This window comes from Arthrobacter sp. KNU40 (assembly GCF_051515115.1).
Classification (GTDB): Bacteria; Actinomycetota; Actinomycetes; order Actinomycetales; family Micrococcaceae; genus Arthrobacter.
The window spans coordinates 3817767-3873342 of record NZ_CP195850.1; the positions used below are offsets into that span (position 1 = coordinate 3817767).

Consider the following 55576-nt stretch of genomic DNA (forward strand, 5'->3'; position numbering starts at 1 on the left):
ACCGTCCTGTCCCTGTTGGAAACCGGACACGAAGTGGTCGTGGTGGACAACCTCGTGAATTCAAGCGAAGAATCCCTGCGCCGCGTTGGTGAATTGGCGGGAAAGACCGCAGCGTTCCATCAGGTGGACTTGGTGGACGAGGCCGCGCTCGAGGCCGTGTTCGACCAGCACAGCATCGACGCAGTCATCCATTTCGCCGGGCTCAAGGCGGTTGGGGAATCCGTCCAGGAACCCTTGAACTACTACTACAACAACATCGTGGGCACGTTGAACCTGCTGCGGGCCATGGACAAGCACGGAGTCCGCTCGATCGTTTTCAGTTCCTCCGCAACGGTATACGGCGAGCACAATCCCATCCCGTACATCGAGAAGATGGAGATCGGGGCGAACAACCCTTACGGCCGCACCAAGGAACAGATCGAGGACATCCTCACGGACCTGGGAGCCGCCGACGAGCGCTGGCACATCGCCTTGTTGCGCTACTTCAACCCGGTGGGCGCACACCCCTCCGGCAGGATCGGCGAGGACCCACAGGGCATCCCCAACAACCTGGTTCCGTACATCGCCCAGGTTGCCGTCGGCCGCCGCGAAAAGCTCATGGTCTTCGGTGGAGACTACGACACCCCGGACGGCACCTGCCTGCGGGACTACATCCACGTCGTCGACCTCGCCGATGGCCACGTCGCCGCCCTGGACTACGTTGCCGAGCGCCCCGGCGTGCACCGCTGGAACCTTGGCTCCGGAAAGGGCACGTCCGTGCTGGAGATGCTCCACGCCTTCGAACAAGCCGTGGGCCACCCGCTGCCATACGAGATCACGGGACGCCGCGCCGGAGACCTGCCCGCGTTCTGGGCCGATGCCTCCTCCGCCCTGGCTGACCTGAGCTGGTCCACCACGAAGACCGTGGACCAGATGTGTGAAGACCACTGGCGCTGGCAGAAAAACAACCCGCTCGGCTACAGCTCTTAAAGCAACGCGGGGTCACTTACGGCCCATGATGTCCCTTGGGACGGACCGTAAGTGACCCCGCGTTGGTTGGTTAGACGGCCGGGTAGTCGCGCTCCGGCTCTCCTGTGTAGAGCTGCCGCGGGCGGCCGATCTTCGTCTGGGGATCGTTGATCATTTCGCGCCACTGGGCGATCCAGCCGGGGAGTCGGCCGATCGCAAACAGCACGGTGAACATCTTCTCGGGGAAACCCATGGCCTTGTAGATCAGACCGGTGTAGAAGTCGACGTTCGGGTAGAGCTTGCGCTGGATGAAGTAGTCGTCAGCCAGGGCCTTCTCTTCGAGGCGCATCGCGATGTCCAGGAGCTCGTCGTTGCCGCCGAGTTTGCCCAGGATCTCGTGTGCCGTCGCCTTGATGATCTTCGCGCGGGGGTCGTAGTTCTTGTAGACCCGGTGCCCGAAGCCCATGAGGCGGACGCCGTCCTCCTTGTTCTTGACCTTCTCCATGTATTCCTCGGGCTTGATGCCGTCGGCCTGGATCTGGCGCAGCATCTTCAGCACGGCTTCGTTGGCGCCACCGTGGGCAGGACCGAAGAGGGCGTTGATGCCTGCGGAAACGGAAGCGAACAGGTTCGCGTTCGAGGAGCCCACAAGGCGGACGGTCGACGTCGAGCAGTTCTGCTCGTGGTCGGCGTGCAGGATGAGCAGGAGGTCCAACGCCTTGACGACGACAGGGTCCAGCTCGTACTGCTCTGCCGGCAGGCCGAAGCTCAGGCGAAGGAAGTTCTCCACGAGGTTCATGGAGTTGTCCGGGTACAGCATGGGCTGGCCGATGGACTTCTTGTGGGCGTAGGCCGCGATGACCGGGAGCTTCGCCATGAGGCGGATAGTGGAAACTTCCACGTGCTCCGGGTTGAAGGGGTCCAAGGAGTCCTGGTAGAACGTGGACAGCGCGGAGACAGCCGAGGAAAGCACCGGCATCGGGTGCGCGTCGCGCGGGAAACCGCCGAAGAAGCCCTTGAGCTCTTCGTGGAGCAACGTGTGGTGGCGGATCCGCTGGTCAAACGCGTCCAGCTCGGTGGGCGTGGGAAGGTTGCCGTAGATCAGCAGGTAGGAAACTTCCAGGAAGCTTGAGTGCTGGGCAAGCTGCTCGATCGGGTAGCCGCGGTACCGCAGGATACCGGCGTCGCCATCGATGTAAGTGATCGCCGATGTGGTGGCGGCGGTGTTCATGAAGCCGGGGTCATAGGCGACGGCGCCCGTCTGCTTCAGCAGCTTGGAAACGTCGTATCCTTCGTTCCCTTCTACAACCTTTATCCGCGGGAGCTCGAGCTCTCCGCCGGCATGGCGCAGGGTAGCACTGGTGGTCTCAGTCATGGAGTCCCCTTCATGAGGCTCTTGGCCTCGGTCGAAAGCTTGATCCAACCAACATCTGGTGACTCCAGCCAGGAGTCTGCAGGTGCAGACACCATCGGCCGAACTGCCTTCGTGGAGAAAGCCACCATTGATAGTCAGTTAAAAGCTACCGCCAGTAAGCGGGACAAACTAATCCACAAGCTACGGTTACTGGCGGAATGACGCACCCTGTGCGGCAAGTCACAGGATTGTTACCGAGCGGTGTTCAAGCGTTCCACGGCTGCATCGATGCGTTCGTCCGTGCCCGTAAGCGCCACCCGGATGAAACCATTGCCGGCGTCTCCATAGAACACTCCGGGCCCGACGACGATCCCCAGGTCAGCGAAACGCTGGACAGTGTCCCACGTCGCCTCCCCTGCGGTAGACCATAAGTACAGGCCTGCTTTGGACTCCTGGATCTCCAGGCCGAAGTTCTGCAGTGCCGGCAGGAGGCGCTCACGGCGGCCGCGGTAGAGATCCTTCTGGGCGAGCACATGGCCGGCATCGCCCAGCGCGACCCGCATGGCCTCCTGGACCGGGTAGGGCACGATCATGCCGGCGTGCTTGCGGCTGTTGACCAGATTCGCAACGATCGACGAGTCGCCCGCCACGAAGGCAGCACGGTAGCCGGCGAGGTTCGACTGCTTGCTGAGGGAGTAGACGCACAACAAGCCATCCGTGGACCCTCCCGTGACACGAGGGTCAAGGACGCTCGGCACTGGCTCGCCGCCACCCTGGGCATCCCATTCGCCCCAGCCGAGTTCGGCGTAGCATTCGTCCGACGCCACGACTGCGCCGATCTCGCGCGCCTGGGCCACTATCTGCCTAAGGGACTCGACGTCACGGACGCTTCCCGTGGGGTTGCCCGGCGAATTGATCCAGATGAGCCGGACCCTGGAACGGGTTGCGGAATCCAGTTCGTCCAGGCTATCCGCGGCGATAGCAGTTGCCCCGGCGAGCATGGCGCCGATGTCGTAGGTCGGATAGGCCACGGTGGGGCGAACCACGACGTCCCCTGTGCCCAGTCCCAGCAGGAACGGCAACCAGGCCACTAGTTCCTTCGAGCCGACCGTCGGCACGACATCCCTTGGATCGATCCCCGGGACCCCGCGGCGGCTGGCGAACCAGTTGGATACGGCCTCGCGAAGAGCTTCCGTGCCGTGGACCGTTGGGTAACCGTGGGCGTCCGCTGCCCCGGCGAGCGCCTCACGGATCAGCTGCGGCGTAGGATCCACAGGGGTTCCGATGGAGAGGTTGACTGCCCCGCCCGGGTGTTCCGAAGCCTTGGCCACGTACGGCGCCATAGCTTCCCACGGGTAGTCGGGCAGGTTGAGGCCGAAAGCGGGGGCCGCAGAAATCAAAGGAAGCAACCGTTCTTAGTGGTCTTGGTTCTGTGGAGGCAGCGCGGCGATGAACGGGTGGTCCTTGCCGGTGTTGCCGATCTTGGCAGCTCCGCCCGGGGAACCAAGGTCATCGAAGAACTCGACGTTGGCCTTGTAGTAGTCGGCCCATTCCTCCGGGGTGTCGTCCTCGTAGTAGATCGCTTCCACCGGGCACACGGGTTCGCAAGCTCCGCAGTCCACGCACTCATCCGGGTGGATATAAAGGGAACGTTCGCCTTCGTAGATGCAGTCAACAGGGCATTCTTCAATACATGCCTTGTCCTTGACGTCCACACACGGCTGCGCGATTACGTAGGTCACGTCCCTTGCCTCTCCACAGTTGTCCCGGACAATTTCCGGGTATTACCACCGGCCCTGTGGCCGGTACATCGAATTCTGAGCCTATTATCCACCAGCCGGAACTCAGCAACCTAGCCGGGCGTCTTACTATGAACTGGTGAAGCTGCCCCGACCCCAGGATTTCCTGCTCAATACCGTATCCGGAACACGGGTAGTTGTCCGATACCGCTTGGACGACGGCTTCACCGATGCCCTCGGCTACCTGCTCTCCGTCGGCGACGGTTCGTGCACCATCCGCACCCGACAGTCCGACGTCGAGATCCCTCTGGCCCTTGTAGTGGCGGCAAAGGAGGTCCCCCCTCCGCCGCCGCGCCGGGGTGCGCGCGCAACCGGTGAGTAGCCGCCTCATGTCCAGGGAGGGTCAGGCGCCGTGCAACCCGTCCGGTAGCCTGCGCATTCCCCACAGCGGGGAGAAGAGCACAGGCGCAACAAAAACAATGCTTCCGCCCAGGCCGATCCAGAGTGTCGGGACGAGGCCAAAGTTCTCGGCTAGGAGACCCGAGGCAAGGGCTGCGATCGGCATGACTCCCCACACCACGAAGCGAATGGACGCATTCATGCGCCCCAGGAGCCGGGGCGGACACACGCGCTGCCTCATGCTCAACTGCATGATGTTGTACACCAGTACTCCGAAAGCGAACCCGAACTCGGAGACGATGAGCATCACGAGGGACATCCATCGTTCCGGGGCGAGCACGCACAACGGAACCAGGAGGAGGAAAAGCGAGCTGATCATCGACGCCACGGGAATGACAGTCCCCTCGCCGATCCAGGCCGCGAACCTGGGCGCGGCAATCGCTCCGATCAGTCCGCCGACCGCACCGACCGCCATGATGAGGCCCATGCCCTCTGGACCGAGTTGCAATTCACGGAGCACCAACACCGGCATCAGAGTAAAGGCAAGCGTGGTGAAGAAGTTGACCCCGCCCGTGCACGCCACAATCCTGCTGATCAACGGATGCCTCACCACGAAGACCAGGCCTTCCTTGATTTCGCTTGCCAGCGGCTGCCGATCCTTCACCGGCACGGGCCGTTCCGCATCGCGTGTCCTGAGCAGGAAAAGGGCCGACAGCAGGTACCCGATCGCTTCCCCGACGAAAAGCACCGGGGCCGACACAACAGTGAGCAACCCACCGCCCGCGGCAGGACCCCCGATCCTAGCGATCTGGGAGGTGGCTTCCAGCTTGGAGTTGGCCTGCGGCACTTTCGGCGCATCCACGAGAACAGGCACGTAGCTCTGATAGGAAACGTCGAAGAAGACCGTTGCGGCCCCGACGACGGCGGACACGGCGTAAAGGTGCCAGATCTGCAGGATGCCGGACCACCAGAGGATTGGCACGGTAGCCATCGCCGCGGTCCGGACCAGGTCCGCCACAATCATGGTGCGGCGCTTGAGCCAGCGGTCAACCCACGCTCCCGCCGGCAGACCGATCAGCAGGAAGGCAGCAAGGCCTGCGGCATTGAGTGCCCCGACTTCGAACTCGCTGGCGCCCAGCAAAGTCACCGCGAGGACAGGAAACGCCAATTGCCCCAGCTGCGCCCCGAGCTGGCTGACGGCCTGGCCCGACCAGAAGGTGATGAAGTTCCGGTCCCGCCACAGCGAGCCCGATTGCTGGGTTGGCTCAACCTGCTGAGCATTGTCAGTGGTCCCGGCATTCACCCGCCCAGTTTCCCTTCAGTGATTGGTATATGTCAATCACTGAAGGATGGCTACACTGGCCACCATGACGGAACACGAGCGGGAGGACAGTGACCTGGTGGCCAAGGGCCGCGCCTTGAGCTCACCCCTGCGCCTGAGGATTCTCCGGCTCTGCCTGCACCACGCGCGCACCAACAAAGAGATTGCCGGGCTGTTGGGCATCAACCCGGCGTCGAGCCTGCACCATGTCAGGACGCTGGTGCGCACCGGTTTTCTCGTGCCGCAGGAAGGCCGGAAGGGAAAGAGAGGCGCCAAGGAGGTACCATACATCGCCACCCGCACCTCGTGGAGCACTCCCGTCGACGATATTTCCCCGGTCCTGATCGAAACATTCGTCCAGGAAACCCGCGGGCTCGCGCCCGAGGACATCGACGTCTGGCGGCTTGGCGTGAAGTTCAATGCTGCACGGCAGCAGGAAATGATGGGCAAGCTGCGGGCGGTCGTCGAAGAATATATGCGCCTTCCGGCAGACGACGACGGCGAGGCCACCTCGCTCTTGATCGCCCACCACCGGGACCCGAGCGCAGACTAGCTAGCCGCGCGGTGGACGCCCGTAGCGCCGGCACCACAAGAGCATCACGAAGGTAATGCCCGCACTCCCGTAGATCCAGACATTTCCGGCCAGATCCGCGACGATCAGCTGCTTGCCCGTTCCGCCCGTCGAGAGCAGGCCTATGGTGGCGTAACAAACAATGCCCAGTACCGCCGTCGGGATCAAAGACCGCGACCACGCACCCAGCAGGAGCTGGAGCGATGCGAGCAGGAGCAATGCCGCCGCGGTGCCCCAATAGACGTCGACGCCGGCAGTGAGGAGCGCCTGCCGGTGCAGTGCGGTGCCCGCAAGGGCAGCAAAAAGAGCCACCGGAACAGCCACGGCAATGCCGCGTGCTGTTCCGGTGGCTCCCTTATTCAATGCGTTGTCCGTTCAGCGCGTCAGTACGCGATCAGCGCAGGATCAGACTTTGGCGCGTGCGCGGGTAGCCTTGGCGCGCTCGTTGGCGTCCAGGATCAGCTTGCGGATACGGATGGACTCCGGGGTCACCTCAACGCACTCGTCTTCGCGAGCGAATTCGAGGGACTCTTCGAGGGTCAGGTCGCGCGGCGGCGTCAGGTTCTCGAAGGTGTCGGAGGAAGCGGCACGCATGTTGGTGAGCTTCTTTTCCTTCGTGATGTTGACGTCCATGTCGTCGGCGCGCGAGTTCTCGCCGACGATCATGCCTTCGTAGACCTCGGACGTGGGCTTCACGAAGAAGGAGCCGCGTTCCTGCAGGTTGATCATGGCGAAGGGGGTGACGACGCCGGCGCGGTCGGCAACCATCGAACCGTTGGTGCGGTATTCGATGGGGCCGGCCCACGGCTCGTAGCCTTCGGAGATCGAGGAAGCGATGCCGGCGCCACGGGTGTCCGTGAGGAACTTGGTGCGGAAGCCGATGAGGCCACGTGCCGGAACGATGAATTCCATGCGGCACCAGCCCGTACCGTGGTTGGCCATGTTGGTCATGCGGCCCTTGCGGGCGGCCATGAGCTGCGTGACCGCACCGAGGTATTCTTCGGGCACGTCGATGGTCATGTGTTCCATCGGCTCGTGGATCTTGCCGTCGATGGTCCGAGTGACAACCTGCGGCTTGCCGACCGTCAGTTCGAAGCCTTCGCGTCGCATCTGCTCCACGAGGATGGCCAGGGCGAGCTCGCCACGGCCCTGGACTTCCCAGGCATCCGGACGCTCGGTGGGCAGAACCTTGATGGAGACGTTACCGATCAGTTCCTTGTCCAGGCGGTCCTTCACCTGGCGGGCCGTGACCTTGGCGCCCTTGACCTTGCCGGCCAGCGGCGAGGTGTTGATACCGATGGTCATGGAGATCGCGGGGTCATCCACCGTGATGAGGGGCAGCGGCTGCGGGTTCTCGGCGTCGGTCAGGGTCTCACCAATGGTGATTTCCTCGATGCCGGCAACAGCAACGATCTCGCCCGGGCCGGCCGAGTCGGTCGGAACTCGGTCGAGGGCCTTGGTGGCGAGGAGCTCGGTGATCTTCACGTTCTTCAGTTCGCCGTTGGCGCGCGCCCAAGCGACGGTCTGGCCCTTGCGGAGGGTGCCGTTGTAGATGCGCAGGAGGGCGAGGCGGCCGAGGAACGGGGAAGCGTCCAGGTTGGTGACGTGCGCCTGCAGGACACCGTTCGGGTTGTAGGTCGGCGCAGGGATGTGCTCGATGATCGTCTTGAAGAGAGGTTCGAGATCTTCGTTGTCCGGTGCCGAGCCATCAGCCGGCTGGTCCAGGGACGCACGCCCTACCTTGGCTGCGGCGTAGACCACGGGAACTTCCAGGATCTTGTCCAGGTCCAGGTCCGGAACTTCGTCCGCGAGGTCGGAGGCCAGGCCCAGGAGCAGGTCCATGGACTCGTGGACAACTTCTTCGATGCGGGCGTCAGGGCGGTCGGTCTTGTTGACCAGCAGGATGACGGGCAGGTGTGCGGCAAGGGCCTTGCGGAGCACGAAGCGGGTCTGCGGCAGCGGACCTTCGGAAGCGTCGACGAGGAGGACCACGCCGTCAACCATGGACAGGCCTCGCTCCACCTCGCCACCGAAGTCGGCGTGGCCGGGGGTGTCGATCACGTTGATGGTGATGGTTTCGCCGTTGGACGACGGGCCGTTGTAGGCAACCGTGGTGTTCTTGGCGAGGATGGTGATGCCCTTTTCGCGCTCCAAGTCACCGGAGTCCATGACGCGGTCTTCCAGGTGGTTGTGCTCGGCGAAGGAGTTGGTCTGCTTGAGCATGGCGTCGACCAGGGTGGTCTTGCCGTGGTCAACGTGGGCCACAATCGCGACGTTGCGCAGATCACTGCGCGATGCAGTGGCCGCGGCGGTGTTGGTGGTGGTTTCAGACATGCGTAATGGCTCGATTCAGTGGTGAAGTCAGCTGTTGTATCGCGACATTTCCAACCGGAACGCACGACGGATTAGCCCCTTTGACACAGGGCACCTTCCTAGAGTCTAAGCGCTGTGGTATTTATTGGCCTAAAAATCACCCTCTAAGCCGCCGAATTGTGCCCTTCATCACAATCGGCAGCGAACTCCCGGACGAGCCGGAAACAGCAAAAGAGCCGGGACCACTTCCCCCCACGGAAGTGGTACCGGCTCTTCTGCGCGCCAAGCTGGCACTCAGCGGACGGGCGTCAAGCCCGTCAAGCCACCACAGGCGGCAGCATCAGGCTGGCACCCGGGATCGCGTGAAGCAGGGCCTCGGTGTAGTCCTGCTGCGGCGAATCGAACACGTCATCAGTGCTGCCCGTTTCCACGAGCTTGCCCTTCTGCATCACGCAGACATGGTCGGCGATCTGCCGCACGACGGCGAGGTCGTGCGTGATGAACAAGTACGTCAGTCCAAGATTGGACTGGAGGTCGGCCAGGAGGTTCAGCACCTGGGCCTGCACCAAAACGTCCAGGGCGGAAACCGCCTCGTCGCAGATGATCACTTCGGGGTCGAGGGCCAGGGCCCGCGCGATCGCGACGCGCTGCCTCTGCCCGCCGGAGAGCTCGTTCGGGTACCGCTGCATGGTGGACTGCGGCAGCGCCACCTGGTCCAGTAGTTCCCGGACCTTCTTCTCGCGGCTGGCCTTGTCACCGATCTTGTGGGTCCGGAGCGGTTCCTCGATGGTCCTGAAGATGTTGTACATCGGGTCAAGCGAACCGTACGGGTCCTGGAAGATCGGCTGGACGCGGCGCCGGAACTTGAAGATCTCCCGGCTGTTCAGGGTCGAGGTGTCGACACCGTCGAACACGATCCGCCCCGACGTCGGCGCGAGCAGGTTGAGGACCATCTGGGCCACTGTGGACTTGCCGGAACCCGACTCCCCCACGATCGCCGTCGTCGTCCCGCGTTTGACGTTGAACGAGACGTTGTCCACCGCTTTGAAGTCCGTTGCCTTGCCGATTCCAGAGCGCAGCTTGAAGACCTTGCTGAGGCTCTCGACCTTCAGAACGTCGTCGGCCAATGCCTTTTCGACGACAGCTTCAGTGGGCGCCAGGAGTTCTTCCGTCTGGATTCCTTCAGCCTTGGCGGCCTGGATCCTCCGGGAAGCGAGGGATGGCGCCGAGGCGACCAACCGCTGGGTGTACGGGTGCTGAGGGTTACGGAGCAATTCGAGCGAAGGTCCGGCCTCCACCACGTTGCCGCGGTACATGACCACCACTTTGTCCGCACGCTCGGCAGCCAGGCCAAGATCGTGGGTGATGAGCAGGACCGCCGTGCCGAGCTCCGCCGTCATGGTTTCGAGGTGGTCCAGGATCTGCCGCTGCACCGTGACGTCCAGGGCCGACGTCGGCTCGTCGGCGATCAAGAGCCGCGGCTGGCAAGACAGGCCGATGGCGATCAGGGCCCGCTGGCGCATGCCGCCGGAGAATTCGTGCGGGTACTGCTTGGCGCGGCGTGCGGAGTCCGGCAGGCCGGCTTCCCCGAGGACGCGGGCGACGTCGGCAGGACCGCTGGGCTTGCCGTTGGCGCGCAGTGTCTCGCGGACCTGGTAGCCGATCTTCCAGACCGGGTTGAGGTTGGACATCGGATCCTGCGGAACCATGCCGATCGTGTTGCCGCGGAGCTCGATCATGCGCCGTTCCGGAGCATGCGAGATGTCCTCGCCGTCGAGCAGGATCTGGCCGCCGGAAACCCTGCCGTTCTCCGGGAGGAGACCAATGGCGGCAAGCGCCGTCGTCGACTTTCCCGAACCGGACTCACCAACAATGGCGACAGTCTCGCCGGGCATGATGGTCAGGTGCGCGTTCTTGACGGCCTGGAATTCGCCGCTCGCAGTCTGGAAGGAGATGGCGAGGTCGCGGATTTCCAGGAGCGGACGCTCTTCGGATCCTGCTTCGTCGATGGTGATGTTGGACGTTGTCATGATTGCCTCCTTCATCGCTTGCGGCTCTTGGGATCAAGGGCGTCACGCAGCGCGTCGCCAAGCATGATGAAGCTCAGGACCGTGATGGACAGTGCTGTTGCGGGGAACATCAGCACCTCGGGGTTGGTGCGCAACGTGTCTTTCGCTGCGGAAATGTCGTTACCCCAGGACATGATGCTGCCGGGCAGCCCGATGCCAAGGAAGGACAGCGTTGCTTCCGTCACGATGAAGACGCCAAGCTCCATGGTGGCCAGGACGATGATCGGCGCAAGCGCGTTCGGAACCACGTGCCGGACCAGCGTGCCGATCTTGGAGACGCCGAGCGAGCGTGCGGCGGTGACGAAATCCGCGTTGCGGACCTCGATCACGGCACCGCGGGTGATGCGGGCCATCTGCGGCCAGCCGAGCATCACGATGACCATGACCACCGTGAACACGCTCTTGTTCTCGCGGAAGAAGGGAAGCTGGGTAACAACCAGCGCACCGAGGACCAAAGGCAACGCGAAAAAGATGTCGCCAATGCGGGCAATGATGGTGTCAACCCAGCCGCCGAAGAAGCCTGCCAGCGCACCGAGGGTGACCCCGATGATCAGGACGAAGATGACGGAGACAACGCCGACAGTCAAGGATGCCTGCGTGCCGTGGATGACGCGCGAGTAGATGTCACAGCCCTGGAAGGTGAATCCCAAGGGGTGGCCGGCAGAGGGACCCGCGAGGGAGTCGCCCAGCTGGCAGTTGTCGTTCGGTGCTGTCTGCGTGAACAGGCCAGGGAAGAACGCGACCACGAGGAGCAGCAGAATCATGAGCGCCGAGATGATGAAGAGCGGCCGACGGCGGAGCTTCCGCCAAGCATCCGCCCACAGGCTCAGGGGTGCTGCGTCGACCTTGAGGGTATCGGTCGCCAGCAGCGGTGTCTCGTCGATGGGGGCAACAAAGTGCTCGATCTGACGGTTACTTTTCATAACGGATCCTCGGGTCAAGCCAGGCGTAAAGGAGATCCACCAACAGGTTGGCGGCAACGAAGACCAGTACCAGCACGCTCACAATGGCGACGACGGTGGGGCCTTCGCTGCGGATCACTGCTTGGTAGAGCTTCTGGCCGACGCCGGGCACGTTGAAAATGCCTTCGGTGACGATCGCGCCGCCCATCAAGCCACCCAGGTTCGCGCCCAGGTAGGTGACCACGGGAATCATGGAGTTTCGCAGGATGTGGGCCAGGACCACGCGGGGGCGCGAGAGGCCTTTTGCGGTTGCGGTCCGGACGTAGTCGGCGTTCATGTTTTCAATGACCGAGGCGCGGGTCAGGCGCAGCACGTAGGCAAAGGACACGAGGCCCAGGACCGTGGCCGGAAGGATCAGGGTGCCCCAATCCGCGTTGGATCCAACGGTCGGTTTCGCCCAGCCGAGCTGTACGCCAACGACGAGCTGAAGGACGAAGCCTAGGACGAACGTCGGTACGGCAATGACCACGAGGGACGCGACCAGCACGGTGGAGTCGAAGATCTTCCCCTTGCGCAGGCCGGCAATCAGGCCGAAGGCCACACCGAAGACAGCCTGGATGGCCAGGGCCTCGACGGCGAGCATGGCTGTGACCGGGAAAACGCGGCCAAGGGTGGCGGCGATTGGCTGGCCGGTGAAGTCCACCCCGAGGTTGAACGTGAAGAGGTTCTTGAGGAACAGGCCGTACTGGACCCAGAACGGCTGGTCGAGGTTGTATTGCTGGCGCAGCGCGGCAATGACGGACTCGCTCGGCGGTCGGTCGCCGAACAGGGCGCGGATGGGGTCGCCCGGGAGGGCAAAGACCATGAAGTACACGAGCAGGGTGGTTCCCAGGAACACGGGAATGACCTGCAGCAGACGCCGGAGGATGTACTGGGTCACAGCAACGGTTCCTTAGCGCTCTTGAAAATGTGGGGATTCATTAGGGACAGCTTTCGTGCCGAATCAAGGCATGGGGGCCCGGTTTTTGGCCGGACCCCCATACGCTAACGAGCTTGGAACAAGTCCAGTAGGACTACTTTGCAGTGATGTTGTAGTACAGCAGGACGCCGTTCCAGCCGGAGTCAACGTTGCTAACGTTCTGGCTCCATACGGCCTGGCGTGCCTGGTACCACAGGGGCAGGTTCGGAAGGTCCTTGAAGAGGATTTCCTGCGCCTGGGTGAACTTCTTGTTGGCGTCGTCCGTGGACTTGGAAGCCAGGCCCTCGGTCAGCAGCTTGTCGAACTCAGGGTTGCTGTAACCCTCGTAGTTGGCGCTGGCTCCGGTCTTCAGCAGCGGGCCGAGGAAGTTGAACAGCGACGGGTAGTCTGCCTGCCAACCGGCGCGGGTGAAGCCCGGAAGGGTCTTGGCCGTGCGGAGGTTCAGGATCTCGGCGAACTTGGCGAACGGCTGGCCTTCGGCCTTGATGCCGAGGTTGTTCTTCAGGTTGTTGGCAACGGCGTCAATCCATTCCTTGTTGCCACCATCGGTGTTGTACGCGAGCTGAAGAACCTTGTCGGCGGGCCACGGGCTCATGGCGTTTGCCTTGGTCCAGAGGTCCTTGGCCTTCGCGGCGTCGAACTTCAGAACGTCGGAGCCGGTCACGTTGGCGTTGTAGCCATCGATGGACGGGGACGTGAAGTCCTTCGCAGGAATGCGGGTGCCGTTGAAGACAACCTTGGTGATCTCATCGCGGTTGATCGCCATGGAGATGGCCTGGCGGCGCAGCTGGCCGGCGGGTCCCTGGAACTCAGGCAGGTAGTTCGGGATGTTCAGGGTTGCGTTGCCGGCGTAGGCCTTGTTGAGGCTGTGGTCCGGGAAGTCCGTGGTGTAGGTCTTCAGCGCGTTCGTCGGCAGGACGTCGGTAACGTCAAGGTTGTTGGCCTGGACGTCCGTGTAAGCCGGAGCCGGGTCGGTGTAGAACTTGAAGGTCACGCCGCCGTTCTTGGCCATACGCGTGCCCTGGTAGTCCGGGTTCTTGACGAGGGCGATCTGGCTGTCGTGCTGCCAGGCACCCTTGGCGGCCATCTTGTACGGGCCGTTGCCGATCGGGTTTTCGCCGAAGGCCTTCGGGTCCTTGAGGGCGTCGGCCGGAAGCGGCATGAAGGCGGAGTAGCCGAGGCGCTGCGGCCAGTCGGCCTCCGGCTGGGCCAGCTTGACCGTGATGGTCGAGTCGTCCTTCAGCACCAGGCCGGACATGGTCTGGGCGGTCGGTGCGGGAGTCGACGTTGACTTTCCGTCCGCGCCCTTGGTCTTCGTAACGGCGCTGACTGCGTCGTAGCCTTCGATGGATTCGAAGAAGCTGCTGCTGGACTGGGCGTTCGTGCTCAGTGCGGCGAAGTTCCAAGCATCAACGAAGCTCTTGGCGGTGACTGCCTCGCCGTTGGTGAACTTGGCGCCCTTCTTGACCTTGATGGTGTAGTTCTGGCCGTCGCTCGTGTCAATGGATTCCGCGAGTGCGTTCACGGACTTGCCATGGGCGTCGTAGCTGGTCAGGCCTTCGAACAGGAGGTCGACAACGCGGCCACCGTACACCTCGTTGGTGTTGGAAGGGATCAGGGGGTGCTGGGGTTCATTGCTGTATGCGGTGATGATTTTGTTCGGATCGCCGGCAGCGGTCGGGCCACTGCTTCCGGAGCCAGAGCTGCCGCATCCGGTGAGGGCAAGTGCGGCGACTGCCAGCAAGCCAAGAGCTTTGGAAGTGCGCGAAAAACGCATTCCGCCTCCTATGGATTCAGGGGGATGGGTCGGGGCAACTCATAGCTGCCCCCGGGGCCGGACACAGAATTATCCTGTGACGCGGCCTACATGGATGTGTAATCCTAACCACACCTTGTCCGAAATATGGAATCCCATTGGCATGAACAGTGAAGTGTGCACTTGACAGTTTCAGTAATGAAGCAGTCATTTCAAGTAAATGAAGCAGTCATTTCACGCAATAGGTGTTCCCTTGCTAAACTCGACATGCCTGTCCCTTATCTTTCCCCGGAATGTAGGGCTATTTCTGGCACCCAAAGAGGTACAACAGACACACCCGGCGCCTCAAACAACCACGAAAACAACCACGAAAAAGAGCCCCTGCCGGCCAATGGCCACAGGGACTCTTTTGCGGTTGCGGCAGCAGCCGCGAACTGCTCCGGGTTGCTACTCGATCCCGGCGGCCATGAGCTGGGCGCGCAGTTCCCGACGCTCACGCTGCTTCTCAGGGTCCGGAAGCGGCACCGCTGCCAGCAGCCTCTGCGTGTACGGCTCCTGCGGATTGCGAAGGATCTGCTCCCGGGTGCCCTGTTCCACGATCCGGCCCCGCTGCATCACGCAGATCCGGTCTGCGAGCACATCAACCACGGCAAGGTCGTGCGTGACGAACAGGCACGCGAATCCCAGCTCCCTCTGCAGGTTCTGGAAAAGTTCCAGGACCTTTGCCTGCACCGAAACGTCGAGCGCCGACGTCGGCTCATCCGCAACCATGAGCTTGGGCTGAAGGGACAGCGCCCGGGCAATGCCGACGCGCTGCTTCTGGCCACCTGACAATTCATGCGGATATCGGTTGCGGTAGCCACGCGGCAGTTCCACCTGGTCCAGGAGAGTCTCAATCCGTTTCTGCAGATCGACGCCCTTGGCGACCCCGGCGAGATACATCGGTTCGCCGATGCTTTCGCCGATGGGCAGCCGCGGGTTCAACGACGACGACGGATCCTGGAACACCATGCCGATGTCCCGCCGCACTTCGTGCAGTTGCTTTCCGTTCCGCTTCGCGGCGGAAATGTCCTGCCCCACCACACGCATGCTGCCCGCGGCTACAGGCAAGAGCCCGACGGCGGCGCGTCCAATGGTCGTTTTGCCCGACCCGGACTCGCCGACAAGGCCTACCACCTGGCCGGGGTAGATCACGAGGTTGGCCCCCTCGACGGCTCGGAACGCGGGAACCCGGCCCTGTTTGGGGTACTCGATGGCCACGTCGATCAGTTCAAGCACGGGCTCGCCCTTGGGCTTGGCTGCTTCTTCCGCCGCTGCCTTCAAAGCAGCCTGGTTCTCGAGTTCCCGGCGGACCAGCTCATCGTGGTCGACCGATTCCAGCTCAGCGTGGGTAGCGGCAGCCAATGCCGCGGTGACGTCGACGTCGGCGCTGTCAGCACCCTGTCCCAAGTGGGGAACAGCAGCGAGAAGAGCTTGCGTGTATTCGTGCTGCGGGTTACTGAAGATCTGCTGGGCAGTGCCGCTCTCCACGATGACGCCCTGGCGCATTACGGCAATTCGATCGGCGAGGTCGGCCACAACGCCCATGTCGTGTGTGATGAGGACGATAGCGCTGTCCAGTTTGTTGCGCAGGTTCCGCATCAGATCCAGGATTTCAGCCTGGACAGTCACATCCAAGGCAGTGGTGGGTTCGTCTGCGATTAGTAGTTTGGGATCGCAGGACAACGACTGCGCGATCATGGCTCGCTGCCGCTGGCCGCCGGAGAGCTGGTGCGGATACGATTTGAAGGCCTTCTCCGGGTCCGGCAGCTCCACCAGCTCGAGCATGCGCAAGGCCCGCTGCCTCGCTTCATCGGGGGAGATCGAGTTGTGCAGCCTGATCGTCTCCACTATCTGTGTACCCACGGTGTAAACGGGGTTGAGCGCGGTCATGGGCTCCTGGAAGATGACCGCAACATCCTTGCCCCGGACTTCCCGGATGTTGCCTGACTTCTCACCTAGCAGCTCCTTGCCCGAGAGCTTGACGCTCCCCCGGACACGGCTGTTGCTGGGCAGCAAGCCGAGCAGTGCCATGGAGCTTGCGCTCTTGCCGGAACCGGACTCACCGACGATCGCGAGGACCTCGCCGGCCCTGACCTCGTAGTTCAGTCCAATGGCGGCAGGGACCCATTTCTTGTCCACACCGAAGTCGACGCTGAGATCGCGTACTTCCAGGACCATGGCCCCGCGCGTGCTCTTATCCGACTCGGTCTCGAGGTGGGTGGCCTCCGGTTCGGGGCTGGCGTTGTCAGTCATGTTGGGTCTTCCCTTCCGACCGGGCCACCCTCCAAGGGGTGATTAGTGAAGTGGCCCGGAATCCTGAATTATTAGGGGCATGAGCAGAGCGCCGTATGCCGGAAATGTCGAAATTTTCAAGGCCCGCACCAGCAAGATATTCGCTTGGATCTGCTGGGCAGTTGCCGTTTTCGGAGTGGTCGTTACGCTCGTGGCAGCCGGACCGCGAGCCCTTCCCGGAGCCACTCCCCTGCTCTTCGTGGCGTTTCTTGGCTGGTTGCTCTTCTGGCGCCCGGTTGTGGTGGTCCGCGATTCCGGCGTCGCGCTGGAGAATCCCTTCCGGACCATCGATGTTCCGTGGGATGCCCTCGTGCAGGTTGATACCCGCTACGCCCTCACGCTGGTGACACCCCGCAAGAAGTATCCGGCGTGGGCTGCTCCCGCGCCGGGAATCTGGGGTGGGCGCAATGCCCGCCCAGAGCACCTCAAAGGACTCCCGGGCACCACCTACGGCCCCAACAGCTCGGTTCGCCCCGGAGATCTCAAGAACACCGATTCCGGCGCCGCGGCGATCCTCGTGCGCACCCGTTGGCAGGACCTCGTAGAGGCCGGGCGTGTGGAACCCGGCCGGGCTGAAGACGCTTCGGTGACCGTTGCCATCGGATGGTTCCGGATAGCAGCCACGGCAGTCCTGGCCGCGGCCAGTTACTGGGCGGTCTTCCTTTAGGAGGTTTCCCTGGACGGGTAGCACTCAGCTGCCTTTCGAGGCGTCGGCAAGCGGCGCCGTCGTGCTCGAGTGGCGCGTGGTTTCGACGGCGGTCTTGGCTTTGAACTTCTTCTGCCGCGGATCGAAGGCGTCCCGCAGGCCGTCTCCGATGAAGTTGATGCTCAAGCAGATGAGGATGATGAATAGGCCTGGGAACCAGAACAGCCACGGCCTCGTGGCAAACGCTTCTTGGTTCTGGGCAACCAGCAGGCCGAGCGAGGTGTCGGGAGCCTTCACGCCGAGGCCCAGGTAACTGAGGGCCGTCTCGAGCAGGATCGCCGCGGACATGGTCAGCGTCACGTTGACGATCAGCACACCGACGGCGTTGGGGAGGATGTGCTTGAAGATGATCCTTGCGTTGGACGCTCCGGAGATCCTGGCTGCGTCTACGAACTCCCGTTCGCGCAGGGTCAGGAATTCACCGCGGACCAGGCGGGCGAGGCCCACCCAGCTCACAAAGCCGAGAAAGATGCCGAGGACGACGACGCCGTTGTTGGCGGCAAATCCGGTCAGCCAGCTTCCCTCATCCCTGCGGTTGGCTATCTGGCCAACAACGGCCGCGAGGAGCAGCAACGGAATGATGATGATGACATCGGTGAGACGCATGAGGATGGCTTCGACCCAGCCGCGGAAATAGCCGGCGAGTCCCCCGACGATTGCGCCGACCGCGCCGGCGATGCCGCCGATCAGGACCATGACCGTAATGGACTGTTGCGCACCGCGCATGGTCATGGCAAACAGATCGCGTCCAATTCGGTCCTGGCCAAAGGGGTGTTCTCCCCAAGCGAGTGGCCAAAACGAGGAGGTGGGGACGCCGTCATTGACCAAAGGCGAAACATCCACATGGTTGTACTTCCACCATCCGGGAATCCCGAATGCGCCCACCGAGGTGAAAGCAAGCAGGAAGATCACTGCAAAAACCGCGAGCCCGATCAGGGCGCCGGTGTGGCCGAAAAACCGCTTGCGGACAATCTGGCCCTGGCTCAGGCCGCTGGTAACTTCGCTGCTTGCGTGGGTGGCTGCAGCTTCGGCAAGCGCCTGTTGCGCGAGGAGTTCTTCCTCTTGGGTTGGCTGGCTCATGCTTTGATCCTTACGCGTGGGTCGAGCGCGGAGTACGCGAGGTCCGCTATCAGGTTGAAGACCATGGCGGTGATTGCAACACAAAGGAACACGCCCATCACCGGGTTCGGGTCAGTGTGCAGCAATCCGTCGATGAACAGGAATCCCATGCCCCGAACGGAGAAGACCGTTTCCGTGATCACGGCACCACCGATCAACGCGCCGATGTCAAAGGCGACGATCGTTGCAATCGGGATCAAGGCGTTCCGGAAGGCGTGGCCCATGATCACGGAACGTTCGCTCAGGCCCTTTGCCCGCGCAGTCCGGATGTAGTCCATGTTCATGATTTCGAGCATCGACGAGCGTGTGAACCGGGTGTAGCTGGCCAACGACACAAGGATGAGGGCAATCGTCGGCAAGATGAGGTGGGTCAAGGTGTCTGTCGACATGATCCAGAAATCGCCCTGGATGTTCGGGGTTCCGGCCCCGATTGTGGCGATCGGACGCCCGCGCACCCGGCTGTTGTTGAAGTAGGACGGCCAAGCCTGCATGAATTTGTCCACGACCACCAGGAACCCGACCAGGAAGGCGGTCAGTCCTGCCGCGCGCATGGACTGGCCGCGGTCGTAACCGCCCATAAAGTACCCCACCGCGACGCCAACCAAGATGGTGGCGATTGCCAGGAGGAAGATCATGAGCCCGGTCGCGTCATTGAGCAGCGGTTGCACAGCGAAGTAGGCAACCACGCCGATGCCCACCACGATCAGGCTCGATTGGAGGGCCTTGCGGTTTTTGAGTCCGGAAACCAATATCGTGATTCCGAAGGCGATTCCCACACCCATGATGGCGATGATGACCGGCCCCAGGCCCGGATTGCGGAACCATTGGGTCAGCGAGAAGTAGAAGAGAATAAGCGAAACGGCCGCAAAGACCGAGCCTCCGACGATCAGTCGACGCTTCACCGCACCGCCGACGACGACGGCCCCGATGACGCCCAGGACGGCCCCGATTCCAAGAGCCACGACCGGCGGTATTTCCGGATTTCGCAGGAAGTCATTAAAGCCGATGGCACCGAATTCCTTCAGGAGAACGGCTACCCAGAAGATCGGCAAGGAGAAGAACAGGAACGCCATGAAGGTTACGCCGTAGTCCAACGCGCTGTACTGGCGGAGTGCCGTCACGATGCCGAGCGAAATGCCAATGAGGATCGCAAGAATTGTCGCACCGGTAACGAGCGTCAGGGTTTGGACCAGCGCGAAGCCGAGCGCCTCCGTGATTGGCTGCCCAGCGATGTTCTTACCGAGATTGCACGCATTGCCGAAGGGAACCAGACACTGGGCGGCGCCCCCCAACCACTTGAAATAGCGCAGCGGCGCCGGCGTGTCGAGATCTAGCAGATTGATTCGCGCATCCATCAGTGCTTGCCGGTTCGGCGCGCTGCTGGTGCGGAGCTCTTCCAAGGGGTCTCCGGACAACGCCGTCAGGAGATACACCAGGAAGGATGCTCCAAGGAGTATGAATGCGGCGGTTACGAGCCGCCGGACGATATAGGTCACCATGGTGAAGAACCTCGAAATCCAGGCCCGGGGTCTCCGGCGCCTATCGCAGAATCGTGCCCCTTCCCTGCTTGAGGTCGGTGGGGAAGCAGACAATGTGCCGGTTCGCCAACCCGAAGGCGCCGGGACCATGTTACGTCGGTCCCGGCGCCTCGGCTGGCGATATTGCGCGCTAGTTGGGCCTTACTTCTGAGCCCACTCCCAGAAGTTCCACCAAACGCCAGTCTGGTTCGGCATGAGTTTCACACCGGTGATGCGGTCGCTGTAGGCGTCCACGTTCACGGACTGGAAGAGCGGCACACCGTAAGAGCTGTCCCAGATCTTCTTGTCGATCTGCTTCTGCAGATCGTCCTGCTTGCTGCGGTCGGTGGTGACCACGAGCTCTTCCATCAACTTGTCAGCGTCAGTGTTGCTGAACTGGTTGAAGTTGTTGCCACCAGCGGTCTTGAAGATCTGCGGAACGCCGGAGACACCGACGCCCGGGTTGATCCAACCGAAGATGGTGGCATCGTAGCCGCCCTTGCCCAAGGCCTTGCCCCAGTCGGACTTGCCCAGGCCGCCGTCGACGATCTTGAAGCCCGCCTTGGTGGCGGATTCGCGGATCAGCGAGAAAGCGTCAACACGGTTGGGGTTGTCCTTGTTGTACATGATGCGGATTTCCGGAGTAGCGCCGTTCAGGAGCTTCTTGGCGCCATCAATGTCCACGTCCTGGAAGGCCGAGGAGCCATTGTTCTTGGCGGAATCAGCGTACGCAGCCTGCTGGGGAACGAAGATCTGCGAGTCCAGCGGCTTTGCGTTCGGATCAAGCTTGCCGATGATCTTGCTGACAATGTCCTTGCGGGGCACAGTCTTCATGAAGGCGGTACGTACGTTCTGGTCGGCCAGCGGACCCGAGAAGTTCAGGTCCAAGTGGTCGAAGGCCAACTGGTTACCCTGATCAACAGTGACGCCCTGGCTGGAGAGTGCCTTCAACTGTTCGAGAGTGTCCGCGGAAGCCTGCGGGGCAATGATGTCCGCCTCGCCGTTCTTGAGGGCCTGCACCTGGGCCGGTGCCGAACCGATGTACCGGACGGTGATTTCGTCAAGGTTTGGAGTCGGTCCCCAGTTGTAGTCCTTGTTGCGGACCATCGTGAGGGACTGGTCCTGGTTCATGCTCTTGACGATGTAAGGACCGTTTGAGAGGAACAGGGTCGGGTCAGCGGGAAGCGTCTTCGTGTCGAAGCCGGTGTTCCACATGTCCGACATTGCCTTCAGCTTCGCGTCGGCGGGAAGCGGTGCCTTGGAGTCGCCGCGCGGCTTGCTCTTGAAGAAGTCAATCAAGGCCTGAGTGTCCTTCAGGCCGGCCTTCTGCGCGAGGACGTGGGCCGGAACGTCAATGCCGGGACCACCAAGCACGATCTCCCAGTCAGCGAACGGCTTGGAGTACTTGAGCGTGAGGGTCTTGTTGTTGTTGCTGATCTCCGGGAAGTCCGTCAGGCTGAGGCCCGTGTTATCACCAGCGTAGGAGAAATAGGACGTACCCGTCTTTGCCTTGGGGTCGGCGTCGTCGTAGTAACCGGAGAAGGCCGCCCACTGCAGGAGGAGGTCAGCTGCCGAGACCGGGGTGCCGTCAGACCACTTCACACCATCGTTGATGGTGTACTTGACGGTCAGGGGGTTGTCCGAGACCTTCTCCATCTTGCCGAACTTGTCGTTGTGAACGACGTTCAGCTTGTTGTCGATGTAGTAGAAGCCCGAGTGCGTTGCGTAGCTGACCTTGGAGTTAATGTCAGTGTTGCCGTCGGCTGTGTTGGGGTTGAACGTGTTGAAAGCGTTGACCTCGACCACAGTGGCCGTGCCACCCGTCTTGGCTGCTCCGGTGGACGGGGTATTGCCACCGGAATTGCCGGCACAGGCGCTCAGTGCGATCGCGGCGATTGCCGCAATTCCCACTGCTTTGGAAGTACGTCCGAAACGCATTCCGCCTCCTATTTTTTTGAGTGGAAAAAGCCGGCGCTGTTGACTCCGGCAGACTGCCACAACCCCCTCAGCAGGCTTGTGGCTCGTCTCACATGAGCAGTAGCCTAGCGCCCGGAACGGATGTTTGGGTCTAAAGTTTCCCGTCGGTAAAGTTTGTTATCGAGATGCAATCATTGAAGGACGTCCAAGTGGTTCCGCGATTCACGGCGACATGACAAGAGCCCCGATTCACGGCGAATCGGGGCTCTTGTCAGTTAATTCCCCATCACTGAAGCGTGTTTGGCGCGAGCTCTGGCCCGGGGCCGCCTGCTGCGCTAGCCGATCCAGGTCCCTCGGGTTGAGGACCAATAAACGGTCCCATGGTCAAAAGATTGGGCCCAGACTCCGAATCCGGAATAATATTCGCCCGTTCGAGGCAGTCCCAACCGTCCGTTAGGCCCGCCGTTGTTCCACCATGCAGAGCCGATGCCACCGTCAACACCGAACGAGTTGCCCACCGCACCGTTCCACACGACGGTGCCGGCCTCGAAGAGCTGGTAGGTGCCACCGGGTGCCCAGATTTCTTCGGTCCGCGGATATCCATACTGGTAGACGCCACCCATGGCGTCCCAGCGTCCGAGGATGCCACCGCGCACTGAATGTGTTCCTGTTCCGGCAGACCAGTAGTAGTACCCCCGCTGGAACTTCTGGCTCGCGCCGTTGCGGTATGCGTAGCCTTCTGCTTCCAGGGGATAGCCGAGGGCTGACGATGGACCGCCCGCATTCCACCATGAACCGGCGATGCCACCGCGGACCGGGTGGGCGCCCGACCATGGCGACCAAAGGATCCAGCCACTGGTGAAGTCCTGGACGCGGCCACCAGGAACGTCGTGCTCCTCGGTCTTCGGCAGGCCTACGTGCGCAAAGTAGGCGCCTCCATCCCCGTTCCACTCCTGGTAAATGGCTCCCCGCACGCCGTACGTCCCGAACCGCGGGCTCCAGACGATCGTGCCCTGCTCGAAGTCCTGGGCGCTCCAGCCGCTTCCGTCCCAGGCGCCGTACTCGGAATTTGTCGGCTGACCGTACCAGTACCAGCCCGAGTTCGTGTTCCAGTAGTCCCCAATGGCGCCGCTCGGGCCGTAGATAGATGCGGCAACCTGGGCATTCCGTGACGCTTCGACGGATTGCGGAGGCGCTGCCTGCGCTTCCGTCCCGACGAGCGCCAGCGCTAACGTGACTGCCGCAGCGATTAATGTCGATTTCAGCTTCATGAAGTTGTCCCCCTATTTGATTTTTCGGATCATTCCGGCCGGCTCGAGCTTCGTCGCGCAGCCTGCAAAATGGCGGCACGATTGCTCGCGTCAAGCCATTCTTGGAGAACCATATTCCAAAGTTGCCCTGGTGGCCCGGTTTGACCCGCCACGGGGTATCCACACATCAGCTTGGGGTCTACGTTGGGTTTATGGGCGAAAAATTCACGTATGAGGGCGGTCCCCGCGACAAAGAACGCAGCGAGGGCGAGGTATCGGACTTCCCGGAGATTCACCCCGGCGGAGAGTACCAATGGTCTGGTTTGGCGCACGGCCAACCGCCAACCGACGAACCTGCTATTGAGTCCGACGACGGCGAGCCCGCGACCGTCGTCTGGTACCCGAAAACCGACTAACCCGGTTAGTCTCGCTTTCCCCCGCACGCAGGCTTAGTCTTTCATCAATTCACTGGTCTATTTGGGGGAATCATGGTCTCAACCCGCTTCATTCGGCGTGCCTTTATCGGGGTAGCCGTCGGCTTGGCGCTTGCCGCGTGCGGCGCACCGGCCTCAGAAGTACGAAACTTACCAAGCCAAACAGCGGTGATTACGTCCACCGCGTCGCCAAGCTTCAGCGCCAGTCCGACTTTTTCTTCGCCGTCGCCTTCTGCTCAGGCCCCCACGACGGCGGCCGCTGCTCCGCCGTCGGCGGCGCCGGTCGCCGTCGTACCAGCTCCCGCCGCACCAGCCCCGGCGGCACCGGCACCCGCAGTACAGGCGCCGGAGCCGGTTGTACCAGCCGCACCAGCGGACCCTGTCCCCGCTGCCCCGCAACCCCCAGCGCCGACCACCATCCAAGGAATCATCCCTGGAGCCTTTTGCCCGAATGCCGACGTCGGCATGCAAGGGGTTGCCGCAAACGGCCGGACTTACGTCTGCGGAGGCAAAGGCGCCGACAAAAACGGCCACTATCACTGGAATGTCTAAAGACGCTGCCGTCAGTCGTAGGGCTGGACCCATGCCTACTCGAAACTCACCGACGAGGCGGAGGCGCCGAGAAGGTGCCTACAGGCGCCGTTTCAGCCCTACGTGGGCGGTCCGATATCCGAGGCGTGTGTAGAAAGCGCGAGCCCGTTCCCGTGCTTCGTCGGTGGTTACCTGTGCCAGTTGCGCGCCACGCGCACGCCCAAAATCGTGTGCCCACTCAAGCATCGCGGTGCCCAATCCATGTGAACGCTCGGCGGCCGCAACTCGCAGCCCCTCGATCTGAAGCCGGGAAGAACCACCCCGGGAAAGACCTGGAATGACGGTCAATTGCATCGTGGCAACGATGCAATCGGAATCATCGCGGACAACCCCCAGATAGTTGGAGTTGTCGCGAACAACCAGGTTATAGGCCGCTTCGTATCGTTCGAGCTCGACGCACTCACGATCGGGACCGAACTGATCATCCGACAGCAGGGTGGCGATGGCCTCAACATCATCGCGACTCGCCCGTTCCAGCCTGAAGGTCCGGCCCGCCACACGCAGCAGTCCTCGAACCGAGGATCGCGCATCTGCCTGCAACCGAGCGACCAGCAGATCAAGCCATCCGCCGACGTTCGCTCGAGCCTCAACAGTGTCGGGATAACGGCATCTCAAGTGCAGACCGGACTCGTCCAGGATGAACCAAAGCATCACGCCGTCGGTGTCGATTGTCGCGCTCACATACTGGGCGTCGAGTCCCACGGAGTCGATTCGCACCGGTAGTCTGCGCAGGTCCAGCCAGGAGATCGCAAACATACCAGGAGCTACGGGCATGCCGCCCCATGGAGCCAGCACGTCCGCGAGCGGCCACGAGCCAAGCTGCACAGCCTCTTTTACCGCCGCAGCTGCGGCGCGCGGCTCGGCGACCCCGGACTCAAGTACCGAGTTGGTAATGAACCAGCCGACTGAGTCATGCCAGTTATCGTCGAAGCGGCTGTGCACGGGAAAAACGGCTCGCAGCGGGGTTCCCGCCAACTCGCGGGTCACCGCTGTCATCGCAACGACAGCGAGCGCTAGCGTCGAGACACCGTCGTTGCGGGCCTGTGCGGCAAAGGCGGCACCGTCGTCGAGATCGAACACATCGCGGACCTCTACCCGCTCGCGCTGCGGATCGGACGCACCCAGGGGCAGGGGGAATTGCGGCATGACGCCGCCGCTGTCCCCGATGATGTCTTCCCATCGGTGACGCACGTGGTCCGGCGCGGTATTCCGATCCAGCAGTGCTTGGGTGTGTTCGACAAAAGCCGGCACTTGCCCGGGCAATGGTTCACGGCCTGCGCTCCCAGCATCGAGCGCCGACAGCAGGTCCCGCGCGATCACCAGCATCGACCACATATCGACGTGGGCGTGGTCGGCTGCAATCACAACCGTGAGTCCAGCAGCAGTCTCCAATACGCACAGCCGGTGTGACGGCTGTTGGTATGGCGAACATGCGGCATCGAGAATGTCCCGCACCGCGTCATTGACCGCCTGGCCAGGAGACACCTGATGCTCCACCCAGGTTCCAGGAGCAATATCAATTTCGTGAAGCTCCGGATCACCATCCACACCGGGCACGAAGGCGGTTCGCAGTGTGCCGTGACGGGCGATGACAGCCAGCCAGGCTTCGGCAATTGACTCACGACGAGTTGGCCTAGGCAGCCGAAAGGACATCGCCATCCAGGAGCCGGGCCGGGAGCCCGCTCCCACATGGAGCCGCTGGTCAAAGGACACTGGAAGACGTCGGTCGAGCGCCGACACACTGACGTCGTAGCCCCAAAGTCGTCCGAATGGTAGGCGCAGGTGCGTGACGTTGGTCAGCCGCATGGCAGTATCCTATCGCCCCAGATAGCCTGAATGTTCAACGCGACTGCTCGACAGGACGCGGTCAGTCACGAAACGAGGAGCCTGATGCCCACTTTCGAGGTTCCCGGAGCCGAGCTTGCGGTTGCGTTGAGCGACGAAGGCGGACACCCGGTTGTCCAACTGCATGGCCTCACCTCAAGCCGGGCGCACGACCGGGTACTCAATCTCGACCTCGGACGAGGGCTTAGCGGAACTCGACTGCTGCGGTATGACGCACGTGGCCATGGCAGGTCGACCGGGCGGAAGGTCCCAGCGGATTATCAATGGCAAAACCTCGCCGACGACCTCCTGCGACTGCTCGACCACTGGTTTCCGGGCGAACGCGTCCACGGAGTCGGTCCCTCCATGGGTACAGGCACACTTTTGCACGCCGCTTCCCGCGAGCCAGACCGGTTTACCGGGCTCACGCTCATGGTGCCACCCACCGCGTGGGAAACCCGAGCTGCACAGGCTGCAAACTACCGGGTTGCTGCGGCGCTTATCGAATCCGTTGGTGTCGAGGCGTTCCTCGCCAGCACCCGCGGAGCACCTCCGCCGCCGGCGACCATTGGTGCGCCGGAGACGGTGCCCGACGTCGACGACACGCTATTGCCTTCAGTGTTTCGAGGCGCGGCACTCAGCGATCTTCCTGCCCCTGGGGTCGTCGCGCGAATCGACGTACCGACGACAATCCTGGCGTGGGTCGATGATCCGGGCCACCCGCTGTCAACGGCGGAATCCCTTGCCGCACTGCTCCCCCAAGCAACACTGACGGTGGCCCGCACCCCGGGAGATGTCGAAACTTGGCCCAATATTCTGAGCCAGGATGTCGCCGGTTGGGGTTAGGACGGGATGATCGTTACCCGATCAGGTAGACCATGCCACGCCCCTCCTCGGCAAGATTGGTGGCGAAGACCCGAGCCCGGCGAAGATAGCCAACGGCATACTCGACGTCAAGGTCCCGATCGACACATGGCGAATCCGGCAACCGCAGCCTCACCTCCGCATCAGGGATATCGTCCAGGTCCTGGGCAATCGCCAAAACCTCGGACGGAGTCAAGGCCCTTACCCACGGATCCCAACCTTCGCCATGCATGGTCACGTTGCCTTCAAACATACGAAAAGCGGGTCGCGCCGCCATGGCGGCCCCCAATGGGGCCGTGAGAACCTGCAGATGCCGCCATGCCTTGTCCAGATAGAGCATGTCGCGCTCAGATATCAATTGCTCGAAGGTGGTACCACTGGTCCCGACACCAGGGTCAAGGCCCCAAGCATCAGCAAGCGGATCGACCGACACGAAGGTCATCGGGTCGGAAAGCACCTGTTCAGTGAGGTCGCCGTCGAATGCATATGCGTAATATCTGATTCCCATTCACCAAGTATTGCCAAATGCAAGCTGCGCAGGACGGGTGAGTTGCGTTATGTGGATAACTCGCGAGATGAACTGTACCGGCATGTCGATGACCAGCCGCACCGATTTGTTCACGCGACCTTGAGAGGCGTCATGGCCGCGATCTGCCCAGCCGCACGATCTTCGGCAACGTCGAGATCGTAATGCGTCTGCAGGTTGAGGCAGAACTGAGCCGACGTTCCAAAATACTTGCCGAGACGTAGTGCCGCGTCGGGTCCAGCGTCTGTCCACCTGAAGCAGATCCGCCACTGGTCGTTGATCCTGATGCTGTATTGACCGGCCCGGTCACCTTTCAGTGCTTCGAGCCGGTTCCCGGCGGAACGCGGAGATCGCCACGACGTTGGGCTGCGCGCAGGATCCGGAGGAGGAGCGGTTCGCTGTGGACCGTCCGAGCCCCCGATTCCCCGCCGGCTGAAAAATATCGGCTCCACCGCAGCGAGCGGGTGGTTAGGCTGGGTGGATGGCAACAGTTATCCTCGTGCGGCACGGCCGGACCACAGCCAATGCTACTGGGCTGCTAGCCGGGCGGGCGGTCGGCGTCAGCCTGGACCAGATCGGGCGCGATCAGGCGGCTCTGACCGGAGACCGGCTCGCGGCCGTGCCCTTGGTCGCGGTGGTGTCGAGCCCTCTTGAGCGTTGTCAGCAGACCGCCCAGCTCATCATCGATCGCCAGGCTGGCACGCCGTACGCGCCGGTCGATCCCGATCTCACCGAGTGCGATTACGGCCAGTGGCAGGGCCGCACGCTCAGTGATCTCGCGACCGAGGAACTGTGGCCGGTTGTGCAGTCCCAACCGTCCGCCGTCGTCTTTCCCGGCGGTGAATCCATGGCCGCGATGCAGGCTCGGTCGGTTGCAACGGTTCGACGCCACGATGCAGCCTTCGAGGCCGAGTACGGGCAAGGAGCCGTGTGGGTGGCGGTGAGTCACGGTGACATCATCAAGTCAATACTCGCCGACGCGCTGGGCATGCACCTTGACCTGTTCCAGCGTATTACCGTGGGGCCCGGCTCCGTATCGATCGTGCGCTACGGCGCTAGTCGGCCGAGCGTCTACGCGACCAACACCGACGCGGGTGATCTGTCGTGGCTGTCGAACGGCATCCATGCTGGCGATGCGCCGGTGGGCGGCGGTGCAGGGCAACCGGCGCCGTGAACCTCATGTGCCTAGAATACTGACATGCCTACACGCGTTCACGAGTTTGCCTGGCCTGATCGGGTCGTCGTCGGCACCATCGGCCTTCCCGGGGCGCGCACGTTCTACCTGCAGGTGCGCGCAGGGACGCAGATCGTGAGTATTGCCCTGGAGAAGCAGCAGTCGGCTCTGCTCGCAGAGAAGATCGACGAAATTCTCGACCAGCTCATCACCGTCGAGGGCAACCCCTTCAGCGTTCCCACGAGTACTCCCATTGAACTTGTTGACAATGACCAGCTCGAGGCCGTTGAGGAGCAGTTCCGCACCGGCGCCATGACCTTAGCTTGGGACCCGACGACGGCCCAGGTTGTGCTGGAGGCCTACCCCATCACCGATGTCGATGCTGATGACAACGACGCGTCGCTTGATGAGGACGGCGCTAACGAGCCTGAAATGCTGCTGGTGCGGATGCCGGTCGGCACCGCCCGCGCATTCGCCAAGCGCACCCGTGAGATCGTGGGCGCCGGGCGTCCGACATGCCCGCTCTGCGGATACCCCATAGACGCCGACGGGCACATCTGCACCCTTCCCGAAGTCTGATGCCAAAGCCGGACCTTGTGACCGCCGAGCTGACGCTCACCGGCCGCATCACGACGGCTTCAAACGCTACATTTCTGGGCCGCATCGGCGACGTGATGGTCGTCTATAAGCCGATAGCAGGCGAAACTCCGCTGTGGGATTTTCCCCACGGCACCCTGGCTCACCGGGAGGTGGCCGCCTACTTGGTCTCGCAGGTCTTCGGCTGGAACATCGTGCCTCACACCTGGCTGCGCAATGGTCCGATGGGCGAAGGAATGGTGCAGCTCTGGCAGGAGCAAGACCCCGCCCAAAACGCCGTGAACCTGGTCGCGACGGACCATGTGCCGGAGACAGGCTGGAAACACGTTCTCGAGGGACGAGATGAGAACGGACGGATGGTCACCCTCGTTCACGAAGACTCGCCAGCGCTCAGACGCATAGCGGTGTTCGACGTCGTCGTCAACAACGCCGACCGCAAGGGGGACCACATTCTTGCCATGACGGACGGACACCGGCACGGCGTGGACCATGGGCTCACCTTTCACCGTGACCACAAGCTGCGCACGGTGCTGTGGGGATGGCTGGGAGACCCCCTGGCCCCCGAGGAATGCGACGGCATCGATCGTGTCAGTGAAGGACTCCACGGCAGGCTGGGCCGAAACCTGGCGGAATTGCTCAGCGCCGAAGAAATCGCATCCCTAGCCGCGCGCTGCGCCCGGTTGCGCCTGGCAGGGCGGTTTCCGGCTCCAAGCGGTGAGATGTCAGCGGTGCCCTGGCCCCTGTTCTAAGGGAATTGGGCCGGCATGGAGCGTTCGGCTTGGGGCGGGGGTCGATTCGCCGATGTGTGGTATTTGTTCCGCAGGATTTACCAAGGTTTTCCCCACATCACCGTAAATCGTGCATTCAGCCGTTGATGTTCGGGCAGACTTATACCGTCTCCCGGCATTCCCACCCGGCACTCAATCTAGGGACCCATGAAATCACGTCCTACCCGCATGTCCGCGGTGACCCTCGGCCTGCTGCTCTCGCTGTCCGGCGGCCTTATCGGCGCCACCACCTCTACCGCCGCTCCGGTTCCCGCGGCCGTGCCGGCCTCCACCTACTCTGACGCCTTCGCTAAGAAGACTTTGGACCTGATGAATGCAGAGCGCGCCAAGGTCGGCGCCAGGCCCCTGGTGTGGAACCAGCGGATCGCCGACGTTTCGCAGGACTGGGCGAACCATCTTGGCGTCGCCACGATGGACCCCGCCTTCAACTTCGCCACCATCCACCGGGCGGACGCCGGCGGCTCGCTCATCCCCGCGGATGCCAGCATGTATCGGGAGATCATCGGCTTCAATTTCACGCCGGAACAGATCGTCAACTGGTGGATCAACTCTCCTAGCCACAAGGCCGCCATGCTGGATCCACGGCTTACCGACGGCGGCCTCGGCTACGTCGTCCCCACCTCCGGACCGTACCAGGGCTGGCACTTAGTAGTCTCCAACATGGCTGCCTACCCGATGACCAACCCTCCTGCCGCGCCGGGGTCGAAGTCCCCGATCGGGGCCAAGGCTGCCTCGTACAACGGTTCGATCGGGACCGCGACCAGCCCGGAGGTTTCCGGGCTCAAGTACGGCGGCTCCTTCCAGTGCTACCAGGTCGGCTGCATCCTGTACTCCCCAGCTTCCGGGGCGCACCTGACCATGGGTGCCATCCGCAGCAAATGGGCTGAAACCGGATTCGAGAACGGGCCCCTGGGCTACCCGGTCACCGACGAGGTGCCGGGACTCCGGAACGGCGGAATATACCAGGAGTACCAGAGCGGAGCCATTCTCTGGTCCCCGGCCACGGGTGCCCACATCTCATTCGGCGGCATCCGCACAGTGTGGGCCGCGACCGGGTTTCAGGACGGACGCCTGGGCTACCCGGTCACCGACGAGATCGCCGGGCTTCGGAACGGCGGCGTGTATCAGAACTACCAGAACGGGGCCATCATCTGGTCCCCCGCGACTGGTGGCTTCGTCTCCTCCGGCGGGACCCGCGCCATCTGGGGCTCCACCGGTTTCGAGAACGGCAGGCTCGGGTACCCGACGAGCAATGAGTACGCGACCGGCCCGGGTGGTGCTGTAGCCCAGAACTACGAGGGCGGCGTGATCCACTGGACGCCGACGGGATGGTGGGTCACCTACATTTAGGCCCGCCTGTAAACGTCTCCTTCGCTTCACCGACACGGGGCGTTCGGCGCTCACCGGCAGAACGAGGAACCCGATGAGAAGACCTCAGTAGTACGTGACCGTTATGCCATAGCCGTCCGTCCAGGTGAGGTAGCCGTGCTCGAAGTACTGGCGGGTGCCGGAGTAGTACTTCGGGTAAGCAGCGTAATCGTTCCACCAGCGCTCTTCGGTCGTCGGGTACCCGAGCGGCCCCCAAGCCCAGTTGAGGGACTCAAACACCCTCTTGTCGCCATTCATGAGACGCTGGGCGCCCGTGGTGGGAGACCACCAGATGATGCCATTCTCAAACCACTGGTAACACCCGCCTCCGGGCCCTGTGCAATTTTCGTCGCTGATGGGGTAGCCGATCATCTGCATGGGGTAGCCGGACGAGTTGTAGTCAGGCCACACCCAGCCGGCGCGCTCGTAGGCGCGCATGATCGCGCCCCGTACGACGTGAGTTCCGGAGGCCGCGGACCACCAGATTATCCCACCTTGGAACCACTGGTAACAGCCCGATTTGTCGACGTTGTTGACGATCCACCCGAAGCATGTCTCGGGTCCCGCCGGGTAGCCGAGACGACTCGCCTCCGCTCCCATATACAGCCACTTGTCCCGTATCGCCCCCTTGACGGTCTGGACTCCGAGGCCGGCGGTCCACGTCAGACTGCTGCCGGCGAAATCCTGTCGGCACCCGCTTTGCGCGAGCCCGCACCTCTCGTCGCCGAGCGGTATGCCGAGGTTGTTGGGGCCGTTTGACGTGTTCCACCACTGGAGGATTGCACCTTTCATGGTGACGGCGCTCGACGCGTTCGCGAGGATGACCCCGTTCTGGAACGACGTCTCGCAATAACCGGCTGGCAGTAGCCCGGAACATCCGACGCCCTGCGGGACACCGAGCCAGCTGTTTTCGGCTCCGAGGTCGTTCCAGTGCTTCCAGACCTGGCCGGGGAGGTCGATGTAGCTGAGGTTCATGGCAGGGTATTCGTAGTTACGCCGGACGACGAGTGCCGAGGGGTCGCTTGATACGGCCAGAGTTTGTGCTGCGCAGCCTCCTTTGGGGGGCAGGCCGCACGTGATCGGCGAGACCCATTGAGGGGCCGGGGAACCGCCCAGAGGGTCCAGGAGCATAACAATCTCCTTGGGGCGATACAGGGTGAATGCGGCCGCGCCGTTAGGCACGACGATGATCGCGTTCTCGAAGCCTTGCTGGTCCGACTCCGGAATGCCGATGGAGGAAGCGCCATAAAAGTGGGTGTTGTCACGGTCTGGCATCCCGTAAGTTGCATACCCGCCGTCGGCGAAATATTTCAAACCGACGGGAGACGATTTAAGGACTCCGTGAGGTCCGAAGCGCGGCTTCCAATACGCGGTCCCGTTCTGGAATTCCTGCGAGCAGAAATCGACCGCCGGGCAGACTTGGTCCGTGATTGGCTGACCGTAGCCCGCGGCGGCTGAAGTCGAGTACCACGTCCAGAACGCGCTGCCGACCACGAACCCAGCCGGCGCGGAAGTCGTCGCTGTTATGTCCGGCGCTGAAGCGGCGGACGTCGTCGACTGGGGAGGGGTGGATGTGGGCGTCGTGGTTCCAGCAGAGGCCGGAGAAGACGCAGGGCTCACGGGTGGGGCCGGCGGCATGGTTGCGGCCGGCGATTGTGTCGGTGACGTTGTCGTTGGGGGCGACGACGCGGCGACCGCAGGGGGCGTCACGCCACCCCAGATGACCGCACTAGCGGTTAACGCAGACAGGAGGATACGGGCCGTCCTCCGATTGTTGAACCGAATAGCGCGCACGCGTGATCCTCCCCCTGATGCGCCCCTCTGTCGGGTGGCACTTAGGGGAGGATATCCTGCGCGAGGCAGTCGACGGAGGTAGACACGTCCTTGATGGGTTTTCGGGGATGAGGTCCATCCGGACGGAACCGGACCGATCTGACGAGCGCGGGCACCTGATGGGCCGCAACGGCACCGGGCCCGCCGCCAGTACCCCGCACCGTGACAGGGACCCAAGTCAGAGGTGGCATCATTTTCGACCAGGCGGGCGGTCATTAAAGCGGACAGCCGCTAAGAACACGTGTTCTTAGCGGCTGTCGCAAAATGTTTCAGGGAGATCAGAAACTAGACATTAAATCTAAACTCCACCACGTCGCCGTCGGCCATGACGTATTCCTTGCCTTCAATGCGGACCTTCCCGCGGGACTTGGCCTCGGCCATGGATCCGGCGGCGATGAGGTCATCGAAGGAGACAACTTCGGCCTTGATGAATCCGCGCTGGAAATCCGTGTGGATGACTCCTGCGGCCTGGGGCGCGGTGTCGCCTCGGTGGATGGTCCAGGCGCGGGCTTCCTTGGGACCGGCCGTGAGGTAGGTCTGCAGTCCGAGCGTGTGGAAACCTACGCGTGCCAGCTGGTCGAGGCCGGATTCGTCCTGGCCGTTCATCTCGAGCATCTCGCGGGCTTCTTCCTCGTCGAGTTCGACGAGATCCGATTCCAGCTTGGCGTCAAGGAAAATGCAATCCGCCGGCGCCACCATTGCGCGCAGTTCCTCTTGCTTTTCCGGGTTGCCCAGGATGCCCTCGTCCGAGTTGAAGACGTAGATGAAGGGCTTGGCCGTGAGGAGGCTGAGCTCTTTGAGGTGCTCCATCTCGAGCTTGTCGCTCTTGACCGAGGAGAAGATCGTGTCGCCGCGTTCCAGCACGGCCTGGGCAGCCAGGATTGCTGCGAGTTCCGCGGCTTCCCGCTTCTTGATCTTGACTTCTTTTTCGATCCGGGGAATGGCCTTTTCGATCGTCTGGAGATCGGCCAGAATCAGCTCGGTGTTGATCGTCTCGATGTCCGAGCGCGGATCGACTTTGCCGTCGACGTGGACAACGTCGGGGTCGTCGAAGACGCGGATGACCTGGGCGATGGCTTCTGCTTCGCGGATGTTCGCAAGGAACTTGTTGCCCAGGCCTTCGCCTTCAGAGGCGCCTTTGACGATTCCCGCGATGTCAACGAACGAGACGACGGCGGGCAGGAGGCGCTGCGATCCGAAGACGTCCGCCAACTTCTGCAGGCGCGGGTCCGGGAGGTTGACGACGCCGACGTTTGGCTCGATGGTGGCGAACGGGTAGTTCGCGGCCAGCACCTGGTTGCGGGTCAGTGCGTTGAAAAGAGTTGATTTGCCGACGTTGGGCAGTCCGACGATGCCAATAGTAAGAGCCACGAGCATTGATTCTACCCGCTGAGGGCACTTCTCCGCTTTGAGAGGAGAACCCAGGACCGGACGCCCCGGTGCCGTGAGCCGGCTTCGCTAAATTGTCGGACCCCTATGCCAAGGTTGGAGACATGGATGGTTTTGCAGTAATACTCGCTTTGTTCATGCTTCTTCTGGGAGCGGCCGCCGGGGTGGTGGCTGGCTTCCTCCTGTTTCGGCGCCGCGCTGCCGCGCTTGAAGAAGATTTCGACGGCGTCTCCGCCCGGCTTGCCGCGGTGAACGCCCAGTATGCCGCCGCCGACGCCGAACGGCGGCTTCTGTTATCACAGAACCGTGAACTGAACGATTCCAGGAACCAGGACGGCAGCGTGTTGCGCGCGCTCGCCCCGGTTGCCGAGAAGCTGACGGCCGTACAACAACAGGTCTCACTTCTGGAGCGGGATCGTTTGGAGCAGTACGGTCAGCTCGCCCAGCAGCTCCAGGAAGCCCGGCTGTCCGATGAACAACTCCTGCGCTCCACCCATGCCCTGGCGTCTGCCCTTCGGTCCAACAGTGCCAGGGGCCAGTGGGGAGAAGTCCAGCTGCGCCGGGTAGTGGAAGCGGCCGGGATGCTGCGTCACGTCGATTTTCACGAGCAGGTGCATTCCGCTTCAGTCGACAACGCCATCCGGCCGGATCTTGTGGTCCAGTTGCCGGGTGGAAAGCAGCTCGTGGTGGACGCAAAGGTTCCGTTGGCGTCCTACCTCGCCGCCCAGGAACAGGGCAGCTCTACCCAGAGGGTCAACGGCCTTCAGTCTGTGGGCAATGGCGCGGATGCTTTGCTCCTCGCACATGCGAAAGCCCTCAAATCCCACGTTGATGCCCTGGGGTCGAAAAAGTACTGGGACATCCCAGGCAACTCGCCCGAGCTGGTGATCTGCTTCCTGCCAGCGGAATCCATCCTGGCCGCTGCGCTCGAAGCGGACCCCGCGCTCTTGGATCACGCCTTGTCCCGGAACGTAGTTCTCGCGTCCCCCGGCACATTGTTGGCAGTACTCAAGTCCGTCGCCTTCACCTGGCGCCAGGACGTCCTGACGGACAACGCCCGGGAGCTCTTCGAGCTCGCCCGGCAGCTGTACGAACGCATGGGAACCCTCGGTGACAACGTGGGCAAGCTGGGTTCGTCGTTGAAGACCTCGGTGGATCGCTACAACGCGCTCGTCGGAACTCTCGAAGCACGTGTTTTGCCGACGGCGCGGAAGCTCAACTCCATGGACACAGACGGCCTGGTGTCACCGTCCGCAGTGGAAGCAGTGCCGCGGACCCTTGCCGCACCCGAACTGATCGAAGGAGAGTCGGCGGCCTAGGACCCGCCCCGTAGTGGTCCGGGCCCGGCAAAACGGGCCGGGGCCGGACTACGAAGTCTGCCGGTTCCCGCGTCCGCCCAAGGCGCGTGTGACGTCTCCGGCCTCTTTGAGGGTGGCTCGCAGTTCCTTCGGCAACGAGAACAGCAGGTCTTCCTCCGCCGTCACCACTTCTTCAACCGCACCGTAGCCGTAGTCGGCCAGTAAACGGAGAACGTCCTGGACCAGGACTTCGGGAACGGAAGCGCCGGAGGTGACGCCCACGGTGGCGACGCCTTCGAACCAGCTCTCGTCGACCTCGTTCGCGAAATCGACCCGGTAGGAGGCCTTGGCGCCATACTCGAGCGCCACTTCGACGAGCCGTACGGAGTTTGAAGAATTCGCAGATCCCACCACGATTACGAGGTCAGCCTGCGGGGCAATCTTCTTAATGGCCACTTGGCGGTTGGTGGTGGCATAGCAAATGTCGTCGCTGGGCGGATCCTGCAACGTGGGGAACCGCTCCTTGAGCATCCGGACGGTCTCCATGGTCTCGTCGACGCTCAGGGTGGTCTGCGAAAGCCAGATCGTCTTCTCCGGATTGCGCACCTTGACCTTGTCCACTTCGTGCGGACCATTGATGATCTGGATGTGGTCCGGGGCTTCGCCCGCCGTTCCTTCCACTTCCTCGTGACCGTCATGGCCGATGAGGAGAATGTCGTAATCTTCCTTGGCGAAGCGGACGGCTTCGCGGTGCACCTTCGTGACGAGGGGGCAGGTGGCATCGATGGTGCGTAGGCCGCGGTCTTCGGCCGACTGCACGACAGCCGGGGACACGCCATGGGCTGAGAAGATGACCAGGGCGCCTTCGGGTACCTCGTCCGTCTCTTCGACGAAGATGGCACCCTTCTCCTCCAGCGAGGTGACCACGTGCACGTTATGTACGATCTGCTTACGCACGTATACCGGCGGACCGTAGTGTTCCAGTGCCTTCTCCACTGCGATGACTGCGCGGTCGACGCCTGCGCAATATCCGCGGGGGGCCGCGAGCAAGACTCGTTTGGGGCCGGAGACCGGAGCGGCGGCCAGCACCTCTTCCGGCGTCCGACGCCTACGCGGGATAGAGGGCATCGGAATGGAAACTGCTGAGCTGGTCATCCCTCCATGCTACCGGCAGCGTTCGCCCGCACGCTCGGCCTGGCTTTGCGTGAGAAGATCGCACCGAGCAGGCCGAGAAGTGCAAACACTCCCGCGGCAATCCAGGCGATGGTGATCCAACCGGTGAAATTGTCGACGGAAGCTGCCACCAACTCCCGCGCAAAGAGGCCGCCCGTGGCGGTTCCGCCCAGTCCTGCATCGCCTGCGCCCTTGAGCACCGTCGTGGCCACTTGCCACAGCGCGGCGACTGCGGCCAAGCCCAGTCCGGTGAACAAGAGAAGCACTCCCCTGCGCTTCGCGGAAAGCAAGCCCAGGGCAAACAGCAGGACGGCGCCGAGGCCGGGAATCCACCACATCGGCGCATACGCGGCGATGGCATCCACCTGCTGGCGCTGAGCGGGGCCGCCGACGTTGATCAGGGTGGATTCCGGCGTCGCAATGGGGAGGCCGGTTGCCGCGTGCAGCCGGTCAGCGGCGAGCTTGACCAGAGGCCCGACGTCGAGCACCAAGGACGTCCCCGCGGTCGAGTTCCCGGGGCCGGCAGTGCCTGCGAAATTCAGTTGGTGGCTCCGGCGTACGGTTTCATCCCACGCTTGCGGGTATTCAGGCCACGTTGACATCGCGGTGGCGGCGTCCTTGAGGAACGAAGCGCCAAGTTGTTCCACGGGCGCCGGTAGATTGATTTTGGATTCAAGGCTTGCGACGGCGGTAGCCGCCAGCCGCGCCTGGAACGCCTGGTCCTTCCCGATCGGAGAGGTGAGAGGCACAAACCCGTCTTCCCGGACGACGTTGGCGTCCGTCCATGCCATCGGGACGGCGATTCCTGTGAGCAGAAGGGCAAAGATCACTGCGATTGCAGAGACGAACGTACGCAATGGATTCCTCAAGTTTGGACTGCAGCAGTTCCGGTCGGGGCGACGACGAGTAAATGTCGGTCATGCATGCTACAAGGTATGGATAGAGTTGGAAGCCTGCCACTTAGCAACGTACCAGCGAGGACGGAACCATGCACCAGCCACCAACAGGAGGCTATCCGCGTGTCCTATGATGCCGTACCCGGCGGCGCGCCACAGGCGTTGCCGATTTCAGGACTCCCGAACCCGGGAGCCCAGGGCGAAGGGTCCTCCGGAGAAGAATCCACGAAGGCAGAGTCAACCCTGCCCGCGACGGCGTCGGAGACAAGTCCCGACAACCCTTGGCCGCTGCAGCTGCTATCCCGCAAGCTCAAGACCCACATAGAACGTGCCCCGGCTGCGTGGATCGAAGGCCAGGTCATCGAACTCAACCGTCGAGGCGGCAGCGCATTCGTGACGCTGCGGGACACCGACGCCGAAATCTCCTTGCCCGCATCGCTGTGGTCCAACGTCCTGGACCGCCAGAAGATGCCACTTGAGCGTGGCTCACGCGTCGTGGCCTTGGTGAAACCCGAATTCTGGCTCAAGACCGGTCGGCTCAACATGTCGATCAAGGACATCCGCCCGGTCGGCCTCGGCGATCTCCTCGCAAGAATCGAGCGCTTGCGCCAGGCCCTTGGCGCCGAAGGGCTGTTTTCAGACTCGCGGAAGAAACGGCTGCCCCTGCTCCCCCACCGGATCGGGCTCATCACCGGCCGCGATTCCGACGCCAAGAAAGACGTACTGCGCAACGCTGCGCTTCGCTGGCCCGCCGTCGAATTCGCCGTCCGGGAGGTCGCAGTCCAAGGAGTTACCGCGGTGAGCCAGATCCTGGCAGCGCTCAAGGAACTCGACGCCGATCCGCACGTGGATGTGATCGTGATCGCCCGTGGTGGCGGAGCGCTGGAAGATCTGCTTCCGTTCAGCAACGAAGATCTGGTCCGTGCGGTATCCGTAGCGGCCACCCCTGTGGTCAGCGCGATCGGCCATGAAGCCGACCATCCCATCCTGGACGATGTCGCTGACCTTCGCGCATCCACACCCACCGACGCCGCAAAGAGGATCGTCCCTGATGTCGTCGAGGAATTGGCGAGGGTACGGCAGGCCCGCGAGCAGCTACGTCGCGGCGTTGGACGACTGGTGGACCGCGAAACGGATCGACTCCACGCCCTAAGATCGCGTCCTGTGCTGGCGTCCCCGGAAGTAATGGTCAAGATACGGCAGGACGATGTCGAACGGCTCCGGAAACATGCCCACACCGCGGTGAGCTCCGCTGTTATCCGCGCACTTGATCAGGTGCACCATCTCCGCGCCCAGGTAAGGGCATTGTCGCCCCAAAAAACGTTGGACCGCGGGTACGCCGTCGTCCAGGTCGCGGGAGCGGATGGGGTCGGCCACGACGTCGTCCGGAGCCCTGACCAGGCCCCTGATGGCACGGAGCTGACCCTCCGGTTGGCGGAAGGCCGCCTTGCCGCCGTATCTTCCGGAGCGCCCGCTGCAGCCGGACAGCCCAGCAAGCACCAGCAATGAGGACTATGAAATGACAGCAGAAAACACATCCCCCGCGGCTAAGGGATCCCCTGAGGACCTGGACAGTCTCAGCTATGAGGAAGCCCGCGAGCAGCTCATGGCCGTGGTTGGCCGCCTTGAAGCCGGCGGAGCAAGCCTTGAGGAATCCCTCGCGCTCTGGGAACGCGGCGAGGCTTTGGCGAAGCGCTGCGAAGAGTGGCTGGAGGGTGCCCGCAGGAGGCTGGCGGCGGCCCGAAGCAACGGCGAGGACGGCGCGGCGGCCAGCTAGGATTGGACGGCCAGAGCCCGCTCCGCCGGCACGTCAAAGTCTGCTTTCGGCCAGCTCAGGTCCAGCTTGCCGAGGGCCTCGAGCAGAAGCTCCTGGACAGCGATCCTCGCAAACCACTTCTTGTTCGCCGGAACCACATACCAGGGCGCCACCTCGGTTGAAGTCTTCTCGAAGACCCGCTGATAGGCGTCCATATAGGAATCCCAAAACGCGCGTTCCTTGAGATCACCCGTGCTGTATTTCCAGTGCTTGGACGGGTCATCCAATCGTGCCAGCAGCCGCGCTTTTTGTTCATCGCGGCTGATGTTGAGCATGACCTTGACGATCGCCGTACCTTGTTCGGCGAGGCGTGCCTCGAACTCGTTGATGGCCGCATAGCGCCGTTCCAGTTCAGCTTCATTCGCCCAACCGTGGACTCGGTGTATCAGCACGTCCTCATAGTGGGATCGGTCAAAAACCCCGACGAACCCGGCGTCAGGCAAGGCTCTCTCGATCCGCCAGAGGAAATCGTGGGCTTTCTCCTCATCAGTCGGCGCCTTGAACGGGGCAACCTTGACACCTTGGGGATCCATTGATCCGACGACATGCTCAACGATCCCGCCTTTGCCTGCGGTGTCCATGGCTTGCAGGATCAAAAGCACCCGTTTGGAGCTGCCGAATTTTCCCTCGGCAAAGAGCATCTCCTGCAGCACGTCCAATCGACCATCCTGCGCTGCCAGCAAAGCTACGCCGTCAGACTTCTTTCCCTTGTAGCCGGGCGTCGATCCGGGGTCTACTGCGTCCAGCGAGAATCCCGGCCCGGCCTTCAAGATCGTGGATACCTGCTTGGTGAATTCCTTGGTCCCGGCCATTTCGACGTCCCCTCTGGTCCGGCCGCATTCGTCGCAGCTTGCACAACAGGCTAGTTGCCTTGGTACCGCCCGAGGAAGTCCGCCATGCGGCCAATCGCTTCTTCAATATCCTTGACGTTCGGCAGGGTCACCATGCGGAAGTGGTCAGGACGCACCCAGTTGAAGGCCCGTCCATGTGAGACGAGGATCTTTTGTTCCTTGAGAAGGTCGAGGACGAACTTCTCGTCGTCGCGAATGTGATAGACTTCGGGGTCCAACTTCGGGAACAGATAGAGCGCACCCCGGGCCTGTTGTGTGCTGACGCCGGGGATGGCGTTGAGCAGATCGTAGGCCTTGTTCCGCTGTTCAAGGAGCCTGCCGCCGGGCAGGATGAGATCGTTGATGCTTTGGTGTCCACCGAGCGCGGTCTGGATGGCATGCTGTGCCGGCACGTTGGCGCACAGACGCATGTTGGCCAGCAGGTTGATGCCCTCGAGGTAGTCTGCGGCGTCTTTCTTGGGACCGGAGATGGCCATCCAACCGGCGCGGTAGCCACACACCCGGTAGGCCTTGGACAATCCGCTGAACGTCAGGCAGAGCACGTCGTCGCCGGTGAGCCCGGCAAGATTCACGTGGACGGCGTCTTCGTAAAGGATCTTCTCGTAGATCTCATCGGCGAAGACCACAAGGCCATGCTTTTCGGCGAGGGCCACGATCTTCTTGAGGGTCTCCTCCGGGTACACGGCACCAGTGGGGTTGTTGGGGTTGATGACCACGATGCCCTTGGTTTGAGGCGTGATCTTGGATTCCATGTCCTCAAGGTCCGGCTGCCAGCCCGATTCTTCGTCACACAGATAGTGGACCGGACGGCCCCCGGCCAGAGCCACCGAGGCGGTCCACAGCGGGTAGTCCGGAGTGGGGATGAGAATCTCGTCTCCCACTTCCAGCAAAGCCATGAGCGACATGGTGATGAGTTCGCTGACGCCGTTGCCAAGGTAGATGTCGTCAACGTGGATGTTTTGGATGCCGCGGGTCTGGTAGTACTGCGAGACGGCGGTGCGGGCCGAGAAGATTCCGCGCGAATCGCTGTATCCCTGGGCATGGGGCAGGTGGCGGATCATGTCCACCAAGATCGCGTCCGGCGCTTCGAATCCGAACGGTGCCGGGTTTCCGATATTCAGTTTGAGGATGCGGTGACCCTCTGCCTCCATCTGCTGGGCGGCCTGAAGAATCGGTCCACGGATGTCGTAAAGGACATTATGAAGCTTGGTGGACTGCTTGAATTCTGCCATTCATCAAATATGCCATATCGGGGATGTACTTCCGTTGAGACATCACTCACATTAACGACGACGGCGGCGAGGCCCCCAAAAAGGGTTCCTCACCGCCGTCGGGCATTCCTTGGCAGGGGCCTCCGCCGCCTGGGCCCCCGCTACCGAGGGGCCCCAATAGAGCTTGCGAGATTGGGGAGGTAGCGGGGAGGCTTCCCTGGACGAGCGGAGCGAGGCGAGGGAGGCGGTGGGGACTTACTTCACGATCCCCTTGTCCTTGAGCCAAGCGGCTGCAGCGTCCTTGGGATTCTGCTTTTGGTTGCCGCTGACTGCGCGGTTAAGGCTGATGAGATCGTCCGTGGTGAGGATCTTGGAGACGTTGTTGAGCGCATCCTTCGCCTTGTCCGTCATCTTGGCCATGTTGTACAGCGGGAGGACCTGCTGGGCCTTGAAGTTGTTCTTAGGATCATCCAGCACCACCAGGGCGTTGTCCGGGATGGACGGCGTGGTGGTGTAGATGTCGGCAACCTGGACGTCGTTCGACAACAGAGCCTGGAGCGTGAGGTTGCCGCCTCCGTCGCTGAACGGCTTCAGGCCCTTGAGCACGCAGTTGTAGTTGGACTTGAGGCCCGGGAGCCCGTAGGCGCGGGTCTCAAAGGTTGCCGGTGCCGCAATCGTGAAGTCGCCGCAATTCTTTGCGAGGTCTTCGATGGACTTTAGCTTGTACTTCTCCGCCGTGGCCTTCGTGACAACCATGGCGTCCTTGTCTTCAGCCTTGGCGGGGTCGAGCACTCCGAGGCCCTTTGGAAGCTTCCCGGGCAGCGCCTTGAAGACATCGTCGGCCGACACCTGCGAGGCGTTGGTGTCCAGGTAGGACAGCAAGTTGCCGGAGTAGTCAGGGGCGAGGTCGATCGAACCGTCTTGCACGGCCTTGAAGTAGATTTCGCGGGATCCGATATTGGGCTTCGTCGTTGCGGTGACGCCGGCGGCGTTCAGTGCTCCGGCGTAGATTTCGGCGATGACCTGGCTTTCGGGGAAATCTGCCGAGCCTACGGTGAGCGAGCCACCGGCCCCCGAAGGAGCGTTGGTGGACGGGCTGGACAGCGGGCTGCCGCCACATGCGCTCAGTGCGAGCGCAATGCCGACTCCGGCCGCCAGGCCGCCGAGCCCGCGGCGGGTCAGGGTGACGGGTTGCTTCATGCGGTACCTCCTTGAACGGCAGTCCCCGCTGGTGCGGCGGCTGCGAGATCTCCGGCGACCTTGTGGCCGCCGTTGGAATCGATGGAAAGTCCGGGCGGGAGGAGGATCCTCTGCGCCATGGCCAGAATGAGGTCGACGACGATTGCCAACGCCGCGATGAGCAGTGACCCGCCGAGCATGCGGGGGAAGTCCTGAAGGACCAATCCGTCAAAAAGATAACGCCCCAGGCCTCCCAGCGGAAGATACGCCACCACGGAAACCGTCGCGATGACCTGGAGGACCGCCGTGCGGATGCCGCCGAACATGACCTGAAGTCCGTTGGGCAGCTCTACGCGGAACAGGATCTGCAGTTCTGTCATGCCCATGGCGCGGGCTCCGTCAACCACCGTTGGATCAACGCTGGAAATCCCGGCGTAGGTCCCGGCCAGGAGGGGCGGCACTGTCAGGATGACGAGGGCCCAGACGGGAGGCATGAGGCCGCTTCCGGCCAACAGGGCGAAGAGGACAAGCAGTCCGAGGGTCGGGAGGGCCCGCAGGGCGCCGGCGAACGCCACGGCAACCACGCGCCCGTGTCCTGTGTGCCCGATGAAGAGACCCAGGGGCATGGCGATGGCCGCGGCAATCACCAGGACCAGCCCGGAATACTGCAGGTGTTCCAGGAGCCTCGTAGCGATTCCGCCGCTTCCTGACCAGTGAGCCGGGTCCGTGAGCCAAGCGAGGGTGTCAACGAAGATATTGCTCATCGACTTGCCTCCGCGTGCATCCTGGCATCTGCGATGAACTCCCCTGCTTTGGCCTCTTGCTTGGCCGTGACGGCACCGGCCCGAGTCCAGGGCGTCAGCAGCTTCTCAAGGAGCACCAAGAATGTGTCCATGACGAGGGCCAGCAAGAGGATCGCAATGATGCCGACCACCACCTCGGTGACGAACGCCCGCTGCAGCCCGTCGGTGAACAACATCCCCAGGTTCCCGACCCCCAGGAGCGCGGCGACGCTCACAAGGGAGATATTGCTGACGGACACCACGCGCAGGCCCGCAAAAAGCACGGGCAAGGAAAGCGGCAGGTCGATTTGCAGGAACCGCGCGGTCGGCTTGAATCCCATGGACACGGCCGCCATCCGGAGGTCGTCGTCGACGGAATCGAAGGCGTCCATGGCAGCCCGCACCAGCAAGGCGACCGCATACATGGTGAGGGCAACCACCACGTTGAGCGGATCCAGGATCCGGGTTCCCAGGATCGGCGGCAGGATGATGAAAAGTGCCAGGGAAGGAATGGTATATAACAGGGAACTTGCAGTGGTGACCACGGTCCTGAGGGTACGGTTGCGCCGGGCCAATTGCCCCAAGGGCACCGCGATGAGCAGACCCAAAACCATGGGGATCAGAGCCAGGATAAGGTGCTCGCCGGCCCGCTCAAAGACCATGCCGCTGTTCGCCAGGAACCATTCCATCAGGGGGCGTCCTCCCTGTTGTGCCGGGTCTGTTCGATGAGCGTCAGCACTTCATCGGCTTTGAGGACGCCGGCGAGCCTGCCATCGTCGTCCACCACCACGCCAAGGCCCGAAGGTGAGGACAGCGCGGCATCCAGGGCCCGGCGGAGCGTATCCCCGCGCCGGAACAAGGAACCTCCGGGAATCAGCCCGGCGCCGTCGCGCGGCGAGGCCCACCCCATAGGCCGGGAGTCGCCGTCGAGCACCAAGGCCCATTCGCTGCTGCCCGCGGCAACTTGCGGGGCTTCCACCGTCTTGACCGGATGCACCGGAACAGCATCGGCGCCATTGAAGGCAAGGTGCCGGAAGCCCCTGTCACGGCCCACGAAAGAGGCCACGAAGTCATTGGCAGGTGCCCGGAGGATCTCCTCGGGCGCCGCGTATTGCGCAAGTTTGCCCCCGACGGCGAAGACGGCCACTTTGTCGCCGAGCACGGTGGCCTCATCGATGTCGTGGGTGACGAAGACAATAGTCTTGGCCAGTTCGCGCTGGAGCCGGAGGAGTTCCTGCTGGAGTTCGTCGCGGACCACCGGGTCCACCGCGCTGAAGGGCTCATCCATGAGCAGCACGGGCGGGTCCGCTGCGAGCGCTCGGGCTACTCCGACGCGCTGCTGCTGGCCGCCGGACAATTGGGACGGGTATCGCTTGCCGAGCCCCGAAGCCAGCCCGACGACGTCGAGCAGCTCTTCCGCGCGTTTGCGGGCTGCCGCCCTGGAAACGCCGTTGAGCCGCGGAACGGTGGCAATGTTGTCCAGCACAGAACGGTGCGGCATGAGTCCCGAGGACTGCATGACGTAACCCATGGAGCGTCGCAACTGGGCGGCCGGTTCGTTCGAAACATCCTTGCCGGCCACGGTGATGGTGCCCGATGTCGGCTCCACCATGCGGTTGATCATCCGCAGGGACGTGGTCTTTCCGCAGCCCGAGGGTCCGACGAACACGGTGATGGCACCCTTGTCGATGGACATGCTCAATCCATCAACAGCGGGTTGCCCGCCCTGATACTGCTTGGTGACGCTCTGGAACTCAATCATGGCTTCAGCCATTCCGGGGCTTACCTAACTTTTTGGGCCGCAAATATCAACGATGGAAATCAATCAGCAGTGAACTGATGTTCTACAGCCTAACCAGCACCACCGACGATGTCAGCGCAGGCGCGAAGACCGTAATGAATCGGCAATGCTCAGGGCGTCGGCAGTTTTCCGTTGAGGGGCCGCTCACTGTGCAGGCGGAGGCCGATGTCCACCAGGGACACCCGGTTTAGTCCCGGAACCTTGCCCAGCGGCACCCAGGCGGCGTGGGTAGTGCTGCCGTCTATCTCGTGGGTCAACTCGCCGCCCGTGATGCTTGCCTCGTAGACCAGCCGGATTGCCTGGAAATCACGGTCTGATCCGTCCAGCCGCTCCTCGCCCGGCCAGTGGCCGACGTCGATACCGAGCATCGCTCCGATATCGGCGTCGTACCCGGTTTCCTCCTGGATTTCGCGGCGGCAGCCGTCCACGGGATGCTCCCCCAGGTCCAGGCCTCCCCCGGGAAGGGTCCAGCCTTCCTTGCCGTCTTGCTTCCAATAGGCGAGGAGGATTGCTCCGTCGCGGATGACCACTCCGTACGCGGCCGGGCGGGTGTCGAACTGCATGCTCATGGAGCCAGCCTAGGCCTAAGCTGGGAGGAACACTGTTCAGCACATGGAGTTGTATCGTGACCAACTTGGAAACGGCCCCGGCCCAGGAAGTCTGCCCGGCCGGACATCCCGGACAGGGACCTTTTGTACAGCTTTGGCCGGCCCGCGAAGTGCCCTTGGGCGGCGTCCGGGCCATGAATGTTTCCCGAACCCTCCCGCAGCGCGGAATGCCGACGGTTGGAGCCTGGTGCTTCCTGGACAGCTTCGGTCCGGACCGCGTCGCGATGAGCGTTCTTCCCCACCCGCACATGGGACTGCAGACGGTCACGTGGCCCCTCCAGGGTGAGGTGCGGCACCGCGACAGCGTAGGCAGCGACGTCGTGGTCCGCCCCGGGCAGTTGAACATCATGACGGCCGGCCGCGGCATTTCGCATTCCGAGTTCGGCGTCCTCCCGCCCGGACTTCACCCGGACGCGCCCGACGGCGGCGCCCTCCTGCCGCTGTCCCGGGGCCTTCAGTTGTGGGTTGCTTTGCCCGACGCCGTGAGGCACCGCGCGCCGTCGTTCCAGCAGATCGTCGACCTGCCGGTGGTCGCCGCGGACGGATTCAAGGCCACGGTGCTCGTGGGCGACTTCGCCGGGCAGCGCTCCCCCGCGATCATGTACAGCCCGATTGTCGGTGTCGAAATCTCAGCCTCCGGCCCGATCGAACTGCCGCTGAACCCTGAATTCGAGCATGCCGTCCTGGTCCTGGACGGCTCAGCCGTGATCGACGGCCAGGAAGTCGACCCCGGCCCCTTGGCCTTCCTCGGCATGGGCAGGGAAGCCCTCCGGCTCGACGCGGCTCCTGGAACGCGCTTCATGCTCCTGGGCGGCGAACCCTTCGAAGAAGACATCCTGATGTGGTGGAACTTCGTGGGCCGCACTCACGAGGAAGTGGAGCGGGCCCGCGAAGACTGGGAAGCCCAGGCGCTCCTGAGCGACGAAGACACCCGCGCCGCGCGATTCGGCTGGATCCATGGCCACGGGCCCGACGCCGGAGCCGAAGCCGGGCGCATCCCCGCACCGCCCATGCCGGGGGTCCAGCTCAAGCCGAGGTCCAGGAACAGGGCCACCGACTAACGGCCCCCGCTAAGGCAGTTCCGCGACAATCCGCAGCACACCGAAAACCGGTTCCTGGTCCAGGACCCGCACATCGGTGATCCCGTGCGCGGCCAGTCCTGCCCGGAAAGCTGACTGCAAGGGCTCGACGTTCATTCCGAGCCCGCCGCCAAGAATCACCGGTCCGGGGAGGCCAAGCTGGCGAACGGCCTGCGCCGCCAGCTCCGCGAGATCCCGTCCTGCCTGCTCCAGCAGTTGGCGGCTGATCTCGAGCCCGTCGCGGGCGGTCTCCACCACCGCAGTTGCGCGCTGGGCCCAGTACCGCCGGTCGGTGTCCTCCGAATGGAACAGTGCGATGAGTTTGTTGGGATCGTCTAACCCGCAGGACTCCAAGAGGGCCACTGTGAGACCATCGGGCTCCAGTCCTTTGTTCATGCGCCGGAGGCTGTGACGCACTGCCTCCCGGCCCAGCCAGTAACCGCTTCCCTCATCGCCCAGGAGAAAGCCCCAGCCGCCGGCACGGGCTTCTTCACCTTCGGCATTCTTTCCCCAGGCCGCGGATCCGGTCCCCGCGATGACAGCCACTCCCGTACTGGCCCTGCCTGCCGCCAGCAGCAGGCGGGAATCGTGGACCACCGTGACCTGCGCGCCCGGAACATGGGGTTCGATCAGCTCGGCGAGGGCGCGGGCATCGGCGTCGGTATCGATTCCGCCCGCCCCGGCGAGGACGCGGTCCACGTCGCCCCCACCGATCATGGCGAAGAGCTCGGCGAGATTCCTGGCCGCCGTCTCCCGGCTCACGTTCTGGACGTTGGAGCTGCCGGTGCTTTCGTCGCGGACCGGCTTGCCGTCCTCGAAACGGACACCGCGGGTCTTCGTGCCGCCGATGTCGAGCCCGATGACCGTTGCGTCGGGCCGGGGGGTCGTGTTTTCTGCAGTCTCCACGTCCAAAAGCCTAGCGTGGGCGCACCGGGTGGATCTATTGGGTCGCGGATCGCGCTTTGACAAGGCCTGCGAGCAGCCCCGGCCCTTCGGAAAGCACCATTTCGCGGAAAAGCCTGACGGGGTCGGGTTCCTTGCGCCGTTCACGCCAGGCAATCCCTATCTCGCGGTATGCGAGCTCCGAGTCAAGCGATACCTCCACCCACCCCAGGTCCGTGGAATCCAGGACCCCTTGGGGTCCCGGCCCAAGTCCTCCCGGCGGCAGGATGCTGTAGCCCAATCCGGCCGACACGAGCCCGCGGATGGTATGCGAGTCCTGGCTCTCGAAAGCAACCCTTGGGCGAAAGCCCGCATCCCGGAAGATCGCGTCGGTCAGCGAACGCAGGCCGAAGCCTGGCCCCATGGAAACGAACGGCTCGTGTCTGAGCTCTGCAAGCCGCACGCTGGCGCGCCGGGCCACTGGATGGCGATGATGGACCACCAGCCGCAACGGCTCGCGGTACAGCGCAGCCGAGCCAAGGCCCCTGCCCGGAGCCGCCACGGGTGCCGTCAAGGCGAAGTCAGCGTCACCGGCAACGAGCGATTCAAGGCACGCGGCACGCGCTCCTTGGCTGAGCTCGAAGGCCGTGGAGGGGTGCCGGCTGCGGAATGCGCTCATGAGCAGCGGCAACGTGGCCTCGCCGAAAGTGTGCTGGAAGGTCACCGCGATTCGGCCGCGGACAACATCGGATTCGTGCCGGACCACATCCAGTCCCGCCTGGAATTCCGCCAGCGCCGCTTCGATGTAGGGAAGCAGCGTTTTCGCAGCCGGGGTCAGGCGGACGCCGCGGCCTTCACGGATAAGGAGTTCGGTCCCGACGACGGCGCTAGCCCGGGCAAGCGCCCGGCTCACCGTCGATTGGGGTACTCCGAGCAGCTCGGCCGTCTCGGTGACATGTTCTGTCCGGCCAAGCTCAGCCAGCAGTGGGAGCAACGGCAGCAGTTGGACCAGTTGCTTGTGTTCGATGTCCATACCCGTCCATCCTCAGATCGGCTATCCGCAAAATTATCCAAAACCGCTATCAATCTTAAGTGAATCATGCATTGGAATCATCACTTCTGCTCGCCCTACTGTGGAAAGGTGAGTACAAGCGCAGCATCCCCGAGCCCCGCCGAGTCCGATTGGGAAGGACACCTGAAGGGCTCCATTGCGTACCGGCGGATCCTCGCCGGTCTGGCCCTCGCCGGAGTGGCCACTTTCGCGCAGCTGTACTCCACCCAAGCCGTCCTGCCGCTCATGGCGAACGAACTGCACATCACGGCAGCGGAGGCAGCACTCACCATTTCCTTGGCCACGGTAGGCCTCGCGGCAACGGTGTTGCCTTGGTCCTTCGTCGCCGACAAGATCGGCCGGGTACGTGCGATGGCCATCGGAATCGCGGCGGCCACCGTCCTGGGCCTGCTCGTCCCCCTGGCCCCCACCTTTTCGCTTGTCCTCGCTTTGAGGGCGCTCGAGGGCATGGCCCTTGGCGGTATTCCAGCGATCGCCATCGCTTACTTGAACGAAGAGGTCAACAAAGTCCACGCCGCGCTGGCCGCCGGCAGCTACGTAGCCGGGACCACCCTCGGCGGACTTGCCGGGCGTTTGCTCGCCGGACCCATCGGTGAATTGTGGGGTTGGCGGGCCGCCGCCTTCGCGGTTTCCATCCTTGCGACAGCATCGGCCGCCCTCTTCCTGCTGCTGGTCCCGAAGCCGCGCCGCTTCACTCCAAGTTCCGCCGGAGGTTTCCGTGGGGCCATGAAGACGCTGGCGGACCATTCATCCAATCCGCCGCTGCTGGCTCTGTATATTCAAGCGTTCCTCTTGATGGGCGGCTTCGTCGCCGTGTACAACTACCTCGGATTCCGCCTCCATGCAGCGCCCTTCGGATTGCCGGCCACCGTGGTCAGCCTGATTTTCCTGGCGTATTTGTCCGGTACCGTGAGCTCCCGCTGGGGTGCCGGATTGTCCATGCGCTTCGGCCGCCGCACGGTCATGCTCGCCGGGATAGCGACAATGACGGCCGGCCTTGGACTCACTCTGTGGGACAACATCGCCGCGGTTTTGGCGGGCTTGGTGGTCTTCACCGGCGGCTTCTTCGCCGCGCACAGCATCGGCGCAGGCTGGACCGGGACCATCGCGACGAGCGGCCGCGCGCAAGCCGCGTCGCTGTATAACCTCTCCTACTATCTGGGTTCCAGCATTATCGGCTGGGCCGGCGGACTCGCCTTCCAGGCGTTCGGCTGGACCGCACTCGCCTGGGCGGTCATCGCACTGGGGTGCACGACGTCGGTGATCACCGCCGTCGTGCACCGGTCCCCGGCGTCGCAGCTCGCCGTCGTCGGCTCCTTGGAACCGGCCGGACAGGGAAAGTAGCAGCCGCTAGCGGGTCGACTCGATTGCCTGGACCAGGTCATCGATGATGTCGGCCGGATCTTCCAAGCCGATGGAAAGCCTGAGCATGCGCGCCTGGGGCTTGGCCTCCGGGGCAACCGGGCGGTGGGTCAATCCGGCGGGGTGTTGGATCAACGTATCGATGCCGCCCAGCGACACTGCGTGCGTGATGAGGCGGACCGCGCCGGGAATGCGCTCCGCATGCTCGGCTGATTCAAGGTCGAACGAGATCAACGAGCCCGGACCGCCCATTTGCGTACCGACCAGATGCAGAGGATCGCACTCGGGAAGCCCCGGGTAGTACACCTTTGCGACGAGTTCGTGACTTGCGAGCGCCGCCGCGATCTTGTGGGCGTGGTCCTGCTGGGCACGCACCCGGATGGGAAGGGTGGCCAGGCCCCGGTGCAACAGGTAGGCGGGCCACGGGGTCAGGATGCCCCCGGTCACGGCACGGACCCGACGCAGCCGCGTGGCCCACTCCGGACTTGTTGCCACCACTCCGCCCATGGCATCGCCGTGGCCGCCCAGGAATTTCGTTGCGCTGTGGAGCACCATCGCGACGCCATGTTTGAGTGGCTGCTGGAGGATCGGCGTTGCGAAAGTGTTGTCCACGAGAACCGGAACGTCTCCGGCGTCGGCAACCAGGCGGTTAAGGTCGACGAGGTCCAGGCTCGGGTTCGCGGGGGTTTCCACTACCACCAGCCCGGTGTCCGGGCGGAGGGCATCGCGGACGCCGTCGGCCTTGACGAAGGTGACCTGGTTGCCAAGCAGTCCGCTGGCCAGGACGTGGTCAATGCCGCCATAGAGTGGCCGCACCGCAACCACGTGCGTCTTGCCTTCTGATTGGGAGGCGAGCAGCACTGCGCTGAACGCAGCCATCCCCGAGGCAAAACCGACAGCTTGCGCTGCACCCTCAAGCGCCGCTACGCCGTCTTCGAACCTGGCTACCGTAGGATTCCAGAGACGCTGGTACACCGTGCTCTGACCGTCGAGGGGCAGCCCGCCCGTGGCCATCTGCTCGTAGGCGAGGCCGCCGTCGTGAACGGAAGGCAAAGGCGCAGTGGTTGAGAGGTCGATGGGAACGGAATGCACGCCCTGCTCCGTGAGTCCTGTCCGGCCCGCGTGGACTGCGAGTGTGTCGATGGCTGTCACTGCTCTCCTTGAATTATTCACCGTTGAATTCGGTCAGTATCTGGCAATAATTCGGAAATTGACAGTGCAAATGAATGCATTGAGCGGAAACTGGCACCTATGATGAATACACAGCACTTTCAGGAGGATCCGTGACCACCACCCCGAAGAACGTTCGGCCCGTCGGCATCAGTGAGCCTTTGGATGCGATCGACGAACGCATCCTCGCGGCTTTGGTTGACGATGCCCGGATCTCCAACAAGCAACTGGCCGAACTCGTCGGAATTGCTCCGTCGACGGCGCTCATGCGCACGCGGTCACTTTCCGAACGCGGCATCATCGAGGGTTTCGAAGCCGTGCTGAGCCTCCCGGCAATCGGCCGATCGGTCCAGGCCCTGATCGCCGTGCGCCTGCGCGCCCATGACCGCGACCAGATCGACCGCTTCACGGCCCGGGTTCCCGCTCTCCCTGCAGTGATCTCCACGTTCCACACCTCGGGCTCCGTGGACTACTTGCTGCATATCGCGGTCGCCAACACCGACGACCTCCGCGACTGGGTCCTGGACAACCTCGCCACGGACCCCGTGGTGGGACACACCGAGACCACTCTGGTCTTCGCCCACATCCAGGGCAACCACGGGCCGCTGCCGGAATAGCGTTGACTTAGCGGGTGATTCTGCTGCCGCCCGGTTCAGTTCAGTGACGTGGTTCGAGGCCCGAGTGTGCGGCCCCCATCGCGTCCTGGCGAAGATCACCTAGTTCCTGCCGGCGCGTGAGCGCCGCTCGCTGCATGGCCAGGTCGACCGGAGGAATGTAGCGCCTCCGTTCGGCCCACGCAACCAGGCCGGTTCCGATTCCGGCGGCTGCCGATTCCAGCATGGAGGGCCGGCGGTAGGTGCCGCATGATGCGGTGGCAGTGCTCATGACTCTTTCCCTTCGGTGGCTGCTGCGTGCGACTTCGCGTCGCGGGATTTCTTGTCTCCGGCCCACGCCGGGACTCCGAGGATCGGGAATGCGTTCAAATGGATCTGCACGGGGCGGGCATCGTCCGCCTCGGGTTCGTTGCGGATTTCTTCCAGAAGGTTGCGGGCGAACGCTTCCATGGACCGGGCGTAGCGGCCGAGTTGTTCGGCTGACATCCGGGCGTTGGCGGTGTTGACGATGGCCGCGTCGAGCCAGTCTTCGTCCAAGGAATCCATGCCGTGTGCCATGAAGTCGGCGAGGACAGCCTGCCTGCTTCGTTCGAACTCGCGGGTTACCAGCCGAGATGCCTCCTGCGTCGCCGGCGAATGTGCCAACTCGGGGGACGTGATCTGGATGGCTCCCCTGGGCCGCTCCCACCACCGCTCCCGCGCAGTCCCCTTGCCTTGGACTTCGTGGACGAAGTCGAACTTGGCGAGCTGCCTCAAGTGGTAGCTCGTAGCGCCACTGGATTCATCGAGGAGTTCGGCCAGGCTGCAGGCGGTCTGCGGCCCATAACGCGACAGCATCTCGAGGATCTGAACGCGCAGGGGGTGCGCGAGCGCTTTGAGGGACGCCGTATCGACCTTGCGGACGGGGAATTCCGGCTCTTGAACCTTGTCCATGCCGGAAACGCTACTCTTGCAAAGAAACCTTTGCAAGACTTTCTTTACAAATCAATCTTTGCGAACTTGGACTTCCAGGATGGACCGTCAGTCAGCCCTTGCGGAGAACCCTGCGGAGGGAGACGACAGCGAGCACCGTCGCTGCAAGCCCGCACACCACGGTGAAACAGCTGGCAGCGGCGCCCAGTCCGATGAACGAAGCGGCCAGGCCCAGCCCGATGACCGGCACAGCGCTGCCAAGGTAGGTGATGACGTAGACAGTGCTGATGATTTGGGCATGCCGGGACGCTTCGACTTTGCCGGCAACGTCGTTGAACACGAGCCGGAAGGCGATCCCCTGCCCAACCCCGGCGGACAGGCTAGCTGCCACCAGCAGCACTGGACTGGAAAGGGAGGCCGCAACGCCGACAAGCATAATGGAAACCCCCAGGACCGCCAGCCCAGCGGGCACGGCGAAACGGCCACGGACCTTCAGCAATTGGCTGAGCGCCGACGCTCCGAGCGTCAGTCCGGCGAGCAGGCCGGTCATGGGGCGGGAATCGGCGTGCACTACGACGGCGAAGTAGCCGGGCGCGAGCGAAAGGCAGAATCCGAACACGGCAAAGCTGAGGAAGCCGACGCTCGAGGCCAGCCAAAACGCTCCCCTCGCTTCCCGCGATACCGAGGGCCGCCGCGGGGCCAACACGGTGTAGGGACGCGGGCCTTCTGCAGGCCGAATCGCGGGGCGCGCCTTGAGAAGCCACAGCGGGACCAGCAAGAGGAGCAGGACGGCCGCGTGGATGAAGAACGGCGTTGACGTGGCACCCGGGAGCAGCGAAAGCAGTCCGCCGATGGCGGGACCGGCCGCCACCCCGCCGGAGGAAGACAACAGGGTGAAGCGGGAGGCCCACTCGGGCCGGGACGGAAGCAATTCACGCAACGCAGCCGAGCTCGCTCCGGTAGCGAGGCCCACGGCAACGCCCTGGAGCATCCGGCCGGCCGAGAGCATCAAGAGGTTGTCAGCGTTTGCGAAAACCAGGCCGCCCGCCAAGCCCACCAGGACCGCCAGCACCAGCGCTGCACGCCTGCCGATATGGTCCGACCAGTGGCCGGCGAGCATCAGCACAGCCACGAGTGCCAGGACGTAGCTCGCAAAGGCAATGGTCACGCCCAATGAAGTGATTCCGAGTTCCGCCTGAAGCAGCGGATACAGCGGGCTCGCCAAGTTGGCACCGACCAGCAGTGTGAACATGACGGCGCCGGCCAGGACCAGCCGTGCCGTGGTGGAAGCATCCCAGCCCGAGCGCGCGGCGGTGGCCTGGCGCATGCGCAGTTCGCTAAAGACAGTCATTTCCGTGCCTTCGCCTCAGCGGCCGTCACGGAACCTGGCCTTGTGGGCCGGGACTGGACGGCCCAAAATATTGATGGCAATAGGATGTCGCAAGCCTGCCGAATAGATCAGATGTCCATGAAAGAATTGATCAGAACAGTCAAAATTGAGATCCACCAATGACCAAAAATGAGCCGGAGTGATGATTTGAACACCCTCGATCCAACGGATCTGAAGATCCTGCTCGAGTTGATCCGTGATCCCAGGATTCAGATCGCCGAACTGAGCGAGTCCCTCGGGATTGCGCGCAACACCGCCCAATCGAGGATGCGCCGCTTGGTCCGCTCGGGCGTACTGAACGACGGCGGCCGCGAGGTCGACCTCGAAAAGGTGGGGTACGACGTCGTCGGCTTCGTGACGCTGGAGGTGACCCACCGGGAACTCGACGGCGTGATCGGAGCCCTCCGCCGCATCCCCCAGGTCCTTGAGGTGCATGAAATTTCCGGGCGCGGCGATCTCTTATGCCGCGTTGTGGCCACCGACACTCACAACCTGCAAACGGCGCTTCGCTCCATCCTCAGAACCAAGGGCGTCATCCGCACGGAAACGGTCCTTGCCCTGCACACCCATATCCCCTACCGGACAGAGCCGCTGATCGGCCGGCTCGTGGACGCCGCTGAAACGTCCGGCGCCGCGAAACGGGTCAAAACGCAGGTTTCCACCGATTCGCCGGTCAGGGAAGCCGACTAGGATTCCAGAATGGATTGGCTCTCTTCTCTTCAGCACCTCAACTGGCTGGCCATACTCCTGGCCTTCATTTCCAGCATGGTCATCGGATTTGTCTGGTACATGCCGGCGGTCCTCGGCAGACGGTGGATGCAGGCTATCGGCAAGACCGAGGAAGACCTCAAGAAGATCGACGGCGGCGCAGGAATCTGGATCCCCATGATGGTGGCCG

54 protein-coding genes and 1 pseudogene (2 of these 55 only partly in view) are annotated in these 55576 nt (G+C 63.1%); 18 read left to right on the plus strand and 37 right to left on the minus strand.

The annotated features are described in order from the left end of the window. Window positions 1-969, plus strand: partial view of a UDP-glucose 4-epimerase GalE gene (galE, locus tag ACSKT0_RS17710; protein ID WP_236812050.1) — the 3' portion only. 45 nt of this gene lie to the left of the window's left edge; only the last 969 of its 1014 coding nucleotides appear in the window; the start codon falls outside the window, past its left edge; it ends in the stop codon at window positions 967-969. Window positions 970-1039: 70 nt separating this feature from the next. Here galE and ACSKT0_RS17715 read toward each other — a convergent pair whose 3' ends face one another. The 3 genes from ACSKT0_RS17715 to fdxA form a co-directional block, all read right to left on the minus strand. Then, window positions 1040-2323: a citrate synthase gene (locus tag ACSKT0_RS17715; protein ID WP_059387479.1), complete on the minus strand. Its 1284-nt coding sequence runs from the start codon at window positions 2321-2323 to the stop codon at window positions 1040-1042. 230 nt (window positions 2324-2553) lie between these two features. Beyond that, window positions 2554-3702, minus strand: coding sequence for a succinyldiaminopimelate transaminase (gene dapC / locus ACSKT0_RS17720; RefSeq protein WP_437774071.1), 1149 nt, complete (start codon window positions 3700-3702; stop codon window positions 2554-2556). A gap of 15 nt (window positions 3703-3717) precedes the next feature. Next, complete coding sequence (gene fdxA / locus ACSKT0_RS17725; RefSeq protein ID WP_018776555.1) at window positions 3718-4044, minus strand: ferredoxin; 327 nt, start codon at window positions 4042-4044, stop codon at window positions 3718-3720. A 136-nt stretch (window positions 4045-4180) separates the two neighbouring features. Here fdxA and ACSKT0_RS17730 point away from each other — a divergent pair, with 136 nt between their 5' ends. Beyond that, the gene (locus tag ACSKT0_RS17730) at window positions 4181-4423 is read left to right on the plus strand and encodes a putative acetyltransferase (RefSeq protein ID WP_437770923.1); all 243 of its coding nucleotides are present in this window, start codon (window positions 4181-4183) and stop codon (window positions 4421-4423) included. 21 nt (window positions 4424-4444) lie between these two features. Here the strand turns inward: ACSKT0_RS17730 and ACSKT0_RS17735 are convergent, their stop codons facing one another. Beyond that, window positions 4445-5743, minus strand: a complete 1299-nt coding sequence (locus tag ACSKT0_RS17735) for an MFS transporter (RefSeq protein WP_437770924.1) — start codon at window positions 5741-5743, stop codon at window positions 4445-4447. Window positions 5744-5807: 64 nt separating this feature from the next. On the opposite strand from ACSKT0_RS17735, the gene ACSKT0_RS17740 reads away from it, so the two are divergent. Continuing rightward, window positions 5808-6314, plus strand: a complete 507-nt coding sequence (locus ACSKT0_RS17740; RefSeq protein WP_437770925.1) for an ArsR family transcriptional regulator — start codon at window positions 5808-5810, stop codon at window positions 6312-6314. Here the strand turns inward: ACSKT0_RS17740 and ACSKT0_RS17745 are convergent, their stop codons facing one another. The 7 genes from ACSKT0_RS17745 to ACSKT0_RS17775 form a co-directional block, all read right to left on the minus strand. After that, on the minus strand, window positions 6315-6695 hold the full coding sequence (locus ACSKT0_RS17745) for a hypothetical protein (protein WP_437770926.1): 381 nt from the start codon (window positions 6693-6695) through the stop codon (window positions 6315-6317). Between the two features lie 42 nt (window positions 6696-6737). After that, window positions 6738-8666 (minus strand): translational GTPase TypA, encoded by a 1929-nt coding sequence (gene typA / locus ACSKT0_RS17750; RefSeq protein ID WP_284980702.1) that lies wholly within the window; start codon window positions 8664-8666, stop codon window positions 6738-6740. A 296-nt stretch (window positions 8667-8962) separates the two neighbouring features. Further along, complete coding sequence (locus tag ACSKT0_RS17755; RefSeq protein ID WP_437770927.1) at window positions 8963-10675, minus strand: dipeptide ABC transporter ATP-binding protein; 1713 nt, start codon at window positions 10673-10675, stop codon at window positions 8963-8965. Between the two features lie 11 nt (window positions 10676-10686). Beyond that, complete coding sequence (locus ACSKT0_RS17760) at window positions 10687-11637, minus strand: ABC transporter permease (protein ID WP_236812066.1); 951 nt, start codon at window positions 11635-11637, stop codon at window positions 10687-10689. Further along, on the minus strand, window positions 11627-12556 hold the full coding sequence (locus tag ACSKT0_RS17765) for an ABC transporter permease (RefSeq protein ID WP_059387472.1): 930 nt from the start codon (window positions 12554-12556) through the stop codon (window positions 11627-11629). Before ACSKT0_RS17765 ends, ACSKT0_RS17760 begins: the two co-directional genes overlap by 11 nt. A 133-nt stretch (window positions 12557-12689) precedes the next feature. Next, window positions 12690-14372: a peptide ABC transporter substrate-binding protein gene (locus ACSKT0_RS17770; RefSeq protein ID WP_437770928.1), complete on the minus strand. Its 1683-nt coding sequence runs from the start codon at window positions 14370-14372 to the stop codon at window positions 12690-12692. Between the two features lie 426 nt (window positions 14373-14798). Next, entirely contained in the window at window positions 14799-16571 is a 1773-nt protein-coding gene (locus ACSKT0_RS17775) for an ABC transporter ATP-binding protein (protein WP_437774072.1), read from the minus strand. A gap of 154 nt (window positions 16572-16725) precedes the next feature. On the opposite strand from ACSKT0_RS17775, the gene ACSKT0_RS17780 reads away from it, so the two are divergent. Then, window positions 16726-17352: a PH domain-containing protein gene (locus tag ACSKT0_RS17780; RefSeq protein WP_437770929.1), complete on the plus strand. Its 627-nt coding sequence runs from the start codon at window positions 16726-16728 to the stop codon at window positions 17350-17352. A gap of 24 nt (window positions 17353-17376) precedes the next feature. On the opposite strand, the gene ACSKT0_RS17785 is transcribed toward ACSKT0_RS17780, so the two are convergent. The 4 genes from ACSKT0_RS17785 to ACSKT0_RS17800 all read right to left on the minus strand — a co-directional run bounded on the left by ACSKT0_RS17785 (window position 17377) and on the right by ACSKT0_RS17800 (window position 23215). Beyond that, entirely contained in the window at window positions 17377-18471 is a 1095-nt protein-coding gene (locus ACSKT0_RS17785) for an ABC transporter permease (RefSeq protein WP_437770930.1), read from the minus strand. After that, window positions 18468-20009, minus strand: a complete 1542-nt coding sequence (locus ACSKT0_RS17790) for an ABC transporter permease (protein ID WP_437770931.1) — start codon at window positions 20007-20009, stop codon at window positions 18468-18470. Before ACSKT0_RS17790 ends, ACSKT0_RS17785 begins: the two co-directional genes overlap by 4 nt. A gap of 180 nt (window positions 20010-20189) precedes the next feature. Then, window positions 20190-21965, minus strand: coding sequence for an ABC transporter family substrate-binding protein (locus tag ACSKT0_RS17795; RefSeq protein ID WP_345449152.1), 1776 nt, complete (start codon window positions 21963-21965; stop codon window positions 20190-20192). A gap of 314 nt (window positions 21966-22279) precedes the next feature. Next, window positions 22280-23215 carry a hypothetical protein gene (locus ACSKT0_RS17800; protein WP_437770932.1) on the minus strand — a complete coding sequence of 312 codons (936 nt, stop codon included), beginning with the start codon at window positions 23213-23215 and terminating at the stop codon, window positions 22280-22282. A gap of 191 nt (window positions 23216-23406) precedes the next feature. Between ACSKT0_RS17800 and ACSKT0_RS17805 the strand changes: the two genes are divergently transcribed. Beyond that, complete coding sequence (locus ACSKT0_RS17805; protein WP_437770933.1) at window positions 23407-23610, plus strand: hypothetical protein; 204 nt, start codon at window positions 23407-23409, stop codon at window positions 23608-23610. A 254-nt stretch (window positions 23611-23864) separates the two neighbouring features. Here ACSKT0_RS17805 and ACSKT0_RS17810 read toward each other — a convergent pair whose 3' ends face one another. Together ACSKT0_RS17810 and ACSKT0_RS17815 are read right to left on the minus strand one after the other, a co-directional pair. Further along, the gene (locus ACSKT0_RS17810; protein ID WP_437770934.1) at window positions 23865-24059 is read right to left on the minus strand and encodes a hypothetical protein; all 195 of its coding nucleotides are present in this window, start codon (window positions 24057-24059) and stop codon (window positions 23865-23867) included. 199 nt (window positions 24060-24258) lie between these two features. After that, window positions 24259-26025, minus strand: a complete 1767-nt coding sequence (locus ACSKT0_RS17815; protein WP_437770935.1) for a GNAT family N-acetyltransferase — start codon at window positions 26023-26025, stop codon at window positions 24259-24261. Window positions 26026-26109: 84 nt separating this feature from the next. On the opposite strand from ACSKT0_RS17815, the gene ACSKT0_RS17820 reads away from it, so the two are divergent. Beyond that, on the plus strand, window positions 26110-26889 hold the full coding sequence (locus ACSKT0_RS17820; protein ID WP_437770936.1) for an alpha/beta fold hydrolase: 780 nt from the start codon (window positions 26110-26112) through the stop codon (window positions 26887-26889). 13 nt (window positions 26890-26902) lie between these two features. On the opposite strand, the gene ACSKT0_RS17825 is transcribed toward ACSKT0_RS17820, so the two are convergent. After that, complete coding sequence (locus ACSKT0_RS17825) at window positions 26903-27415, minus strand: hypothetical protein (protein ID WP_437770937.1); 513 nt, start codon at window positions 27413-27415, stop codon at window positions 26903-26905. Between the two features lie 110 nt (window positions 27416-27525). Continuing rightward, entirely contained in the window at window positions 27526-27885 is a 360-nt protein-coding gene (locus ACSKT0_RS17830) for a type II toxin-antitoxin system RelE/ParE family toxin (protein WP_437774073.1), read from the minus strand. 29 nt (window positions 27886-27914) lie between these two features. Between ACSKT0_RS17830 and ACSKT0_RS17835 the strand changes: the two genes are divergently transcribed. The 4 genes from ACSKT0_RS17835 to ACSKT0_RS17850 all read left to right on the plus strand — a co-directional run bounded on the left by ACSKT0_RS17835 (window position 27915) and on the right by ACSKT0_RS17850 (window position 31342). Further along, window positions 27915-28607 carry a histidine phosphatase family protein gene (locus tag ACSKT0_RS17835; protein WP_437770938.1) on the plus strand — a complete coding sequence of 231 codons (693 nt, stop codon included), beginning with the start codon at window positions 27915-27917 and terminating at the stop codon, window positions 28605-28607. A gap of 24 nt (window positions 28608-28631) precedes the next feature. Then, a complete protein-coding gene (locus tag ACSKT0_RS17840) occupies window positions 28632-29186 on the plus strand; it encodes a DUF3090 domain-containing protein (protein WP_437770939.1) in 555 nt (184 codons plus the stop codon). Next, entirely contained in the window at window positions 29186-29953 is a 768-nt protein-coding gene (locus tag ACSKT0_RS17845; RefSeq protein WP_437770940.1) for an SCO1664 family protein, read from the plus strand. The genes ACSKT0_RS17840 and ACSKT0_RS17845 overlap by 1 nt, the downstream gene beginning before the upstream one ends. Window positions 29954-30139: 186 nt before the next feature. Then, the gene (locus tag ACSKT0_RS17850; RefSeq protein WP_437770941.1) at window positions 30140-31342 is read left to right on the plus strand and encodes a CAP domain-containing protein; all 1203 of its coding nucleotides are present in this window, start codon (window positions 30140-30142) and stop codon (window positions 31340-31342) included. Between the two features lie 84 nt (window positions 31343-31426). Here ACSKT0_RS17850 and ACSKT0_RS17855 read toward each other — a convergent pair whose 3' ends face one another. The 3 genes and pseudogenes from ACSKT0_RS17855 to ychF all read right to left on the minus strand — a co-directional run bounded on the left by ACSKT0_RS17855 (window position 31427) and on the right by ychF (window position 34564). Next, complete coding sequence (locus ACSKT0_RS17855) at window positions 31427-32635, minus strand: LGFP repeat-containing protein (protein ID WP_437774074.1); 1209 nt, start codon at window positions 32633-32635, stop codon at window positions 31427-31429. Window positions 32636-32713: 78 nt separating this feature from the next. Further along, window positions 32714-33409: pseudogene (locus ACSKT0_RS17860) on the minus strand (hypothetical protein); the annotation flags it as partial. Between the two features lie 69 nt (window positions 33410-33478). Then, window positions 33479-34564, minus strand: coding sequence for a redox-regulated ATPase YchF (gene ychF, locus ACSKT0_RS17865; protein WP_437770942.1), 1086 nt, complete (start codon window positions 34562-34564; stop codon window positions 33479-33481). 122 nt (window positions 34565-34686) lie between these two features. On the opposite strand from ychF, the gene rmuC reads away from it, so the two are divergent. Beyond that, a complete protein-coding gene (rmuC, locus tag ACSKT0_RS17870; protein WP_437770943.1) occupies window positions 34687-35901 on the plus strand; it encodes a DNA recombination protein RmuC in 1215 nt (404 codons plus the stop codon). A 48-nt stretch (window positions 35902-35949) separates the two neighbouring features. On the opposite strand, the gene ACSKT0_RS17875 is transcribed toward rmuC, so the two are convergent. Both ACSKT0_RS17875 and ACSKT0_RS17880 read right to left on the minus strand, forming a co-directional pair. Continuing rightward, window positions 35950-37035: a 4-hydroxy-3-methylbut-2-enyl diphosphate reductase gene (locus tag ACSKT0_RS17875; protein ID WP_437770944.1), complete on the minus strand. Its 1086-nt coding sequence runs from the start codon at window positions 37033-37035 to the stop codon at window positions 35950-35952. Next, window positions 37032-37910: a hypothetical protein gene (locus tag ACSKT0_RS17880; protein ID WP_437770945.1), complete on the minus strand. Its 879-nt coding sequence runs from the start codon at window positions 37908-37910 to the stop codon at window positions 37032-37034. The genes ACSKT0_RS17875 and ACSKT0_RS17880 overlap by 4 nt, the downstream gene beginning before the upstream one ends. A 282-nt stretch (window positions 37911-38192) precedes the next feature. Here ACSKT0_RS17880 and xseA point away from each other — a divergent pair, with 282 nt between their 5' ends. Continuing rightward, entirely contained in the window at window positions 38193-39458 is a 1266-nt protein-coding gene (gene xseA / locus ACSKT0_RS17885; RefSeq protein ID WP_437774075.1) for an exodeoxyribonuclease VII large subunit, read from the plus strand. A 10-nt stretch (window positions 39459-39468) separates the two neighbouring features. Next, window positions 39469-39726, plus strand: coding sequence for an exodeoxyribonuclease VII small subunit (locus ACSKT0_RS17890; protein WP_437770946.1), 258 nt, complete (start codon window positions 39469-39471; stop codon window positions 39724-39726). On the opposite strand, the gene ACSKT0_RS17895 is transcribed toward ACSKT0_RS17890, so the two are convergent. The 7 genes from ACSKT0_RS17895 to ACSKT0_RS17925 form a co-directional block, all read right to left on the minus strand. Continuing rightward, entirely contained in the window at window positions 39723-40577 is an 855-nt protein-coding gene (locus tag ACSKT0_RS17895) for a polyphosphate kinase 2 family protein (protein ID WP_437770947.1), read from the minus strand. The two genes, ACSKT0_RS17890 and ACSKT0_RS17895, sit on opposite strands and share 4 nt — an antisense overlap. Window positions 40578-40627: 50 nt before the next feature. Next, entirely contained in the window at window positions 40628-41848 is a 1221-nt protein-coding gene (locus ACSKT0_RS17900; RefSeq protein ID WP_059387460.1) for a pyridoxal phosphate-dependent aminotransferase, read from the minus strand. A 234-nt stretch (window positions 41849-42082) separates the two neighbouring features. Beyond that, window positions 42083-43027: an ABC transporter substrate-binding protein gene (locus ACSKT0_RS17905; RefSeq protein ID WP_437770948.1), complete on the minus strand. Its 945-nt coding sequence runs from the start codon at window positions 43025-43027 to the stop codon at window positions 42083-42085. After that, a complete protein-coding gene (locus ACSKT0_RS17910; RefSeq protein WP_437770949.1) occupies window positions 43024-43770 on the minus strand; it encodes an ABC transporter permease in 747 nt (248 codons plus the stop codon). The genes ACSKT0_RS17905 and ACSKT0_RS17910 overlap by 4 nt, the downstream gene beginning before the upstream one ends. Next, the gene (locus ACSKT0_RS17915; protein ID WP_236812105.1) at window positions 43767-44477 is read right to left on the minus strand and encodes an ABC transporter permease; all 711 of its coding nucleotides are present in this window, start codon (window positions 44475-44477) and stop codon (window positions 43767-43769) included. Before ACSKT0_RS17915 ends, ACSKT0_RS17910 begins: the two co-directional genes overlap by 4 nt. Continuing rightward, entirely contained in the window at window positions 44477-45562 is a 1086-nt protein-coding gene (locus ACSKT0_RS17920) for an ABC transporter ATP-binding protein (RefSeq protein WP_437770950.1), read from the minus strand. The genes ACSKT0_RS17915 and ACSKT0_RS17920 overlap by 1 nt, the downstream gene beginning before the upstream one ends. A gap of 137 nt (window positions 45563-45699) precedes the next feature. Further along, window positions 45700-46158, minus strand: a complete 459-nt coding sequence (locus ACSKT0_RS17925; protein WP_437770951.1) for an NUDIX hydrolase — start codon at window positions 46156-46158, stop codon at window positions 45700-45702. A gap of 56 nt (window positions 46159-46214) precedes the next feature. Between ACSKT0_RS17925 and ACSKT0_RS17930 the strand changes: the two genes are divergently transcribed. Further along, window positions 46215-47258 carry a pirin family protein gene (locus tag ACSKT0_RS17930; RefSeq protein ID WP_437770952.1) on the plus strand — a complete coding sequence of 348 codons (1044 nt, stop codon included), beginning with the start codon at window positions 46215-46217 and terminating at the stop codon, window positions 47256-47258. A gap of 9 nt (window positions 47259-47267) precedes the next feature. Here the strand turns inward: ACSKT0_RS17930 and ACSKT0_RS17935 are convergent, their stop codons facing one another. Next, a complete protein-coding gene (locus tag ACSKT0_RS17935; protein WP_437770953.1) occupies window positions 47268-48182 on the minus strand; it encodes an N-acetylglucosamine kinase in 915 nt (304 codons plus the stop codon). 34 nt (window positions 48183-48216) lie between these two features. After that, window positions 48217-49191, minus strand: a complete 975-nt coding sequence (locus ACSKT0_RS17940) for a LysR substrate-binding domain-containing protein (RefSeq protein WP_437770954.1) — start codon at window positions 49189-49191, stop codon at window positions 48217-48219. A 66-nt stretch (window positions 49192-49257) separates the two neighbouring features. Between ACSKT0_RS17940 and ACSKT0_RS17945 the strand changes: the two genes are divergently transcribed. Next, window positions 49258-50574 carry an MFS transporter gene (locus ACSKT0_RS17945; protein ID WP_437770955.1) on the plus strand — a complete coding sequence of 439 codons (1317 nt, stop codon included), beginning with the start codon at window positions 49258-49260 and terminating at the stop codon, window positions 50572-50574. 6 nt (window positions 50575-50580) lie between these two features. Here the strand turns inward: ACSKT0_RS17945 and ACSKT0_RS17950 are convergent, their stop codons facing one another. Further along, window positions 50581-51744, minus strand: coding sequence for a trans-sulfuration enzyme family protein (locus ACSKT0_RS17950; RefSeq protein WP_437770956.1), 1164 nt, complete (start codon window positions 51742-51744; stop codon window positions 50581-50583). Window positions 51745-51875: 131 nt separating this feature from the next. Here ACSKT0_RS17950 and ACSKT0_RS17955 point away from each other — a divergent pair, with 131 nt between their 5' ends. Next, window positions 51876-52379, plus strand: coding sequence for an Lrp/AsnC family transcriptional regulator (locus ACSKT0_RS17955; RefSeq protein WP_284980732.1), 504 nt, complete (start codon window positions 51876-51878; stop codon window positions 52377-52379). Between the two features lie 40 nt (window positions 52380-52419). On the opposite strand, the gene ACSKT0_RS17960 is transcribed toward ACSKT0_RS17955, so the two are convergent. The 3 genes from ACSKT0_RS17960 to ACSKT0_RS17970 all read right to left on the minus strand — a co-directional run bounded on the left by ACSKT0_RS17960 (window position 52420) and on the right by ACSKT0_RS17970 (window position 54639). After that, on the minus strand, window positions 52420-52647 hold the full coding sequence (locus ACSKT0_RS17960; protein ID WP_437770957.1) for a 2-nitropropane dioxygenase: 228 nt from the start codon (window positions 52645-52647) through the stop codon (window positions 52420-52422). Continuing rightward, window positions 52644-53309 (minus strand): ArsR/SmtB family transcription factor, encoded by a 666-nt coding sequence (locus ACSKT0_RS17965; protein WP_437770958.1) that lies wholly within the window; start codon window positions 53307-53309, stop codon window positions 52644-52646. The genes ACSKT0_RS17960 and ACSKT0_RS17965 overlap by 4 nt, the downstream gene beginning before the upstream one ends. Window positions 53310-53400: 91 nt before the next feature. Next, entirely contained in the window at window positions 53401-54639 is a 1239-nt protein-coding gene (locus tag ACSKT0_RS17970) for an MFS transporter (RefSeq protein ID WP_437770959.1), read from the minus strand. 168 nt (window positions 54640-54807) lie between these two features. Between ACSKT0_RS17970 and ACSKT0_RS17975 the strand changes: the two genes are divergently transcribed. Then, window positions 54808-55368 carry an Lrp/AsnC family transcriptional regulator gene (locus ACSKT0_RS17975; RefSeq protein WP_437770960.1) on the plus strand — a complete coding sequence of 187 codons (561 nt, stop codon included), beginning with the start codon at window positions 54808-54810 and terminating at the stop codon, window positions 55366-55368. Window positions 55369-55377: 9 nt separating this feature from the next. Further along, a protein-coding gene (locus ACSKT0_RS17980) for a DUF1761 domain-containing protein (RefSeq protein WP_437770961.1) crosses the window boundary here: on the plus strand, window positions 55378-55576 show its beginning. Its footprint extends 227 nt past the window's final position; the window shows 199 of its 426 coding nt (coding positions 1-199); its start codon is at window positions 55378-55380; its stop codon lies beyond the right edge, outside the window.

Excerpts from the sequence above, each read along its gene's own strand:
- ACSKT0_RS17715 (WP_059387479.1), bottom strand. The coding sequence starts at position 2,323 with ATGACTGAGACCACCAGTGCTACCCTGCGCCATGCCGGCGGAGAGCTC.
- ACSKT0_RS17740 (WP_437770925.1), top strand. The coding sequence starts at position 5,808 with ATGACGGAACACGAGCGGGAGGACAGTGACCTGGTGGCCAAGGGCCGC.
- typA (WP_284980702.1), bottom strand. The coding sequence starts at position 8,666 with ATGTCTGAAACCACCACCAACACCGCCGCGGCCACTGCATCGCGCAGT.
- ACSKT0_RS17755 (WP_437770927.1), bottom strand. The coding sequence starts at position 10,675 with ATGACAACGTCCAACATCACCATCGACGAAGCAGGATCCGAAGAGCGT.
- ACSKT0_RS17760 (WP_236812066.1), bottom strand. The coding sequence starts at position 11,637 with ATGAAAAGTAACCGTCAGATCGAGCACTTTGTTGCCCCCATCGACGAG.
- ACSKT0_RS17770 (WP_437770928.1), bottom strand. The coding sequence starts at position 14,372 with ATGCGTTTTTCGCGCACTTCCAAAGCTCTTGGCTTGCTGGCAGTCGCC.
- ACSKT0_RS17775 (WP_437774072.1), bottom strand. The coding sequence starts at position 16,571 with ATGGTCCTGGAAGTACGCGATCTCAGCGTCGACTTCGGTGTGGACAAG.
- ACSKT0_RS17780 (WP_437770929.1), top strand. The coding sequence starts at position 16,726 with ATGAGCAGAGCGCCGTATGCCGGAAATGTCGAAATTTTCAAGGCCCGC.
- ACSKT0_RS17785 (WP_437770930.1), bottom strand. The coding sequence starts at position 18,471 with ATGAGCCAGCCAACCCAAGAGGAAGAACTCCTCGCGCAACAGGCGCTT.
- ACSKT0_RS17790 (WP_437770931.1), bottom strand. The coding sequence starts at position 20,009 with ATGGTGACCTATATCGTCCGGCGGCTCGTAACCGCCGCATTCATACTC.
- ACSKT0_RS17795 (WP_345449152.1), bottom strand. The coding sequence starts at position 21,965 with ATGCGTTTCGGACGTACTTCCAAAGCAGTGGGAATTGCGGCAATCGCC.
- ACSKT0_RS17800 (WP_437770932.1), bottom strand. The coding sequence starts at position 23,215 with ATGAAGCTGAAATCGACATTAATCGCTGCGGCAGTCACGTTAGCGCTG.
- ACSKT0_RS17805 (WP_437770933.1), top strand. The coding sequence starts at position 23,407 with ATGGGCGAAAAATTCACGTATGAGGGCGGTCCCCGCGACAAAGAACGC.
- ACSKT0_RS17810 (WP_437770934.1), bottom strand. The coding sequence starts at position 24,059 with ATGATTCCTTGGATGGTGGTCGGCGCTGGGGGTTGCGGGGCAGCGGGG.
- ACSKT0_RS17815 (WP_437770935.1), bottom strand. The coding sequence starts at position 26,025 with ATGCGGCTGACCAACGTCACGCACCTGCGCCTACCATTCGGACGACTT.
- ACSKT0_RS17820 (WP_437770936.1), top strand. The coding sequence starts at position 26,110 with ATGCCCACTTTCGAGGTTCCCGGAGCCGAGCTTGCGGTTGCGTTGAGC.
- ACSKT0_RS17825 (WP_437770937.1), bottom strand. The coding sequence starts at position 27,415 with ATGGGAATCAGATATTACGCATATGCATTCGACGGCGACCTCACTGAA.
- ACSKT0_RS17835 (WP_437770938.1), top strand. The coding sequence starts at position 27,915 with ATGGCAACAGTTATCCTCGTGCGGCACGGCCGGACCACAGCCAATGCT.
- ACSKT0_RS17840 (WP_437770939.1), top strand. The coding sequence starts at position 28,632 with ATGCCTACACGCGTTCACGAGTTTGCCTGGCCTGATCGGGTCGTCGTC.
- ACSKT0_RS17845 (WP_437770940.1), top strand. The coding sequence starts at position 29,186 with ATGCCAAAGCCGGACCTTGTGACCGCCGAGCTGACGCTCACCGGCCGC.
- ACSKT0_RS17850 (WP_437770941.1), top strand. The coding sequence starts at position 30,140 with ATGAAATCACGTCCTACCCGCATGTCCGCGGTGACCCTCGGCCTGCTG.
- ACSKT0_RS17855 (WP_437774074.1), bottom strand. The coding sequence starts at position 32,635 with ATGCCAGACCGTGACAACACCCACTTTTATGGCGCTTCCTCCATCGGC.
- rmuC (WP_437770943.1), top strand. The coding sequence starts at position 34,687 with ATGGATGGTTTTGCAGTAATACTCGCTTTGTTCATGCTTCTTCTGGGA.
- ACSKT0_RS17875 (WP_437770944.1), bottom strand. The coding sequence starts at position 37,035 with ATGACCAGCTCAGCAGTTTCCATTCCGATGCCCTCTATCCCGCGTAGG.
- ACSKT0_RS17890 (WP_437770946.1), top strand. The coding sequence starts at position 39,469 with ATGACAGCAGAAAACACATCCCCCGCGGCTAAGGGATCCCCTGAGGAC.
- ACSKT0_RS17895 (WP_437770947.1), bottom strand. The coding sequence starts at position 40,577 with ATGGCCGGGACCAAGGAATTCACCAAGCAGGTATCCACGATCTTGAAG.
- ACSKT0_RS17900 (WP_059387460.1), bottom strand. The coding sequence starts at position 41,848 with ATGGCAGAATTCAAGCAGTCCACCAAGCTTCATAATGTCCTTTACGAC.
- ACSKT0_RS17905 (WP_437770948.1), bottom strand. The coding sequence starts at position 43,027 with ATGAAGCAACCCGTCACCCTGACCCGCCGCGGGCTCGGCGGCCTGGCG.
- ACSKT0_RS17910 (WP_437770949.1), bottom strand. The coding sequence starts at position 43,770 with ATGAGCAATATCTTCGTTGACACCCTCGCTTGGCTCACGGACCCGGCT.
- ACSKT0_RS17915 (WP_236812105.1), bottom strand. The coding sequence starts at position 44,477 with ATGGAATGGTTCCTGGCGAACAGCGGCATGGTCTTTGAGCGGGCCGGC.
- ACSKT0_RS17920 (WP_437770950.1), bottom strand. The coding sequence starts at position 45,562 with ATGGCTGAAGCCATGATTGAGTTCCAGAGCGTCACCAAGCAGTATCAG.
- ACSKT0_RS17925 (WP_437770951.1), bottom strand. The coding sequence starts at position 46,158 with ATGAGCATGCAGTTCGACACCCGCCCGGCCGCGTACGGAGTGGTCATC.
- ACSKT0_RS17940 (WP_437770954.1), bottom strand. The coding sequence starts at position 49,191 with ATGGACATCGAACACAAGCAACTGGTCCAACTGCTGCCGTTGCTCCCA.
- ACSKT0_RS17945 (WP_437770955.1), top strand. The coding sequence starts at position 49,258 with ATGCATTGGAATCATCACTTCTGCTCGCCCTACTGTGGAAAGGTGAGT.
- ACSKT0_RS17960 (WP_437770957.1), bottom strand. The coding sequence starts at position 52,647 with ATGAGCACTGCCACCGCATCATGCGGCACCTACCGCCGGCCCTCCATG.
- ACSKT0_RS17965 (WP_437770958.1), bottom strand. The coding sequence starts at position 53,309 with ATGGACAAGGTTCAAGAGCCGGAATTCCCCGTCCGCAAGGTCGATACG.
- ACSKT0_RS17970 (WP_437770959.1), bottom strand. The coding sequence starts at position 54,639 with ATGACTGTCTTTAGCGAACTGCGCATGCGCCAGGCCACCGCCGCGCGC.
- ACSKT0_RS17975 (WP_437770960.1), top strand. The coding sequence starts at position 54,808 with ATGAGCCGGAGTGATGATTTGAACACCCTCGATCCAACGGATCTGAAG.